Origin of the sequence: Larsenimonas salina, from assembly GCF_023736155.1 — a bacterium.
Lineage (GTDB): Bacteria > Pseudomonadota > Gammaproteobacteria > Pseudomonadales > Halomonadaceae > Larsenimonas > Larsenimonas salina.
In genome coordinates this window covers 57,536-114,005 of the sequence record NZ_JAMLJJ010000006.1, presented here as the reverse complement: position 1 = coordinate 114,005, position 56,470 = coordinate 57,536, and the positions used below count along the sequence as shown (strand labels likewise).

Genomic DNA, 56,470 nt, shown 5'->3' with positions numbered 1-56,470 from the left:
CCTTTGGGCCCAGGCACAAAAGGGCCGTGGCCCAGGCATCGGTCAGCGCCGGGCGCTGGCCGAACACCGACGCCGACACCAGATGGTGCTGTACGGGGCGGCCCGTGCGGGCATCGATCACGTGGCCATAGGTCTGGCCGTTGTCATCGAAGTAGCGGCGGTAGGTGCCTGATGTATTGAGTGAAACCCCTGCCTTGTCCTGAACCTCGAATACGCGCTGAGCCGACAGCTGATCGGGCTTCGGCACTTCCACCCCGACCCGCCAGGGCTCGCCACTGGGCTTGCGGCCCTTGGCGTAGAGATCCCCGCCCATTTCCACCAGATAGTTCTGCACGCCGTGGGCCTCGAGTTCGCGTGCGAGCTGCTCGATGGTGTATCCCTCGCCCATGGAGGAGACATCGAGCGTGACGTTCGGTGTGCGTTTTCGAATCGCCCCACGTTCTGCATCGACCTCGATCTTGTCCAGCCCGATGTGGGTGCGCGCGGCCTGAATCGCGGCGTTATCCGGGACGTGGAAGTTCTCGTCGTGAAAGCCCCACAGACGAAAGAGCGGGCCAACGGTCGGGTCGTAACAGCCGCCCGAGAGCCGGTTGACCTGGCGTGCAATTCCGAGAAGTTCGATGACCGAGGGCGGGGCCTGGTGCCAGTCGGTATCACGGCGGGCGTTGAACTCGGCAAGCCAGGAGTCGTCGCGGTACGTCGAGAGCGCCTTGTCGATGCGCTTGAGTGTGTGCGTGATGGCCTTGCCAATGGCCTCGTCCGAGGCGTCGGTGTCTGACTCGATCCACCACTTGAGGTGGTAGCTGGTGCCCTGTGCCTGGCCATCGGCCACATGAAGCGGTGCCGGGCGGTCGCAGCCACTGAGCAGAAGGGCGCTGAGTGTGATCGAGGCAAAAAGGGCGGGGTGTGACAGCTTGGGCATTGAGGGCATCCAGCGTTGTTTCGATGGGCTGCATTGTGGCGAAGTCGTTCGGGTCTGTCATGTTGCGCGGCGGGTTGGCTACGCTTGAGTCACACCTTACTTCAGGGAGCACGCCCAGATGCCACTCGACTCTCGTTTTCGCCAATGGCTCGAAGACGCCGCCGCGCGCCCGTGGCCGGATTTTAAGAACGCAGGCGTCGAGGTCATTCGCGCCTTCTTCGATGAGGGTAATGCGGCCATTACTCGGCCGCCCTCCGAGTATCCGGTCAAGCAGGTCACTGATGACGTTATCGACGTTGAAGATGGGCGCATCGGCCTTCGCTGGTACACCCCGACCGTTCATGGCTCGAGTGCGGCAAGACCCGGTGTGCTGTTTTTTCACGGCGGCGGCTTCACCATCGGCAGCGTCGACAATTACGACACGCTGTGCCGGGCACTGTGCCGGGCCTCGAAGTGCGTCATTATTTCGGTGGACTATCGGTTGGCGCCCGAGCACCGCTTTCCCACCGCGGCAGATGATTGCCTGGCCGCATTGGCTCACGTGCGTTCTGTCGCGCACACTCATGGCGTCGATCGCGCGCGCCTGGCCGTTGCCGGCGACAGTGCAGGCGGCCAGCTGGCGGCCGTCACGGCACTGAGTGATCGGGGAGCCGACGCGCCACCGCTCAGGGCGCAGTGCCTGATCTACCCTCAGACCGACTTTTCACCCGAGGGAGCCCCGTCGCTTTCGACGTTTGCGGAAGGATACGGCTTGACCCGAGGGGCGCGGGATTGGTTTGTGGCGCAGTACTTGAGCCATCCAGCCGAAGCGCTCGACCCGAGAGCCGGCCTTTTGGGACGTGACGACCTTGAGGGGGTTCCGCCGGCGCTTGTGATCACGGCGGAGTTCGATCCGCTTCGAGACGAAGGCGAGCGCTACGCACAAAAACTTGCCGAGGCGGGTACGCAGGTGGTGGCTAGCCGCTACTACGGAGTGATTCATGGGTTCATGCGCCGTGTGGGTCAGCACCCGCTGTCCGATCAGCTGATTCAGCAGTGCGGTGGGTGGCTTAGAGAGGCTTTGACCGGTAAGCGCTGAGTGTGTAACGGTCCCGACAAAGGTCTAACGGTCTGACTACTTGATTCGGCGTAGCCTATTGAAAAGCCGCCCCTTGGGCGGCTTTTCAGGTTTGGTGGGCATCATTTACGCTTTACCCCGACCGACATCAGCCACCGCACGCCCCGTCATGGTGTGGGTGGTCAGCGCAGGATGCAGAGGACCACACAATGATAACGTTTCTGATCGCGATCGCTTTGTTGATTGGCGGCTACTTCACGTATGGGTTGTTCGTCGAGCGCGTCTTTGCCGTCAAGCGCCAGCGCCGCACGCCCGCTCACGCACTTCGAGACGACATCGATTATCTGCCGATGAAAACGCCGCGTAACGCGTTGATTCAGCTTTTGAATATCGCAGGTGTCGGTCCGATTTTCGGCCCGATCCTGGGCGCGCTCTATGGGCCGGTGGCGTTTTTATGGATCGTCATTGGCTGCATTTTCGCAGGGGCGGTGCACGACTATCTGACCGGCATGATTTCGATTCGAAACCACGGCGCGCATCTGCCGCAACTGGCGGGCAAGTTTCTGGGCAAGTCGATGAAACACATCGTCAACGGCTTTGCCATTTTGCTGCTGCTTCTGGTGGGAACGGTCTTTGTGACCTCACCGGCAGCGCTTCTGGCCAACATGTCTTCGTTCAACATAACGCTGATCATTCTGGCGATCTTTGCCTATTATCTGGTGGCCACGCTTTTACCGATCGACAAGGTGATCGGGCGCATCTACCCCTATTTTGGCGCACTGCTTTTGTTCAGCGCGCTGGGCATTGGCATTGCGCTGATCGTTACCGGAGCACCGATTCCGGAGCTCTCGCTTACCAACATGCACCCTGAAGGCGCCCCGATTTTCCCGCTGCTGTTTTTGACCATCTCCTGTGGGGCGCTGTCAGGTTTTCACGCGACACAGACACCGATCATCTCGCGCACGACCGAGAACGAGGACAACGGGCGCCGAATCTTTTACGGCATGATGATTGCAGAAGGCATTATCGCGATGATCTGGGCGGCGGCGGCCATGAGCCTGTTCAACGGAAGCCAGGGCCTTAATGAGGTGCTGGCAAGTGGTGGCCCGGCGGCAGTCGTCAGTGCGGTTTCGACCCAGATGCTTGGTGCCATTGGCGGCACGCTTGCCGTTCTTGGTGTGATTGTGCTCCCGATTACTTCAGGCGATACCGCCTTTCGAAGTGCGCGCATGATCATCGCCGACTATCTGAAAATCGGTCAGAAGCAGTTTTCAAGCCGGCTCTGGATTGCCATCCCCTTGTTCGTGGCCTCCTATGGGCTGACGCACATCGACTTCACGCTGCTGTGGCGCTACTTCTCCTGGGCCAACCAGACCACGGCAGTCATCGCGCTGTGGGTTGGCACCATGTATCTGGTGCTCGCAAAAAAACCGCACTGGATTACCTCGATTCCGGCAGTGTTCATGACCATGGCCACCTTTACCTATCTGGCGTACGCACCGATCGGGTTCGGGCTTCCCCTGAACGTAAGCTACGTGGTGGCAGCACTTGGGACGTTGATCGCGATCGCTTTGTTCATGAAGCGCGTGCGCCGATTGAGCCGAGCGACCTTCGCGGTCGACGAGCCCGAGGTGCCGGACGGCGCCTTCGGCATGATCAAGCGCGCGATATCGCCCCAGTCCTGAGGTTGCTCACGCTTTGCCCACGAAAACGGCGCCCTGAAAGGCGCCGTTGTTGTGTCGACTCGAGGACGGCGTGAACCGCTTACTCGGCCTTGGCGTCGGGGAAATACTTGGTGTAGAGGGTGTTGTAAGTGCCGTTGTCCTTGAGTTCGGCGAGCGCCTTGTTGAAGGTCTCGGCAAGTTCACGGTCGCGTTTGCGAAAGGCGATGCCAAAGCCTTCACCGAAGTATTTCTTGGGCTCGGTCAGCATCTCGCCGACGGTCTTGAACTGGCCGCTCTTGCTGTCGACCAGGGCGGCCTTGCCGGTGGGGTAGTCAAGAAAGGCGATGTCGAGTCGGCCGGCTTCCATATCGATGGCGACATCATCTGCCGTGGCGTAGCGCTTGATGCTTGCGTTGCTGCCGTAGTGGTCGGTCACGTAGTTGTCCTGAACCGTACCCCGCTGTACACCGATGCTCTTGCCTTTGAGGCTTTCCTCATTGGGTGAGCTGATTGTCGAATCCTTGGGCGTAAACCAGGCCGATGGCGGTGTCATGTACGGGTCAGAAAACAGGATCTGCTTCTTGCGGTCATCGTTGATGGTCATCGAGGACATGATGGCGTCGAACTTGCGGGCCTGAAGCCCCGGGATGATGCCGTCCCAGCCCTGGATGACCCATTTGCAGTCGAGCTCGGCCTGCTTGCACAGCGCGTTGCCGAGATCGATGTCGAACCCGGTCAGGGTGCCATCGGGGGTGCGGTATTCCATCGGAACGTAGGGAATATCCACGCCGATGCGCACTGTGTCGTAATCCCGTGCCTGAGCGTGGCCAGTCGCCAATACGGCGCCCATCAACGATAAAGTGATGATCTTTTTCATCGATACGTCCTTTTGATACGTGCCTTTGATTGTTATGCGGCCGTGAATGGGCCGGTGTCGTGAAGCGCGTGGCCGTGGTAGGGCCATGACCCTAGCATACCGGCGAGCGCGCGCCGGTGCCATGACTCAGCGTGCTGGCTTCAAATGCGCCAGCAGCCGCTTCTCAAGATACTTGAACAGGGCCTGAATGCTGAAACTCAGGACCATGTACAGCGCCGCCACGAATAGGAACGCCGCAAACGGCGCATAGAACCGGGCATAAATATAATACGCCGCGCCGGTGAGGTCCGTGATCGAAACCACGAAGGCGATGGCACTGGCGTGCAGCATGAAAATGACTTCGTTGCCGTAGGCCGGAAGCGCCCGACGCAGTGCGCTTGGCAGCACGATACGCCGCATCATCTTGGCCTTGCTCATGCCGTAGGCTCTGGCGGCCTCGATCTCACCGCGCGGGGTGGCCTGAATCGAGCCGTGAAAGATTTCGGTGGTGTAGGCGGCGGTATTGAGGGTGAAGGCCAACAGCGCCGGATAGAGCGGGTCATCCAGGAAGAACCAGAGCCAGGTCTCCTGGATACCCGGAATGAAGGCAAAACCGTAATACGCCAGATAGAGCTGAATGAGCAGCGGCGTCCCGCGGAAGAGATAGGTGTAGAACCAGATCGACTTGCGAAGCACCTGATTGCGCGAGCCGCGGGCAATCGCAAGCGGCACCGCCAGCACGAGCCCGATCAACAGCGAGATAAACACGAGCTGAACGGTGTTGGTGAGCCCCGTCCAGTACATGGCGAACGTGTTCGGGGTGAAGATGTCGTTGCCGTTCATCCAGTCAAGCAGCGGCTGCCAGAGTGTGCTTAGTTGTTCCATGAAGCCCCCTCTGCGCCGAAGCCGACGTCATAGCGGGCCTTTAGCTTCATGAAACACCATTCCGAGACGCTCGAGATCGCCAGATAGCCAAGCGCAACCGGAATCATGAACAGAAACGGTTCGTGAGTCGCCTTGGTGGCCTCGGCCGCGACCTTGACCATGTCGCTTAGCCCGATGATCGACACCAGCGCGGTCGTTTTCAAAAGCACCATCCAATTGTTGCTGAGGCCGGGCAGGGCGTGGCGCATCATCAAGGGAAACCGGATACGGCGGAACACGGTCCATGGACGCATTCCATAGGCACGGGCGGCTTCGAGCAGGCCGCCATCGACGGCCATGAAGGCGCCGCGAAAGGTTTCCGACATATAGGCGCCGAAGATGATCCCGATGGTGATGACGCCTGCAACAAACGCATCGACATTGACGAAAATATCGACATCGAACTCGTAGTAGAGCCAATCGGTTGCCATGTTGATGCCGATCTGGCCGCCATAGAACAGCAGCATCATCAGCACCAGATCCGGCACGCCTCGGATAACGAGGGTGTAGGCCTTGGCGATCGCGCGAATCACGATCGAGGATGAAAGTTTGGCACTGGCCGTGACCAGCCCGAGAACGACAGCCAGAATCAGCGAGAGAATCGCCAATTCAAGCGTCAGTAATCCGCCTTCGAGCAGGCGGTAGCCGTAGCCATGAAGATCAAGCATAACGAAGTCCTTTACCCTGTTCGCGAGAAGGCGCATTGGCCTCCCAGGCGGCGCCGGGCGTATGGATGAGTCAGTATCTGGGTGACAGGAACTGTTTCAAGCGCTCGGATTTTGGATGAGACAACACCTGCTCCGGTGCGCCTTGCTCCTCGATCACACCCTGATGCAGAAACATCACGTGGTTCGAAACGTCACGGGCAAAATCCATCTCGTGGGTCACCACGACCATAGTGCGCCCTTCATCTGCCAGTTCTCGCATGACTTCGAGCACATCACCGACCAGTTCAGGATCCAGTGCCGAGGTCGGCTCATCAAACAGCATCACTTCCGGGTCCATCGCAAGCGCACGGGCGATGGCGCCGCGCTGCTGCTGACCGCCGGAAAGCTGTGTGGGGTAATAGCTGGCGCGTTCTGCAAGGCCGACGCGCTCAAGAAGGCTCAGGCCGTTGGCACGCGCCTTGTCCTTGGGCTGGCCGAGCACATGGATCGGGGCTTCGATGACGTTTTCAAGCAGCGTCATATGGGGCCAGAGGTTGAAGTTCTGAAAGACCATCGACAGTTTTGATCGGATGCGCTCGACCTGCTTCCAGTCGCTTGGCTGGCGGCCGTGCTTATCAAACTTGAACTTGATGGGGTCGCCATGAACGACAATGTCGCCCTGGTCCGGCATCTCAAGCAGATTCATGCAGCGCAGGAACGTGCTCTTGCCAGAGCCGGACGCGCCGATCAGCGTAATGACATCGCCTTTTCGGGCGTCAAGCGAGAGCCCCTTGAGTACGGGCGTATCGTTGAAGCTTTTATACAAACCGTTGATCTTGAGCGGAATGGAGGTGTCGGCCATGGACTTGGACTCCTGAAGGCATGGCTGGCCCTGAACGATTCGGGACATAAAAGGCGCGTATCTTATCAGGCCGGGGCAAGGGATGCCGTATCCATGTAATGAATTATGACACATTAGTGTCTACGTAAATGAACGCTCTAGCGTCGCAAAAGTACATGCTTTTTTAGGAAAAGCCGTCAATTGGTGGCGTTTCAGCACGCGCTCCGGCGTGACCGTCTGAATGTATTTATTCCGGCACCTGTGGGTCGAACAAAAAGCCATCGTGGTGGACACGATACAGGTCGCTTGCAGGAAGCCCCTGTCGAGTCAGCCAGTGGGTCAGCTCCTTGAACACGGTATCGCTGATGAACGGTGAGCGTGAAAGAACCCATAGATAGCGTCGATTCGGCCCCACGATGACCGCGTGGTCATAATGGGCATCGAGGTAAATGATGTTGTAGCCGGCAAAAAAGCGCCAGAAGAAGCTGACCTTAAGCCGACCGGCCGGCGTGTTCTTGCCGGCCGGATAGGCCACGCCCTTGGCCGAGCGCCACTGGCGTCGAACCAGATCGAACCCGCGATTGAGCACATCGACGCCCCCGTCGTCTCGAGGCGTATAGGTCGCCGTTACATTGCTCAAGCGGCGCTCGAAAGGGTGATTCAGCCGCGCGATCTCATACCAGGTGCCCTGGTAGCGCGCCAGATCCAGTTGCTCTATCGCCTTGCTGCCTTTTGCAATGCCTGGGTCGCCTCCAAGTGCTGCCCAGAGCGCTCGGACGTTCGCGCGTATGTCTGCCGCTCTCATGCACTCTCCTTGGGTTAATCGTCTACCAAGTATATGGGCTTGGGCATAAAAACGCCTTGCTCGATCTGCGTTTGCAGGAGCTCGAGGGGGCTCAGGATGTCCTGAAGCTTCGGTCATGCACGCCGATAAAGAACGAAACCGGCTCTTTGTAGAGACTCTTCTTCAAGCGCCAACGTTTATATTTTCGTTCAAACGACAGAGTGGACTGACCAATGACGTCACCTGCATTTACCAAGAAGATCATGAGCGCGAGCCAGCGCGGCACGCCCTTCAAGGAGGCACTTGGTCAGCGTGCTCCGCGTCCTGGCAAGGCGCCGCTTACCATTCGTACCAAACTCTGGCTCGGGCTGGGGCTGATGTGGATCGGAATGATCGCGATCGTCCTAAGCCTTGCGCTCGAGGGGCGCGCCGAGATGTATTCCGAGCGCGAAAATGGACTGCGTAACGTGGTTCATATGGCCATGGGCGTCATCGATGCGGCAGCCGAAAAAGAAGCCAATGGCCAGCTGACCCAGGCTGAAGCCCGAGAGCAGGCATTTTCCACCATCAACGCGCAGCGCTTTGGCAAGGAGGGTGACAACTACGTTTTCACTTTCAACAGTCAAGCCAATATTTTGAGTCATCCGCGCCGTGATGCGGGCTCATCGATGGCATCCTACACCGACCCGCAGGGCAAACCGGTTTACATGGAGCTGATCAAGGTGGCCAAGGCGGAAGGCGCTGGGTATGTCGATTATGTATCCAAGGGCGCGACTGCTGATGATGCGTTTCGCCAAAAAGTCAGTTTTGTCGAGTATTACGCGCCGTGGGATACGTTCGTGGCGGCGGGTATCTATGTTGATGACGTTCGAGCGGCGTTTCTTTCTAACCTCGTCAATTACTTCCTGATTCTGTTGGCCGTCGGTGGTGTTGTCTCACTGGTAATGGGTGTGCTTATTCGTCAGATCTCGAAAAGCCTCGGCGGCGAGCCGGCGCAGGCCGCAGAGTTGGTTCGGCGTGTGGCGGATGGCGATTTGACCGCCGATCTTCCACTTAAAAAGAACGACACTAGCAGCCTAGTGTTCAACATTTTGCAGATGCGGGATACGCTTCGCGACACGCTGATGCATATTCGGGCGTCGAGCGACGCCGTTGATTCCGGTGCCAGTGAAATTGCGGCAGGCAATCAAAATCTATCTTCACGCACCGAGCAACAAGCGGCATCGCTTGAAGAAACCGCTGCGAGCATGGAGGAGATTACCGCAACCGTGAAACACAGTGCCGACAGCGCGCATCAGGCCAGTACGCTTGCGTCCGAGGCCTCGAACACCTCTCGGCGCGGCAGTGGGGTGGTCAAGGATGTTGTCAATAAGATGTCGAGCATCAGCGAGGGTTCCAAGCGCATCTCGGAAATTACGGCCATGATCGACAGCATTGCGTTCCAGACTAATCTGCTGGCACTGAATGCGTCTGTCGAAGCGGCCCGGGCCGGCGAGCAGGGCCGCGGGTTTGCGGTGGTCGCCGGGGAAGTCCGTGAGCTTGCAGGACGCAGTGCCAGGGCGGCCAAGGAGATACGCGGTTTGATTGATGACTCGACAAAAGAAATTGAGGAAGGGTCGGCGATGGTTGCCAATGCGGACACGGTCATGAGTGAAATGCTGAATTCGGTGCAGCGTGTGTCCGATCTGATGAGTGAGATTTCAGCCGCCTCGAACGAACAGACCCGCGGTATCGAGCAGGTCAATACAGCGGTGACCCAGATGGATCAGGTCACTCAGCAGAATGCGGCGCTGGTAGAAGAGGCCGCGGCTGCCGCGGCGTCGCTACAGGATCAGGCGCGGCAGATGAACGAGCGGATCAACCAGTTCAAGCTCGACTAAGCGGTTGCCTCGCCCATCAAACAAAGGCCAGCGCTATGCTGGCCTTTGTCGTTCAGGACGCCAGGATAATCAGCGCGCCTGCCATTCACCGTCGTCGTTTTTGAACAAAATAACCTTGTCATCGATCTTCTGGGCCTTGCCATCGACCACGACTTTGCCCTTGACCTGGCAGGACCAAAGGTCATCGGTATCCTGCTTTTTAGCCTTGTCATCATCCGTATTCTTGCCGCCGTCTTTCGGCGCAGGATGAGCGCATTCCTTGACTTCGTCGATGTTGACGCTGTAGTCGATGTTGTCGAGCTTGTTGTCGCTGCCGTCGCCCATCTGCTGGGCGATCGCCTTGAGCTGTGAGATCTGTTGGTCGAGGGTATTGTGCATTGCCTCGGATACATCGTCCTTGTTCGGGGCGCGGTCGCAGCCGGCCAGGGCAAGGGTCGAACCTAGAATCAGTAAGGGCAATATCCGTTTCATGTGCTTCTCTCCATGGGTCGACGGGCTAGGCTAGAGCCTGTGAACGGCCCCTGCAAGCCCTGCTGACGCCCTGGATGTTGCGTGACGTTACGATGTGCCCTCGCGCTGCTACTGCGTCTTTTTGAAAACCGGCATACTCAAGAGACCGATTTAACGAATCACTGACTTTGGGGACAGCGCGTGAGCTTCATCATTTGCAAGGCCGAGGAATGCGATCTTCCAGCCATTACCGAGATCTATAATCAGGCCGTGCGCGAGACCACGGCGATCTGGAACGATCGTGAGGTCGACGTGGCCGACCGACGCCAGTGGTGGCAAGCTCGGCTGGAAAGCGGCCTTCCCGTAATGGTCGCCCGAGACGGTCGCGGTCAATGCCTTGGTTACGCAACGTTTGGGCCGTGGCGGCCCCACGATGGGTTTGCGCATACGGTAGAACATTCGGTGTATGTTGCGCCGAGGGCCGCGGGGCAGGGGCTTGGGCGGTTATTGATGACATCGTTGATGGCGAGCGCGAATGAGCAGGGTGTGCATGTCATGGTGGCGGCGATCGAGGCGGACAATCAGCCATCGATTGCGCTGCATCGAAGGCTTGGGTTTACCGAGACCGGGCGTTTGCCGCAGGTCGGTCTCAAGTTCGGCCGCTGGCTCGACCTGGTGTTCATGCAGTACACATTCTAAAAGCGGCGTGGCGTTAACGAGGCGGGACGCAAAAGCGTCCCGCCGCGGTCGGCTTAGCTTGCCAGACGTTCCATTTCATTGCGGTATTCGTTGGCCAGGCGCGTCTTGTCGTCGTCGCTGAATTTCTGGCCGGCTGAAATGAAGTAGTGTTTTTCTTCGTCTTCGAAATGGTGAAGTGCCATGTCACGGAGTTTCTTGGCAAGGCTCAGCCAGCCTGGAGAGCTGAAGTCGGTCTCGTCCATCTGTTCCATAACTTCATCCATCTCGTGATGTTCGGCGATGCCGTGCCGCGACTTTTCAACGCCGCTGTCGTAGTCCATCAATGGGTTATAGAAATAGCGCTCTTCGGCGGTTTCATGATGATGCATGGCGGCCTTGATCTGTTCGAACAGCTCCTTGCGGCCTTCACTGTTTCCCTCGGTCTTGACCAGCAAATCCAGCAGCGTGCGCTGTTTGTCATGATCGGCGCGAAGTTCCTCAAAGATCGTAGTCATCGGTCAAAATCCTTTTTTTCAAGTGAATACCGGGTATACCGAACCCGGGAAAAGCATAGACCAAACTTGGGGGTTGGCGAGTACGATAAGTGTGCTCATCCAGCGCAGGGTGAAAGAGGACGAGCGCGATACCAGCCTGTACAATGCAGTCGCAGCCCGATCGTTAACGATCAGATGGGTGAATTTTCAGCAGTGCGTCGTCATGGAAGGCGTCTCAAAAGCAAGCCTTGACGCAAGGGTCGAGGCGCAGGAGGTAGTGCTTTGAACATTCTGGTGTTTACCAATACCTACCGGCCGATTGTCGGTGGCGTCAGCGAATCGGTTCAGCGCTTCGTTGATCAGTTCCTGGCGCTTGGTCACAAGGTGCTGGTCATCGCACCGAACATCGAAGGCCAGCCGTCTTACGAAGAGAACGTGCTCAGGGTGCCCTCGTTTCAGCGCTTCAACGGCACTCAATTCTCCTTTCCGATGTACATGACCGGCCCGGTGATCGACGCCGTCGAAGCATTCGGTCCAGACCTCATTCACGCCCACCATCCGTTTTTGTTGGGTGATTCGGCGGCGCGGCTCGCACAGCGGTTACGAGTGCCGCTGGTCTTTACCCATCACACGCTCTACGAGCGTTATATCCATTATTTCCCGAGCCGGTCGCCTGCCATTAAGCGTTTCGCCGTGGCACTGGCCTCCTGTTATGCCGAACTGTGTGACACCGTGATCGTGCCGAGCGAAAGCGTGCGCGAGATTCTGCTCAAGCGGGATGTGGAAACGCCCATCGAAGTTCTGCCAAGTGGGGTGTACACCGAGCGGTTTGCCAAGGGCGATCGTCAGACCTGGCGAGACCATTTCGGCATTAACGCTCACGCCCACGTGGTCGGCCACGTCGGCCGGCTGGCCAAGGAAAAGAACCTTGGATTCATGACGCGAGCGGTCTGTCGGTATCTGGTCGAGGCGCAGGAGGCGCATTTCCTGGTGGTGGGCGACGGTGACGAAGCCGAACAGATGACCGACATCGCGCACTCGTTCGGCGTCAGCGAGCGCGTTCACTTCACCGGGGTTTTGAGCGATCAGCCGCTGGTCGATGCCTATCACGCCATGAGTACGTTCGTGTTCGCGTCCCACAGTGAAACCCAGGGCATGGTCGTGGCCGAGGCGATGGCCGCAGGCCTTCCGGTCGTCGCACTCGATGCACCGGGTGTGCGCGAAGTCGTGCGCGATGACGTCAACGGCATGCTGCTGGAGAAAGAGGATGAGCACGTCATGGCGGACGCGCTCATGAGCATCAGTGCACCTGAGCGCTACCGCGCGTTGCGCGATGGGGCGCTTGAAAGTGCGCAGCAGTTTGATGCCGCGGTCTGCGCCGAGCGCTGTCTAACGCTTTACCAGCACCTGATCGAGCAGGCGCGCACCGAGCGAGGGCCGAAGCACGCGGACCCGACGTTCTGGGATAGCGTAACGCACCGCTTCGACGCTGAGTGGCATATTCTTCGCCACCGTGGGGCGGTGCTCAAGGAAGTGTTCTGGTCCCGTCGCGAGGACCCGGCCGATGACGATGAGTCCTCGGAGCGGTCGATCGCGGCGGGCAAATAGAGGAAGCGGCGGGCAAGCCGGCTCAGGCTGGCTGGCGTCGCTTTGCCATCTGTCGCAACGTAAGCAGTATGGCCAGTGCAGCTGCGATAATGCCAAGCGTTAGCCAGAGGCCATCAAGATTAGGTGCGTTGAGCAGTTCGCCGAGCTGGCTGCCGGCGATGGTGACCGCCGCCAACCCTGGCAGGATCCCGATGAACGACCCCAGCATATAGGCACTGAAGCGAAGGCGGCAGGCACCGGCAATCATGTTGGTAAAGGTGAAGGGTGCCAGCGGCAGCAGATTGAAAACGATCATAGTGCGTATGCCGCGATCTGCTAGACCATCGGCGAGGGCGTTGATTCGAGAGCCGCCATAGCGCACCAGCGCATCTCGCCCTAGCTTTCGGCCGACGTAATAGGTAGCTGCCGAGGCAAGCATGGTGCCTGTCAACGCATAGGCAAGGCCCAGCCATGAGCCAAAGATCAGCCCGGTCGCGCCGACAAGCAGGGTCAACGGAAAGACCAGTAGCGACGCCACGACGAAAATGCCCATCAGTGCAAAGGGCGCCCAGCCGGCATCGCGCAGCCCAATACCGCTTGCCAAGAGCTCACGCAGGTTGGGCACGGTCAGGACATCCCCCATCGCGAGCCACTGCCAAAGCCCACACAGGCCGACCAGTAACGCTATCAATGTAATCAAGAGCCAGAGCCGTCGAGGCATGGCAAGGTTCTCCTGCTATTGTTGCGCGTTTGCTCCGATGCCGACGCGGTGATCATGATACGGTGCGCACCCTCCGCCGTCATGGTATGGGACGGTACTTTTTTGTAAGAGTTCACTATACAAACACAGGAGTCACCATGACTGTTCTACCGCCACTGGCCTGGTTGCAAGCGTTCGAGGCCGCCGCTCGGTTGATGAGCTTTACTGCGGCAGGTGAGGAACTCTGTATCTCACAATCGGCGGTCAGTCAGCGCATAAGGTTGCTCGAAGGTCGGCTTGGTGAGCCGTTATTCATTCGACATCCCAACACCTTGAGCCTGACGGAAACCGGGCTCGCCTGGCTTCCAAGCGTGCAAGGGGCGTTTGAGATGCTGACCGAGAGCACCGCGGAAGTGTTCGGAAAAAAGCTTGCCGAGCCGGTGTTAATCCGCTCAACGCCTGTCATGCAACACTATTGGCTGTCCGCGCGCCTTGCAAGCTGGTGTCGATCCATCTCAGACGATGGCTTCAAACTCGTTACCGCCGTTTGGCCTCGTGATTTTAGCGTGGAAGATGTCGATTTCGAGGTTCGCTATGGCCGGGGGCAATGGCCTGGCGTTGAGGCCGTGAGTCTGGGGGAGGAAACGTTAGAGCCGGTATGCACCCCCGAACTGGCCAAACAGCTTTCATCTCCTGATGATCTAGGGTTGACGACCCTGATTCACTCCGCAGGTTTCGACGTCGGCTGGCCTGCCTGGCTTGCGCGGTTCAATCGATCTGCGCTGGAGCACAAGCACTCCCGGCTGACTTGTGATACGCAGTTGAGCGCGATTGCCATCGCGCGCGAGGGCGTGGGTGTGGCGCTGGTGCACTCTCGCTGGCTCGATCAGCTTGAGCCCGCTCTGATTTCTCCGTTCAAGCACCTCTCCCCCTCTCAGCGTCAGGTCATCGCGCGAGAGGGCTTCTGGCTTGCTCGTTCGAAGCAGAAACCGGTGCGTCCTGATGCCAATGCTCTGTGGCAGTGGCTCATAGACAGCGAGGACAACGAGCGCGAGCGCGAGCGCTCGGCAAGCGAGTGATTTACGTGTCGCGATCGAGCGTGATGTTTCGAAGTGATTTGTAAGGCGTGTGTTAAATGGCGGATTTTGCATAGTCCTTTAAAGGAATTGTCTCTATAAGACCGGCTAACTGGACGATTCACTTTGGAGCAAGTAAATGAAAGTCAAAAGCGTACTAACACTAGATGACGCAACGGTTATCTTGAGCAAGACGCTCGAGGAAGCCCGCCGCCAGAGCCTTCAGGTCAGTGTGGCGGTCGTGGATGATGGTGGGCATCTGCTCGGGTTTCAGCGCATGGACGGCAGCAGCGCTTTTGAAGCACAGCTTGCCTGTGACAAGGCGCGCTGCGCCGCGCTGACCGGCGGCGATAGCGGCCAGCTCGAGGCGCGCATCAACCAGGGTGAGGCCGCCCTTTTGAGCCACCGGGCGGTCGGTGGCATGCAGGAAGGCGGTGTGCCGGTCGTGATTCAGGGGCACGTGGCGGGCGCTGTCGGTATTGCCGGCGCCCGAGCCGATCAGGACGCGCGAATCGCGCGCGTCGCGATTGCTGCGGTGTCTTCGCTCTACTGAACCCTATAGCGCGACTTCAAGTTTTAATTGCAGGATCTGATGCGAAACGCGCCGCGCGAAGACGCCGCGTGCACGTTCAGGGCGTGTTGTCTCATCGGCGTGCCTTGAGCAGGATGTGGCTTCATGCCCTTGAGAGCCGAGCCTTTCAAGGGGGCTGATGTCGCCCTGATTTTTCGAGAATGCCATGACCGATGACCCGTCACTGCCTGCGCGCGTTCGAGCCCTTTTGGAGCGCGCGCCGGTTGATCAGTTGCCGATGACCTACCGCCAGCTTGCCGGCGCCCTGTCACTTACGCCTCCGCGTACGATCCAGCGTGTTGCCAGCGCTCTGGAGGCGTTGATGCGAGACGACGCGCGCGCCCATCAGCCGTTTATTGCCTCACTGGTGGTCAGCCAACGAGGCCACGGTCTTCCAGCCGATGGTTTTTTCGAGCTGGCGGTAGCGCTGGGTCGATTTCCCGCTGACCCGCAAAAGCAGCGTGAGGCGTGGGAAAACGAATATGCGAAGGCTATTGGGGCGCGCCCGTGATCGTGAATACTGGCTTTCTTGAGTCAGATCTTGAGTTAGAGCCGGGTCGAATCCAGGCCGCGGTCGGGCATGCGCGCGAGCGCGTCCTGATTAAAGTAGCGCGTCAGTAGGCTATAAAGCTCGGGGTAGACCCTGGAAAGTTGATTGGGGGCGGTAAAGAACATCTCGCAGCATACGGCAAAGCATTCACCTGGGTGGGTTGCAGCGTACTCGTCGATCGGCGTGACGTCATCGCGCTCCAGGTGTTCTTGAAGATCATTCCAGACACTCGTGAACACACGGTACCACTCTGCTGGAGAAATCGTTGCAGGCAGGGGCGGGCGGCCATCCGCCTGCCCGTTATGCTGCATGTCGAGCTTATGGCTGAATTCATGAATGATCACGTTGAGACCGGTCCAGTCGCCGCTTGACGTGACGTCCTCGAGCGACAAAACGATCGGGCCGTGGTCAAACGTTTCACCGATGCGCTCGTCATCGAGCTCATGCACGACGCCCATTTCGTCTTCCTCGACGAGATGGCGTCGAAACGGCCCCGGCACCACCACGACCTCACGCACGTCCGGCCAGAACCCCTTGTCCCATTCAAGCGTCATCAGCGCGACCTGCGTCGTAAGCTTGAGCGCCTGGGCCTCGCTCCAGGGTAGCTCCACCGGTGATGTGATGCGAAGCCTGTGCATGAGCGCCCAGGCCCGACCTGCAAGGCGCTCACGCGACTCATCCGCCAGCCCGTGCGCGATGGGCACTCGAGCAAGTGTGTGCTGCCACAGATCAACGGGCGGCTGGGCATCTCGCGGGCGACGCCCGCGAAGTCGGTCCAGCCAGCTCATCGCGGCTTACGCCTTAGCTTGATTTCCACGACCAGTCGCGCCAGCGCAGATCGAACAAGTCCTTGCGGCGGTCCTTGAGGTTGGTCACCGAGCCCTCACTGCGCACGACCTTGAGTCGGGTCAGGTCGAGGTCGGAGAACATCACCATTTCGGTGTTGGGCGTGGTCTCTGAAAGCACCGCGTCGTGGGGGAACGAGAAGTCCGACGGTGAGAACACCGCAGACTGAGCGTACTGAATGTCGAGGTTTTCAATTGAGGGCACGTTGCCGACGCTTCCACACACGACCACGTAGCATTCGTTTTCAATCGCACGGGCCTGGGCGCAGTGACGCACGCGCAGGTAGCTGTTCTTGGTGTCGGTCCAGAAGGGCACGAACAGAATGTCCATGTCCTGATCCGCCAGCAATCGGGCAAGTTCCGGGAACTCAACGTCGTAGCAGACCAGAATGCCGACGCGGCCGGCGTCGGTCTCGAACACCTGCAGCTCATCGCCGCCATCGACCACCCAGTCACGACGCTCCTGCGGGGTGATGTGGAGCTTGGCCTGACGCTCGATGCTGCCATCGCGGTGGCACAGGTAGGCGACGTTATAGAGGTGGCCGTCCTCGTCGCGCTCGACCATTGAGCCTGCCACGATATTGATGTTGTACGACACCGCCATGCGCGAGATTTCGGTCTTGAAACGCGCGGTGAACTCGGCCAGAAACTGGATGGCCTTGACCTGGTCGGACTGGTCGGTCAGTGCCATGAGCGGCGTATTGAAAAGCTCCGGCAGTACGGCGAAGTCGCTTTGATAATCGGCGATGGCGTCTACATAGAACTCGACCTGCTGAAGCACCTGCTCGACCGAGGCAAACTCACGCATCTGCCACTGCACCGCGCCGACGCGGACAAGCGTCTTGCGGCTTTCGATCACGCGCTCGGCCGGTTCAAACAGAATGTTATTCCACTCAAGCAGGGTGGCGTAGCCCTCGGAGCGTTCGTCTTCGGGCAGGTACTTTTGCAAAAGGCGCTTGACCAGAAAGTCGTTGGCAAGCTGGAACGAGAGAATCGGGTCGTAGATCTCTTTTCTGGAGACCTTGTCGAGGTACTCGGTCGGTGAAAGCTCTTCCGAGTGAAGGTAGTAATTGGGAATCCGGCCGCCGGCAAGAATCGCCCGCAGGTTCATCGAGCGACACAAGTCCTTTCGGGCTTCATACAGCCGACGGCCGAGGCGATAGCCGCGATAGGTAGGGTCGATCAGTACGTCCAGCCCGTACAGGGCATCGCCCTCGGGGTTATTGAGAATGATCTCGCGATGGCCGATCAGGTCATCGTATTTGTGCGGGTTCGAGAAGGTGTCGTAATCGACCAGCACGGTCAGGGCAACGCCAACGATACTGTCGCCGTCCTTGATGACCAGTTGGCCATCGGGGAATTCCTGGATCAGCTTGCTGATGGTGGCCTGGGGCCAGGCGCCGCCGATGTCGTTGTAGACGGCGTCCATCAGTTTTTTCAGGTCCGAATAATCATCGGGGCTCAGATTGGTCAGGTTGAGGTGGAGATCCTCGATCGACATGCACGTAATTCCTTGAGTGTTTCTTGTTACCTGGAGCGCTTTTGCGTTGGGCGCGTGGTGTGATGATCCAAGGATAACCAATTCATCGCCGGTGCGCAGGCTCGGGTGCGCAATCGCCTTGCAGTGGTGGATGCAGGGTGAGCGTCAATGGCGGGTATGGTAGAGTGCGCCGCGGTTTCAGCGCTCGATGTGTGCGCCCGAGCGTCCGGTTTCATTTTCCTCGTCTGGTAGACCCATGAACGCCATTGTCCTCTCTATCCTGGTTATGGTGACGCTGAGCCTGGCTCGTGTCTCCGTTGTGTTTGCGCTCGTTGTGGCCGCGCTGGTCGGCGGGCTCTATAGCGGCATGCCGCTTGGTGACATTCTCGATGCCTTCAATGGCGGGTTGGGCAGTGGCGCGCAGGTGGCGCTCTCCTACGCAACGCTTGGGGCGTTTGCGGTGGCGCTGTCGCGCTCGGGGCTGACCGAGGCGATCGCGCGCAAGCTGATCGGCCGGCTTTCCCATGAAAGTGATCACGGCGTTGCGGCTTCTCGCGCCGGCAAGACCGTCAAATGGTCGATCATCGGCGTACTTCTGGTTTCGGCGGTCTGCTCTCAGAATCTGATTCCGGTCCACATTGCGTTTATCCCGATCATGGTGCCGCCGCTTTTGATGGCGATGAACCGTTTGAATCTCGACCGTCGGCTGGTGGCCTGTGTCATCACCTTCGGGGTCACGGCCCCCTATATGCTGCTGCCAGTGGGGTTTGGCGCGATCTTTCTCAATGACATCCTGCTTTCAAACATCAACGAGGCCGGGGCGGCGTTCGGGCTTCAGGTCACCGCCGATATGGTGCCGATGGCGATGGCGATGCCGATCGGTGGCATGGCGGTGGGGCTTTTGATTGCGGTGTTTATAAGCTATCGGGGGCCGCGAACGTACTCGATGAGGGCGGTCGGGGTTGGCCATGTGGCCAGCGCCGACGATGTGGTCAGCGAGCGTGAAAAACGCGAGCTTGACCCGCTCAAGCCCTGGCAGTATCTGGTGCTTGGCGGCTCGATTCTGGCGGCGCTGACCACTCAGCTTCTGACTGACTCGATGGTGCTTGGCGGGCTACTTGGCTTTGCGATCCTTTCGGTCAGCGGCGTGTTTCGCTGGCGGGAGCAGGACGACGTCGTCACCGAGGGCATGCGTTTGATGACGCTGATCGGCTTCATCATGATTACTGCAGCAGGCTTTGCAAGCGTGATGCAGGCCACCGGCCAGATCGATACGCTGGTTGAAAGCTCGCGCGCCGTGATCGGCGATAGCCAGGTGCTGGCGGCGCTGGTGATGCTGGTGGTGGGGCTTTTCATCACGATGGGCATCGGCTCGTCGTTTTCGACCATTCCAATCATTGCCTCGATCTACGTGCCGCTGGCGCTCGAGTTCGGGTTCTCGCCCATGGCGACGATTGCGCTGGTGGGCACGGCCGCAGCCCTTGGCGATGCCGGCTCGCCGGCCTCCGACTCGACGCTCGGGCCGACTTCCGGTCTCAACGCCGACGGTCAGCACGATCATATCTGGGATTCGGTGGTGCCGACCTTCCTGCACTACAACATCCCGCTGCTGCTGTTTGGCTGGGCGGCTGCGCTGCTACTTTAGCGGTTTGATAAACCCCGCTCGGGGCACCATGCTGTTTCGACAGTTATCGACCCAGGAGCGGGTGTCATGAGCCGTTACATGTACGATCTGGCAGGCGCCGACGCGCGTCTGCGTTTCTCTCCCTTTTGCTGGCGCGTGACGCTTGCACTGGTGCACAAGGGCCTCGAATTCGAGCGCCTGGCCTGGCGTTTTACCGAAAAGGATCGGCTGGCGTTTACCGGGCAGGAGCCCGAGTCCAGTCGCAAGGTGCCGGTGTTGCTCGATACCGACGGCACCGCCGTCAGCGACAGTCTCGCCATTTTCGACTACCTCGATCGGACCTACCCAGGTGCGCCCCTGATCGGTGATGGCCCGGCGCGGGGGCGGTTCATGTTCGTGCGTCACTGGAGCGAAACCGCACTGGCGCCCGCGATCCTTAAAACGGTGGCGAAGGATCTGTTCGACCTGCTCGACCCCGCCGATCAACCCTATTTCCGCGAAAGCCGGGAAGCGCGGCTTGGCTGCACGATCGAAGCGTTTCAGGACCGTGACGCCGGGCTCAAGCAGTTGGGTCAGGCCCTGGCGCCGGTGCGTGCGCTTCTGGGTGAGGCGGCGTTTATTGACGGTGAGCGCCCGGGCGGTGCCGACTACCTGGTGTTCTCCATGCTGATGTGGGGGCAGGCGACCAGCCGCGTCGATCTGTTGAGCGAGGACCAGGTTGTCGCGGACTGGTTCGCGCGCCTCAGGCAGTGGGCCGAAGACGCCGGCGTCTCGTGCGACCTGGCTCGAGAGCTCGGCGCCCACCCCAGCGAACACTAAGCGGGCTCAAGCGTACCCCAGGGCGTCGGGTCGAGCCCGGCTACCCGCGCAAGCGCCATCCTGAGCGAGGCGGTAAACATCTGGCCGTGGCCATAGTCCGGCAGTAGCGTCGTTTTGATCGCTATATCGGGCGCACGCTCAGAAAGCGTCTTTTTCAGTTCGAAGATGTCCATGGTCTCACTGTCCGACGCCGCCTCCGGAGGCGTTTTTGTGTGTTCCTTGCCGCCTTTCAGCAGCCAAAGTGATGGACTTGCTGTCGTCGGGCGTTGCCACTGACGAGCCATATCCGGAAGCAGGGCGCCGCCCCAGCCAAGGCTTGGGCTTGCCGCGACAAATGAGGTCATTGTTTCTGGGCGGGTCAGAAAGGCATTAAGTACGCACAGACCGCCAAAGGAGTGCCCCCAGAAGGTGCGGTCGTTGACGTTGACCGGCAGCGTTCGTTCAAGTTTGGGCCGCCAATGATCGAGCACTTGGTTGAGAAAGGCGGTCGCGCCTCCGGCCGGCCGGCCATCTCGATCGACCATGGATTCGCCTGGCCGCGCTGGCGTATAGTCCCGGTGGCGCTGACGAACGTCGAAGCGTTTGTCGGTGTCGTAACCGAGGTAGACGATGATCGGCGGATAGGCGCGTGCAAGCGCACTCAAAAGCGCGGGCGTCGTGTCGTCGAGTGCGCCGTTGCCATCGAGGGCATATACGATCGGAAAGCCTTCTTCAGGCGGTGTGCCTTTGGGGATGGCGAGCCAGATGCGGTAGCGCCCGTCGCCTTTGCGGCGCGTGAATTGTTCGAAACGGTAGTCGGGGTGGCCAAGCTTGGCGATTGTGGGCTCGATGGACCGGCTCAGGTCCGGTCGTGCCCATGCCCAACCGGGCAGACTCAATCCTGCGAGGGCAAGCGCGCCGGTCGAGAGCACATGACGACGCGACAGTGAACAGCGAGATCGGGACATCGGTCCTCCGGTGCGGGGTAATCTCAAAAGTGTCGCATACGCCGATGTTTTTGAGAATTGTTATTGTTTGCAGGTGGGATACCGGTAAGGCGCGCTTGAGTGCGCGTCGGTCTCACTAAAACGACATTCAAACAGCATGAGAAAGAGGCAAGGGTATGAGTAGGGTAATTCGTTGGCTTCCGCATATGGCCATTGCCGCTGGCGTAGCGCTCGGCGTGAGCACGCTGTGTCCCCCGGTGCAGGCTGACCCCCTCACGGTTGACCAGCCCCCGGTCAGCACCGGCAAGAATATCTACGAACTTGGCTACAGCAGTGCCAACAATCGGCTCTACGTGGCCTCTGCCGGTGCGTTTGGCGGCGACGGCGGCGGCCAGCTCATCGGGCTTTCGACCGATCCGCTCAAGGTGGCCACCACCCTCGATCTGGCGCAGCGCCCGTTCGGTGTGGCCATCAATGACGATGCCGGTCGGCTTTATACCACCAATACACTCAATGGCTCGATCACGGCGGTCGATCTGGACAAGGGCCGAGTTATCCGGACGTTGTCGCTGGCGCCGGTCAAGGATAAATCGGTTCCCAAGGATCAGCAGCCACCGCAGGTGCGTGATGTCGTGGTCAATCCGGCCACCGGCACCGTCTACGTCAGCGGCGTCAGCGATAATGGGGTGGTCTGGAAGGTCAATGGCGATACCCTTGAGCTTGAATCGACCATTCACGACGTCGGCGCTGTATCGACCGGGATGGTGCTCGACAGCGCTTCCCAGCGTCTTTATGTCGCCAACATGGGCGATGCCAGCGTCAGTGTGATCGACCTCAAGACCGATACGCCGGTCGAGCGCATTGACGTCGGCAAAAAGCCGATCAACCTGGCCGTGGATGCCGACGCCAACCGCCTCTACGTGGCCAATAGCGGTGACAATACGGTCAGTGTGATCGATACACACGGCAATACCACGGTGAAGACGCTCAAGGTGGGCGAGCATCCGCTCGGCATTGACGTCGACCCCGGCGCGAAGCGCTTGTACGTGGCCAACCGTGGCGATGGCACGGTTCAGGCGTTTGATACCGAGTCGTTCGAGGTGCTGGAAACCTTCCATCCGGGGCTTCATCCGAATACGGTTGCCGTCGATACTGCAGCGCATCGAGCCTTTGTCACCAGCAAGGCGCTGTCACGCCATGAAACGGCCCCGGCCGAGGGTGTGACCAATACTCAGGGCGATGTAGTAACGGCGCTTACGGCACCTGAACGATCGAAGGCCGGCGCGTCCGAGAACACGCATGCCGCTTCCGATACGAAGGCGCAGGAAGGCGCCTGAGCCAAGACGCCTCGCGTTTTAAATAAGACGCGAGGCGTGGATGGGCCCGGCCACTGTGGCCGAGCCTACCCGGGCTTTTTGATTCAAATGGCCTATCGCGCCATAGATTAGCTGAGCATTTTATATTGTTTCAGAATGTCTTAAGGTGTGGCGTTCGATTTCTCAAGGAAGACCTTACCATGTCGTTACCCCGCACCGTTGCGGCGCATGTTGCGCTCGTTGCAAGCATTGGCCTTTCAGGGCTTGCGCACGCCGATTCAACTGTTCATGTCTATGCAGCCGCGTCATTGACCGACGCCATGAACGATCTGGTTGAAACCTATGAAGCCGCCCACCCCTCGGTCGACATCGTACCCGTGTACGCCTCTTCCTCGACCGTCGCACGACAGATTGCCAATGGCGCACCTGCAGACATCTATTTCTCGGCCAACGAGCAATGGATGGACTGGCTTGGCAAGCAGGGCGTGACGCTGACCGAGCGTCGGGATCTGCTCAAGAATCATCTGGTCGTGATCGCCCAAAAGGGCAGCCAGATTCAATCGTTCACTCCAGACAAGGATCACCGGCTCGACAATTACCTCGGGCGCAACGAGCGCGTGGCGGTCGGCGACCCGGATCATGTGCCGGCCGGCATCTACGCAAAGCAATCGCTCACCTCGCTCGATCAGTGGCAGGCACTTGAGCCGCGTCTGGCGCGGGCAAGCGACGTGCGCGCGGCCATGGCGCTGGTCGAGCGCGGTGAGGCGCCACTTGGCATTGTCTATGCAACCGATGCCAAGGCAAGCGATCGAGTCAAGACGCTCGGCACCTTTCCGGACGGCTCGCATCCGCCCATCACTTACCCCATCGCTGAGATCGGCTCGCCCGACAGCACCACCGAGGCCTTCTATCAGTGGCTGCAAGGGCAGGACGCCGCGCAGGTCTTTGCCGACTATGGCTTCGGCCCTGCAAAGCTCAAGCCGTAAGCGCTGACTCGTGCTGACGCCTCTGGAGTGGGAAGCCCTGCACCTCAGCCTCAAGGTGGCAGGCGTTGCGGTAGGCGTAAGCCTTGTGCCGGGCATCGCGCTTGCCTGGGTGTTGGCGCGACACACGTTTCCCGGCAAGTCACTGCTTGATGGGCTGATTCATCTGCCGCTGGTCCTGCCGCCGGTGGTCGTTGGCTATTTGCTCCTGCTGGCGTTCGGTCGACAGGGCGTCATTGGGCAGTGGCTTGCCCGATTCGACATCGGGCTGCCGTTCACGTGGCAGGGGGCGGCGCTTGCAGGCGGCGTCATGGCGTTTCCCCTGATGGTGCGCGCCATCCGGCTCTCACTGGAGGCGGTGGATGTTCGGCTCGAGGCCGCGGCGCGCACTCTGGGCGCGACTCGGGCTCGGGTGTTTGTAACCATTACATTGCCGCTGGCGTTGCCGGGGGTGCTGACGGGCATGATGCTTTCGTTTGCACGGGCGCTCAGCGAGTTCGGAGCGACCATGACCTTCGCCTCCAACATTCCCGGTGAAACTCGAACCTTGCCGCTGGCCCTCTATAGCGTGATTCAGTCGCCCGGGCGCGAGGCCGCCGCCGCGCGGCTGTGTCTGATTTCGATTGCGGTCGCGATGCTCTCGCTTCTTGTGTCCGAGTGGCTTGCCCGACGCTCGCGCCGTCGGATGGAGGGGCGCGATGTTTGAGCTTGACGTGACGCGCGTGCAGGGCGAGTTCTCGCTCGAGGTTGACCTGCGGCTTGCCTCCCGCGGGGTCACGGCGCTGTTTGGCCCCTCCGGCAGTGGCAAGACAACGCTTCTGCGTCTGATTGCAGGGCTTGATCGGCCGGATCGTGGGCGCATCGCCATCGAGGGCGACGTGCTGTGCGACACCGCCACGCGCCGGTTCGTTCCCGTTCATCGGCGAAGGCTCGGCATCGTGTTCCAGGAGGCGCGGCTTTTCCCTCATTACAGCGTGCGCGGCAACCTCTGCTATGGCATGCGCGACGAAGACCCGGCGGCGGTGGCGCGCATTAGTGGGCTGCTTGGTATCGACCATCTGCTGACGCGCATGCCCAATACGCTGTCGGGGGGCGAGGCGAGGCGCGTTGCGATCGGCCGCGCCCTGTTGTCTTCGCCGCGGCTTCTTTTGCTGGACGAGCCTTTGACCGGACTTGATGGGGCTCGCAAGCAGGAGCTTCTCGAGTACCTGGCCGCGCTGGTCAGAGACATCGATATTCCGGTGATTTTTGTTAGCCACGACCCGCAGGAGCTTTTGGCCGTGGCCGATGATCTGGTGCTGCTGGAAAAGGGGCGAGTGCTTGCCCACGGCGCCCTCAACGACGTGCTGGCACGCCCCGAGCTGATGTCACGGCTTGGGGGCTTCGACATCAGCGCGATGCTTTCGGCGCGGTGTCATCGTCACGACGCCAGGCGTCAACTGAGTGAACTGCGTCTTTCGGATGGTCAGATGCTCGAGCTGCCCACGCTCGATGTCGAGCCGGGCCAATGGCTCAAGATTCAGGTGCGCGCCCGCGACGTTGCCATCGCGCTCGAGCCGGTGAGTGGCACCAGTATTCGCAATACGCTCAAGGCAACCATTACAGCCTGTCAGCCGCTGGACGATATGGCCAGTGTCACACTGGTGATGCTCGACGCCGGTCAGCAGACGCTTAGGGCTCTGATTTCCACGGCTTCCTGTGAAGCACTCGGCCTTGCACCCGGTATGACCGTTCAGGCTCTTATACGGGCCGTTAGCCTTGCAAGGCCGGCCGCAGCGCCGGCGCTTGCCGATCAGGAGGTGCCGTGATGGCGCTGTGCTTACCGATTACGCAGTTAGACGATGTACGAAGTGCCGAGCTTACGCTTCTGGCCGAGGCGGTCGCGAGCGACCCGGGCGAGCAGGCGCCCGACTCTGCCTGGCGCTATCCGCGCTTTTGGAAGGATGATATCGGCCCTCGGCTGGGTCAGGACCTCTGGCTTTGGGAGGCGCGCCTCAACCGCGAGCTGGTTGGCTGTCTGCGCCTTCGCCGCGATGGGGCACCGGAGGCGCGCCACTGCAGTTGGATCGAGGGCATTTTTGTTCATCCAGAATGTGATACCTCCCGTATCGCGCAGGAGCTTCTGGCGGCCGCGAGTACCTTTGCACGCATGGACGGTACGCGCCATTTGACGAGCTGGGCCGCCAGCGGCTTCGAGCATACCGTGATGAAAGACGCGGGCTGGACACCTGTCGGAGAGATCGAGCGTTTCGCTGCCTCGGCAATTCAAGGGCCTCGCGACGCGGCGCTTTATCACACATCAACGACGTGATTTCAAACCACACACAGGAAATCCCATGACGCTGTTTCTCGTTTTATTAAGCCGCGATCAGGAGGTGAGTCACGAGCTGATCACGGCGCATCGTGATTACCTACACACGCTCAAGGCGCAGGACCGTCTTATGCTTGCCGGTCCGTTCAAGGACATCAAGGGCGGTGCGTACGTATTAAAGGCAGACACCCTCGCCGATGCCCGTGCGCTCGCCGAGCAGGACCCGCTGATCGACTCGGGCATCGCGACGTTCGTGGTTCATGAATGGGCTGCGCACTGAGTGCAAGGCAAGCGTGCTGCGGTTCATCCGCTCAAGCGTCGCTTATGTGTTCATGAGCCTTGTTCGAAACCGCACGTCATGTCTCGGCCCTGATGCTGCGCCCGCGTTAGTGCGTCTTCGGCACGCTGCACAAGGGCACGTGCCTGAAGCGGATGCTGCGGGGTCGAGACTGCCACGCCCTGGCTGATGGTCAGACGTTCTGACAGGGGGGACAAGGGGTTGGCAATATCTCGTTTCTTTATGCTTGCGGTAAGCCGTGCGGCGACGCTGTGCGCCTCGGATTGCCGTGTGCCGGGCAGAACCAGCGCGAACTGATGCTGCCCCATCCGGGCCAGCAGGTCATTGCGAGAGCGTGTGACCTCGGAAAGGCTTGCTGCCAACGTCTTCAATAGGCTCTCGGTGCGCTCGGCGCCGAATTTGGCCTGAAACGCGTCAAAGAAATCGAGCTCCACCAAAATACAGGTGACCGACTGGTAATACTGCTCGCTGATCGACAATAGCGTCGGCAGGCGGTCGAGCAGGCTGCTTCGAGTCAAAAGCCGGGTGGTCGGGTCGATCATCTGAGCGGCACTTTGATGTTTGCCTCGGTCGTATTCGTGCTCTGCAAGCGTTGCGATTTTACGTGTGATTTCCTGGGTCAGTGCATCCGTTCGTAGCGATGGCGTCACCGACCAGGGGGTCTGCGTGTCGCTTCGGTCGAGAAACGAAAGCGTATTCAGAAGTGGCCGCAGGAGGGTGACATGGGTAATCGTTGCCATCAGGATCAGCAGCACTGCAATGAGCCCCATGAGCAGCCAAAGTGCCAGGTTGAAGGTGTCGATGTCGCGATGCCAGTCGGTGGTCGAGTCATCGATATCAAGCCAGGGCGAGGCGGTTTCCGGCACGGTCGGGAGGTTGAAGACATGCGCGGGCGTGACGCTCTGGTGGTCGATCAAGCGAAGCTCAACGCCGAGCTGGGCTGATAACGCTCTGGCCCAGGCGTGATCGAGCGGTTTCAACATGAACAGATACCCTGCGCTCTCATTTTGTTGGTAGCTGTCCTGAACTTGTTGAAAGCTCAGCATATAGCGCGGGGTACCATCGAGGATGAACCGTCCCTTGAGTCGCCCCAGGTAATGTGACTTCACCGCGTCAAGCCGTTTGGAAAGCTCACTGGCAGGAGTGCAGGCCGCGGAGTCATCGGTGCAGATCGACTCGGACCCCGGCAAATGGATCAGTATACGCTTGATTTGTCCGTCCGGGGTTGCAAAGCCGAGGGCGCTGATTGAGAGATGAGTGAACGTGGTTGGGCCGAGTTGCTTGTCGAGAAACATCGGGTCATCGCCTTGAAGGTAAAGCCAGGTTTGATCCCAGGTTGACCAGTCGGCGGTAATGTCACTCAAGTGGCGGTGCGTCATGTCCACCATCTGCTCGACGTGTTTCTGCGCGCGCTCCAGGTGCTCGGTCGAAAGCTCGAGCAGTATCGGCAGGACGAGTGTTGCGTAGAGGGTATAAAGTGCAAGCATGCCGCTCGCCATGAGCGCGATAAACAACATCAGATAGTTTCGGCGTAACTGGTGGGCCCAGCGGTTCATGGCGGCGTCCGATCAAGAATCTTCTAGAGTCGGGGTATCGGCAAGTTATGTGTAGGGTTGAGCGACGCTTACGTGTACGAGGTCGTTGCGGCCAGCCATGAGAGGATGTCTTCCAGCGCTTTTTCAGGGCAGGAAAGCATGGGCACATGGCCGCAGCGGGGGTAAAGATGAAACCGGTTCTGGGCAAAGGCCTGATCGAAGCGGTAGGCGTGCTCGGCGGGAATTACCCGGTCACAGTCGCCGCCCATGATCAGTACAGGGCAGGTCAACCGACCCAGTTGATGTGCTTCTGCAGCAGGGTTGTCCGCCCATTCATGCGCAAGGGACAGTAGGACCTCCCGGTGGCCAGGACCGTGCAGCATATCCTGGTAGCGGTCGATGATCGCCTCCGGCGCACAGGCTGGGGCAAAGGTCGTGGCCATACCCTCGGAAACAAACCGGTCGCCGTTGGCGTAACGAAGTACAGTACGCCCGAGGGTGCTTCCAGCAAAGCTCATGAAATGATGGGCATTCTTGGCCTGACGGCGTTGGTCGGGCCATCCGGCGGCAGCAATCAGCCCGAGCCGGTGAAGCGAGGCGCCATGGGTCATGGCGTAGCGCCAGCCGATGTAGCCGCCCATCGAATGGCCGATCAGCGTGATATCTCTAAGCGCGAGCTTTGTGACGGCCTGGTGCAGCACCTCCACGAAGTTATCGATCGAGGCCGTCCAGTTCGAGGGCGCGCGCGACAGACCGTGGCCAGGCAAATCAAGCGCGATGACGCGGTGCGTCCGACTCAGTGTCTGTACCCACTTGTGCCAGACGTGGCTGTCCATCAGCAGCCCATGAACCAGAAGCAGGGTGGGGTGCTCGGGGTCGCCGTAGTCGAGATAATGCAGGTTCAGCTCATTTGAAAGCGCAAGCCACTGGCTTTCCGGCAGGCCATAGCGTGTGATCAGCGTCGACTGATCGATGTCGGAGGCCTTGACCAGCGCCGTGTTGTCAAAAAGGCTCGAAAGACGATCGGTAAAGCCGGCCATGGCACCCTCATGCGGTTGTTTATTACGATGAAACCCTTGGTGGTCGAGTATCACTGTAGTCTTTTCGGTGCGCTCTGCGTACCACGGCGACCTGCGCCTTTGGTTGCTCACTAACGGTTTCGTTTTTACTCAAGGATGGTTTCGATGACGTTAACGCTGCGCCCGGTACGTCCGGAAGACAAGGACGCCTTCTGGCACATTTTCGAACCGATCCTGCGGGCGGGCACGACCTACGCCCTGCCGCGGGACATGCAGCCTGCCCGCGCCTGGGCCTACTGGGGCGAGGCCCCGCTTGAAACCTGGGTCGCTGAAGATCAGGGGAGCGTGCTTGGAAGCTATTACCTCAAGGCCAACGCGCTTGGCGGCGGCGCCCACGTGGGCAACTGCGGCTACATCGTCGCCGACCACGCCCAGGGCCGTGGCATTGCTTCGGCCCTGTGTGCGCATTCGCTTGAACGCGCGCGTGCCCAGGGGTTCAAGGCGCTTCAGTTCAATTGCGTGGTGTCGACCAATACGCGCGCCATCGCCCTGTGGGAGCGCTTCGGGTTCCAGACGGTCGGGCGGCTGCCCGGCGCCTTCAGTCACCCGGAGATGGGCGAGGTCGATGCGCTGGTCATGTACCAGCGCCTTTAACGCCCACTCACTGCCTGAGCTTCAGGGTCCGTTCGACCACGTTGAGGCCCGGACGGTAATTGCCCTCGATGGCCTGAAACGCACATTCAAGCGTCATCTGTGCGATGCGGTCGTACTGCTGAGGCAGCGCATTGACCGGAAGCGGCAGGAAGTCCAAAAGCCGGTCATCGCCGAAGGTGGCAATGCGAATGTCGGGACGGGCGCTGTGCGCGAGCAAAACATCGAGTACGCCATCGAGCAGCGTGTAGGAGGCCGTGATCAAGGCATCCGGCAGCCCATCGGTATCGAGCACTTCCTGCATCAGTTCGGCGCCGACCCGGCGAGTATAGTGCGAGCCGCTGCGCTCGCTGATCCGGGTGATCGAGTCCGGCAGGGCGCGTCGAAAGCCTGCGCGCCGAGACGCACTGATGCTGAGTTCGGGCACGGCGTCGAGCCATACAATGTGACGGGTGCGTTCATCGATGACCGAGCGGGTCAAGGCCTCGGCCGCGCTGCCGTTGTTGCTTACGACGCAGGTAAAAAAGTCGGGGTCGAGGGCGCGGTCGACCGCAATCACCGGCATGTCCTCGCTCATGATCTCTCGATAGAACGGATCATCGGGCGCAAGGCTCGAGGCGACGATCAAGGCGTCGCAGCGCCGTGCCTTGAGGCCGCGGGCCAGCTCCTTTTCGGTGTCGGGCCGGTCGTCCGAACCCACGATCAGGAGCTGATAGCCGCGTTCCCGAGCACCCTGTTCAAGGCGTTTGGCAAGACGCGCATAACTTGCGTTTTCAAGATCGGGCAGAATGAAGCCCAGTGTGCGACTGGCGCCGCGGCGAAGTGCGGCGGCCTGAGCATCGACTCGGTAGTGATGCGTATCGACCACGCTCATCACGCGCTTGACGGTCTCATCGCTGATGCGATGTTCCCTGGATTTGCCATTGACGACGTAGCTTGCCGTCGTCCGCGAGACGCCGGCCAATCGAGCGATTTCAGCCAATGTCATGGATTTCATCTAAGCTGCCTCAATCCCGTTGTCCTTCGAATTCATGGAGTTTACAGCGTGCATCGAAAGTCGCACCCGATTTGGCTTGATTTGCGGGCTGAAACGTTTCAGCATGGCTACCATAGCACAGTGAAACGATTCAGCTAACGTTTTCCCCATTAGAGATTTGGTTATGCTCACGCTCACCCAAGATTCGGTATCCCTTGGCCGGACCGCCAGCGATTGGCGCGACGCGCTGGACCAGGCCGGGCAGTCATTATGCGAGGCGGGCCTTGCCGAGGACGGCTACCGTCAGGCCCTGTTCGACCGTGAATCCCAGTCCTCGACGTTTCTCGGCAACGGCATTGCCATTCCTCATGGCACGCCGGACAGCCGTCAGTTCGTCAAGAAGACCGGCGTTCGCGTACTTCAGTTCCCAGACGGCGTGACCTGGCATGACGGCGCCCACGTGACGCTGGTCATCACCATCGCCGCTCAATCCGACGAGCACCTGGATATCCTGCGTGCGCTGACGCACGTGCTCGACCGCGACGGCGTGGCCGATCAGCTTTCCCGCGCCGGCAATGCCGAAGAGGTCACCAACCTCTTGTCGAAGTCCCCCGCGCCGCCGACCAAGCTCGACGAAGAGACGCTGATGGTGGGCGTGCCCGCGCGTGACCGGCTGGAGCTTGCGACCGCCGCCGCCGCGCGCCTTCGCCAGCTCGGCTGCGCCGATGAAATGTTCGTCACCGATATTCTTGATCAGACGCCGGTGTCGCTCGGTCAGAAGCTTTGGCTGGTGCGTTCGCGCCATGGCGTCAAGCAGCCCGCCCTCGGCTTCGCGACCCCCCAGCCGGCCCTTAACGAAACGGCAGGCGTGTTCTGTCTGGCCGAGCTTGGCGATGGCCATGTGTCATTGATGGAGCGGCTGATCGGCCTTTTGGAAGACGGTAAGGGCGAGGAGCTTGCCCGCGTTAGCCCCCAGCAGATTCTGGCGCGGCTTTCCGGTGAAAGCTCCGACGCTGAAACCGCCAAGGTGCGCGTGCGCAACGCCCACGGCCTGCATGCGCGTCCGGCCAAGCAGCTGGTTCAGGTTGCCCGCGAGCAGGCGCTCGACATCAAGGTGCGCCTGATGGAAGGCGAGCAGCCGGCAGTCTCGGCCACGAGTCTTACCAAGGTCATCGGCCTTGGGGCGCGTCGCGGTCAGATGCTGGTGTTTTCCGCTCAGGGCCAGGGCGCCGGCGCCGCGCTCGAGGCCATGGTCAACGCCGTGCGTGACGGGCTCGGGGAAGTGGTGACCCCGCTTGATGACACCGCCGCCGCCCGGCCGTCTCGCAACAAGACCAAGTACACCCAGGTCGAGCCGCCCGCGGCCGACACCGCGCTCGTGGCGGTCAGCGCCTCGCCCGGCATGGCGATCGCGCCGCTGTTCGTCATGCGCCTGCCGGACTTCAAGTACGAGGAATACGCCTCCGATCAGGCCGGTGAACGCGCGCGTCTCGAAACGGCCATCGGTCAGGCCCATCATCAGCTCGAGACGCTGATCGATCAGGCGCCGGGCGGTGAGGTGGCTGAAATCCTCTCGATGCACGAAGAGATGGTGCAGGATCCCGAGCTCAAGGAGGCGGCGTTCGAGGCCATTTCCGAAGGGCTTTCGGCCGAGGCGGGCTGGTGGAAGGCGATCGATACCTCCGCGCGCGCTCAGGAGGCACTGGCTGACCGGCTTCTGGCCGAGCGGGCCGCGGACCTTCGCGACGTCGGCCGGCGCGTGCTCGGCATTCTTTGCGGTGCCGAGATGCCGCAACCGCCGGAACACCCCTACATTCTGGTGATGGAAGACGTGGGCCCCTCGGATGTGGCCCAGCTCGATACCAGCAAGGTAAAAGGCCTGTTGACCGCCAAGGGCGGGGCGACCTCGCACAGTGCGATTCTTGCGCGAGCGCTCGGCATTCCGGCGGTGGTCGGTGCCGGCGATACGGTGCTGGCGCTCAAAAGCGGCATCGAGATGATTCTCGACGGCGAGCGCGGCCGGGTGATCCCCGAGCCGAGTCAGGAACGCCGCGACCGGGCCGAGCTTTCGATCAAGGAGCGTGAGCATCGGGTCAAGGAAGCCTTTGATGCCCGTTTCGAGGACGCCACCACCCGCGACGGCCATCGCATCGAAGTCTGTGCCAACCTCGGCAACACCGCCCACGCCGCGGACGCGGTCGAGCGCGGCGCCGAAGGCGTCGGCCTGCTTCGGACCGAGTTCGTGTTCATGGCCCACCCGGACGCGCCGGATCTTGAGACCCAGATCAGCGAGTACAGCGAGGCGTTTGACGCACTCGGTACCTCGCGGCCGCTGGTGGCCCGTACGCTTGACGTCGGTGGCGACAAGCCGCTCGATTACTGGCCGATTCCGCAGGAAGACAACCCGTTTCTGGGCCTTCGCGGCATTCGTCTGGCGCTGACCAAGCCCGACATTCTCGAAACCCAGATTCGCGCGCTGTTGACCGCCGCCGGGGACCGTCCGCTTCGCATCATGTTCCCGATGGTCAAGGACGTGGCGGAGTTTCACGCGGCCAAGGCGATCGTCGATCGTGTACGCGAAGACGTACAGGCAAGCGATGTGCAGGTCGGCGTCATGATCGAGATTCCTTCCTGCGCGCTCCTGGCGCCGACGCTTGCGCCGTATGTCGACTTCTTCTCGATCGGCACCAACGATCTGACCCAGTACACGCTGGCGATCGACCGGGGCCACTCGCAGCTCTCGAGTCAGGCCGATGGCCTGCACCCAGCGGTGCTTCGCCTGATCAAGATGACGATCGATGCCGCCCACGCCGAAGGCCGCTGGGTCGGGGTCTGCGGTGAGCTTGCATCAGATGCTCAGGCGGTGCCGGTTCTGGTCGGACTGGGCGTCGACGAACTGTCAGTGGCGGCCCGTCAGGTGGCGCTGGTCAAGTCCCGTGTGCGTGAGCTGACACTCGCCGACAGCAAGACCCTGGCCAATCAGATGCTGACGCTTCCGACCTCGACGGCGGTCCGTGACGCTCTGGAGGCGCTGTAATGGCCAGAGTCGTTGCGGTATCGCTCAATCCGGCGCTGGATCTGTCGATTGGGGTCGAGGCGCTCGCGCTTGGAGAGGTCAATCGAAGCCATACCTCGCGCCTCGATGCGGCAGGAAAAGGCAATAACGTGGCGCGCGTGCTGGCCGCGCTCGGCCACGATGTGGCGGTGACCGGCTTTCTCGGCGAGGCCAATCAGGGCGCGTTCGAGCGCGCCTTTGCCGCCTGGGGCGTACGCGATGCGTTCGTTCGAGTGCCCGGGGAGACGCGGGTCAACGTCAAGGTCTCCGAACAGTATGGCCGTGTGACCGACCTCAACGGCCGAGGCGCCGAGGTCAGTGCGCAGGCACTTGCCGAGCTCGAGCAGATCCTGAAGGACGAGGCGGCCGGCTGCGATGCGGTCGTGGTCTCGGGCAGTCTGCCCCCCGGTGTGTCCCCAGCCCGATTCGGCGAGCTGCTGCGCGCCGTCAAGGCCCGTGGCGTCGCGCTTTGGGTCGATACCAGCGGGCCGGCGCTCGATGCGGCGCTCAAGTGCGCGCCGACAGCGGTCAAGCCCAACGAGCACGAGCTTTCCGAATGGGCCGGTGCGCCGCTTGAGGGCATCGAGGCGCTTCGACGCGCCGCGCGGACGCTGAATGACGAAGGCGTTGCAAGCGCGTTCGTCACGCTCGGTGGTGACGGCGTGCTGCTGAGCACGCCGCAGGGGCAGTGGCGCGCAAGGCCCCCTCGCGTATCGGTTGTGAGTACCGTGTGCGCCGGTGATACGTTCGTGGCCGCAGCGCTTCACGGAGAGCTCAGCGGATGGGCCATGGACGAGACGCTTCGGTTTGCGACCACGCTTTCGGCCGAGGCCGTGCGCCATGTCGGAGTGGGGGAAACCACCGCTGCCGATTTCGAGGTTTTGAAAACAAACTGTGTTCTTCAACAGCTGACCGACGGTCAGCCAGCAGGGGAGTGGCCTGCATGAAAGCCATCATCATTACGGCCTGTCCAAGTGGCATGGCAACGACATTTCTCGCGGCGCGTCGCCTCGAGCTTGCGGCAGTGCGCCGGGGCTGGGAGGTGGTCGTCGACAATCAGAGCGATCTTGGTAAGTCCCAGACCGCAAGCGATGATCAGCTCCGCGAGGCCGATCTGGTGGTGGTCGCAGCCGGCCGCGCCATTGACCTGAGCCGGTTCGACGGCAAGCGTCTGTATCAGGGGGCGATCGACGACGCGCTGCCGAATCCGGACGCCTTTTTGGCCATGGCCGAGGAAAAGGCCGACACCTATACCGCGAGCGCGGCATCGACCGAGGGCACCAAGCCGCCGGCCGAGTCGAGCGACAGCGTGGCGTCTGCCAAGGGCGCCAAGACCATTGTCGCCGTGACCGCCTGCCCGACCGGAGTCGCGCACACGTTCATGGCGGCCGAGGCGTTGAGCGAGGCCGGGCGCAATCTGGGCCATTCAATTCGAGTGGAAACCCAGGGCTCGGTCGGCGCGCAGGATCAGCTGACGGCGTCTGAAATCGAGCAGGCGGATGTGGTCATTCTGGCCTGTGACATCGAAGTCGATGTCGAACGGTTCCAGGGCAAGCCGATTTACCGCACGTCCACGGGCAGCGCGCTCAAGAAATCGAAGCAGACCATCGAGGCCGCGCTTGCCGAGGCCCGTGTGGAAGCGGCCGGTGAGGCGTCCCAAGGGTCGGGCGGCGGCAAGAGTGCCAAGGAACGGGGGGTCTACAAACACCTTCTGACCGGCGTGTCCTTCATGCTGCCGATGGTCGTGGCCGGGGGTCTTTGTATTGCGCTGTCGTTCGTGTTCGGGATCGAGGCGTTCAAGGAAGAAGGAACGCTTGCGGCCGCCCTGATGCAAATCGGCGGCGGCAGTGCCTTCAAGCTGATGGTGCCGGTGCTTGCAGGCTACATTGCCTATTCCATTGCCGACCGTCCTGGTATCGCGCCCGGCATGATCGGGGGGTGGCTGGCCTCGAGCCTCGGTGCCGGGTTTATTGGCGGTATTCTCGCCGGTTTCTTGGCAGGCTATGCGGCCAAGGCGATTACGCGCTACGTGAAACTGCCGGCAAGCGTCGAGTCGCTCAAGCCGATTTTGATCATTCCGCTGCTGGCAAGTCTCTTTACCGGGCTGGTGATGATCTACGCCATCGGCACGCCGGTGGCCGCGATCATGAGCGCGCTGACCGACTTCCTGAAGTCGATGGGCACCGCCAACGCGATTCTGCTCGGCCTGCTGCTTGGCGGCATGATGTGCGTCGACATGGGCGGCCCGGTCAACAAGGCGGCCTACACCTTCGGCGTTGGTCTCCTGTCCTCTGAAACCTACGGGCCGATGGCCGCGATCATGGCCGCGGGCATGGTGCCGGCCATTGGCATGGGCATCGCCAGCATGCTTGCGAAGAAGAAGTTCGCCCAGGCCGAGCAGGAGGCGGGCAAGGCTTCCTTCGTGCTGGGGCTGTGCTTCATCAGTGAAGGCGCGATTCCCTTTGCCGCCAAGGATCCGCTGCGCGTGATTCCGATCTGCATCATCGGCGGCGCGGTGACCGGTGCCCTGTCGATGTTCTTCCAGATTGGTCTGATGGCGCCGCACGGCGGCCTGTTTGTGCTGCTGATCCCGAACGCGGTCAACCACGCGCTCTTGTATCTCTTGTCGATCACGGTTGGCTCGGTGATTGTTGGCGGTCTGTATGCACTGATCAAACCCGGTCAGGTCAGCTCAGACGCCCTCGAAGGGGCCAAGGCCAGCTGATCCGGTTGGTCTCACCGTTGATTGGCATTGCCATTAATCGACTTAACCGCACGGAGCGCCCCACGGGGCGCTCTTTTTTTGTGCGGTGTCTGGCGGTGGTTTTCTGGCGGCCAAGGTGGTGGTTTTCTGATGATCAGGGTGGTGGTCTTCTGGTGGTCTTCTGATGGTCAGGACGATGTTTCCTGGCGGTCAGACAGGTGTCATAAAAAACGCCGGCGCGTGGCCGGCGTTTGATGGGTGCTCCGAAGAGCGTGTGTACCATGGGTAATCAGGCTGGCAGTTCCGGGTCGTCCGGAAGCGTTGCCGGGGTGCCCGGTGCGTCACGGCTCATGTGCAGGAAGTGAAGATGACGCTCGTACTGATCGAGAATGTCGTCAATTACCTGTTCCTTGCTGTAGCCCATCAGGTCATAGCCCTGGCTGCCTTCCTGAAGGTAGACCTCCATGCGGTAGTAGTTGGTCTGTTCAGTCTTCGCCCTGCGAGCGAACTCGGGCGTTTCAAACTGACGCGGCCAGGTCTGATAGGTGAAGTTCTGCTCGTTGTCGAGCACCACGTTTAGGGCCAGGTGTGGCACCTTCTCGTCACCCTCGATTATCTCGGCGGGCGCGCCCTGATCGGAAAGTTCCTTACACACTTCTTCCATGGCAGGTCGACAGACCTCACTTTGAAAGGTCGATACCTGTGAAAGCGTCGGGAAGCTCATGGCGCGGCTCAGGCGCTTGCGCCAGTCAAGATGGCTGCCATGGGCGCTGTCGGAACGGCTCGATAGGTGGCCGGCCAGACTGCCCATGCGGCTGTCTTCACGAAAGCCTTCCATGCGAAGGGATTTCCAGAGCCCTGCGACCACGAAGAACATCACGAACGAGAACGGCAGACCCATGACCACCACCATGCTTTGCAGAGCGGAAACGCCGTCGGTAAGAAGCAGGGCAAAGGTTAGAAGACCGATCACGACTGACCAGAAAATGCGTAACCAGGTCGGCGCGTCGGTGTGCGGATCTGGCAAAATCGAGGTGAAATTGCCAAGTACCAGCGCACCTGAGTCGGCGGAGGTGACGTAGAAAAGCATACCGAGCACAGTGGCAAGACCGGCCGTCCAGGTAACCCAGGGATACTGGCTCAATAAGGCGTAAAGGCCTTGCTCTGGGTTGTTCATGGCCATCTGACCAAAGTCGGCGTTGCCGCTTAAAATCATCTCGATCGCACTGTTGCCGAAGATCGACATCCAAAGCAGGGTGAAGATGAAGGGAATGGTTAGGGTGCCCACCACGAATTCACGGATGGTTCGCCCCCGTGAAATGCGCGCCAGGAACAAGCCGACAAACGGCGCCCAGGCAACCCACCAGGCCCAGAAAAACAGGGTCCAGGCGTTGAGCCAGTCGGAGGTCTGCTGCGCGGTTTCGGGCATGACCTGCTGGAACGCCATGGTGTCCATGGTCATGCTCATGAACTGACTCAGGTAGTCCCCGATGTTGAGCACGAGCGCGTTGAGCAGAAACAGGGTCTTGCCTTCCACCAGTACGAACAGCAAAAGCGCCAGCGCCAGCAGAACGTTGAATTCCGAAATGCGGCGAATGCCCTTGTCGACCCCGGCCACGACCGAAATGGTCGCCAGTACGATCGACAAAACGATCAGACCGCCCTGGACCACAAGACTGCTTGGGATATCGAACAAAAACGTCAACCCGTAGTTGAGTTGAACCACACCGATGCCAAGGCTTGTTGCGATGCCAAATACGGTGCCGATGACCGCCGCAATATCGACGGTGTGACCGATGGCGCCTTCGACCCGCTTGCCAAAAATGGGGTAGAGCGCGCTGCGAATGGTCAGCGGCAGGTTATAGCGAAAGCTGAAGTATGCAAGCACCATACCCATGAGGGCGTACATGCCCCATCCGGTTATGCCGTAGTGAAAGAGTGACCAAACGGTTGCCTGACGTGCGGCGGCCATGGTTTCAGGTGCCCCCGTGGGCGGCGCGAGAAACTGGGTGACAGGCTCTGCCACACAGAAAAACAGTAGATCGATGCCGATACCAGCGGCAAACAGCATGGCAGCCCAAGACAGCAGGCTAAATTCGGGCTTGGAATGTTTGGGGCCGAGTCGAATGCTTCCGAATCGGGAGCAGGCGATGAAAATGACAAATGCCAGATACAGGGTGCCTGCAAGAAAGTAATACCAGCCAAAGGTATCGGCAATCCAGCCAAGCATCGCGAAAATAACGGTATTGGCGCTTTCTGTAAAAAACATGGCCCAAAAGGCGAACAAAACGATAAAGAACGCTGAGCCGAAAAAGACGGCCCCGTTCAATCGCCCGTTAGCAGGTATGTCCTTTTCCTGGTGTGACATGAACCTTCCTCTAAATGATGGGGATTCGCTAATGGCGAGGTCTGAATCGCGGAGAGGCTCGAGCGTAGGCAGCGCAGAATCTCGACCGGTCGGACACAGTTCTGCGCTGCCTAAACCGAACCGGCAAGCGATGCGTCGTTCATTAGAACGGAAATTTATTGAATATTTGTTTAAATAAAATACAGCGTTTAGTTTCACTGATCAATATTGAGAAGCATTTCATCGACTTATCGATGTCTCGTTTGATCGGCAACAAAGCCAATGGCTAAAGTGGCGACATAAAAAAACCGGGCACAAGGGCCCGGTCGATAGTCATCTTTTATGAAAAATAGCGTGATCAGTGCTCGGTGGCGGCATCGTCCATGGGTGGTTTCGGTATGTCTTTCGGCGCGCCTTTTGCGTTCGTGTTTTTCCCCATTGGGCCTTTAGGCTGTTTGGGCATGAACAAGTTGAGCGCTGCGATCTGCTCGCGGCTCAATACATTGGCCAGTGCGCGATCATGAGCCTTGAACAGAGTGTCCAGGTCCGGTGTGTTTGAGCGCTTTTCAGATCGGGGGCCTTTGTGTTTTTGCTCATGATCGGGCGCAGAGGATGGGGCGCCATGAGCTTCCCTAGGCGGCATGGGAGGACGATGCTGCTCAAGCTGGGTCTTAAAGTGTTGATTGATTTCTTCAAGCGCTTGACGCTTTTCAAGGCTCAAGTGCCAGCTTTTTATCAGGGCCTCGACGCCGGCCTTGGGCGGCAGAGAGCGATGCGTCGGCATCGGCTTGAAGTGTTTCAATGATCTGAGTACCTGGCGCTGCGCTGGGGTCAATACGTCAGAGAGCGTCTGTCGATAGTCGTCCATGGCTTTTTGACGTGCAGCGTGGCGGCTTTCCTTGTCGGCGTTTGTGTCTGCCTTGAACGAAATGTCGATGGCCTTTCGAGCCGCATCCAGCCGGTTACGTGCGCCTTGATCAAGCTGCCAGCTATCGAACAAGGCGTGTTTGAAGGCCTCTGTCTCTTCACGGGGATCAAACTGGCGTTCGTACGCGGTAAGCGCGCGAATCTGATCGGCATCGAGGATGGTTTTCAGTGCCTCATGGTGCGCCTTGGCCGCCTCATTCATGGCCTCGTGGCGAGCCTTGCGTGAGTCGAACGCCTCGTGATCAATGCCATCGAGCTTGTTTTTGAACGTCTGATTGGCCTGCTCGACCTGCTGGCTTTGCTGCGCGCTCAGTGACCAGCTTTTGTAAAGCGTTTCTCGGCCGTGCTCATCGGCGCTGGCCGAGCTTGAAAGAACCGGCATCAAGGCTGCGATCAGTGCAGAGGTAAGAAGGATTCGTTTCATGTCGCGCTCTCCTGATTAGTGTCGAAACTATGATCAGGCAGAGAGATGCATGAAATGTGCACCGAAACCGCAAAACGTCTCAGTTATCTTCAGGGTCATCACAGAAATCAGGATCGTATTTGTACCCGACGCCGTACATCGAGTGAACGATGGTTCGGTTCGGCCAGATGTCCCCGATCTTGCGCCGCAGTTTCTTTACATGGCTGTCAACGGTGCGCTCTGAGACGATGCGATGATCTTGATACATGTGATCCATCAGTTTGTCTCGTGAGAAGATGCGTCCTGGTGCTGCCATCATCACCTTTAGAAGCTGGAACTCGACGGCGGTTAATTGCAGATCCTGACCGCGCGCAAACGCGCGCCAACCGGCCTCATCAAGCTCTATGTCGTTACTGGTTTGTGTCGCTGCATCGGCTGTAGGCGGGGTCGCCTGTGCGCGTCTAAGTACCGCTCGCACACGAGCAACGGTTTCTCGGGGACTGAAGGGCTTGCAGATATAGTCATCGGCGCCTAGCTCGAGGCCGAGTAGCCGGTCGATTTCCTCGACCTTGGCCGTCAACATGACCACGGGTTGGTGGGGAGTTGCCTGGAGTATCTCTCGGCAAAGGGTCAGACCGTCCTTGCCGGGCAGCATGAGGTCCATGAGGATTAAATCCGCGCCATGCTCGGCAAGCCAAGGTTGTACGTGATCGCCATGATCAATGTGATGACACTCGAACCCACTGTTTTGTAAATAGTCTTTTAACAGTGCGGCGATCTTCGGTTCGTCTTCGACGATCAGAATACGTTGACTCATATTTCTCTCCGTGTGGCCGGTTCGAGCGGGAATTCGAGGCGCCAGCGCAGACCGCCCAGCGGTGTCTGCTCGGCGATCATATGGCCTCGATGCAGTCGAACCATGGCGCTTGCAATCGATAGCCCTAAGCCGCTGCCGCCGTGACGGCGATTGCGCGAGGCCTCGACTCGGTAAAGTCGCTCGGTCAACCTGTCGAGTGCATCCTCGGGAACGCCTGGCGCTGAATCCTCCCACAGTACAACGATCTTGGTCGGTTCTCGCTTCAGTGTAACCTTGAGCGTGCCCGGCGCATCGGTATAGAACAGAGTATTATCCAGCAGGTTGTTCCAGAGCTGACGCAGACGATGCTCGTCGCCGTTAATGTCGATGTCAGGCTCAATTTTGCAGACCAGGGCGATATTGGCCGCTTCGAGCCGATATCGGCTTTCATCGAGGCGGATTCTCAAGTGGTCACTCATTGAGAATGACACGAGAGGGGTGTCAAGCGTCTTGGCATCGGATTGCGCCAGTACGCGAAGATCCTCGACCAATCGGTTGAGCTGGTCAACTTCCTGTGTCAGTGACGTTATGGTCGAGGTGTCTACCTGACGAATGCCATCGGCGATGGCCTCGAGCTCCCCCTTGAGGACCGCCAGCGGCGTTCTGAGCTCATGAGCGATATCGGCGACCCATTGCTCTCTTGCTTGGCGGTTGTGATCAAGTGTAATGGCCAGGGCGTTAAGGTCCTGGCTGAGCCGTGCCAGCTCATCACGGCCGCTGCTGGTCAGGCGCTTGGTGAAATCACCCTGGATCAAGGTCTGGGTAAAGCTTGCCATTCGCTTGGCTCGTCGACCGATCCACCAGCCAAGTCCGGCCGAGAGCACCAATGAGGCTAGAAGCGTTCCCCCCATGATGATCCCCAGGTTTCTAAGCTGGCGGTTGATGAAGACTTTGTCGATCGACCCGATCACGTCCTTAACTCGGGGATAGCCTAAAACCCCGATTATCTGCCCATCGAGTGAAAGCGTCTTCCGGTTGAGGCGATCTAGGTTGACGCGAGGGGCGTGCGCGATCGGTGAATTGGCCGAGTCGAACAGGGCGTAAAACTCCGGGTCTCCAAGCTCGGGAGGAAGGTGAGGGCTTTGCTCGGTTAGCGGTGGTGGAGGCGTGGGCATTGATTTCATCGGAGGCGAGGAGGCCCGTTCACGATGAGGTGGCCCCATGCTCGGCCCTAGCCCGAATCTCAGCAGTTGACGCCACGCCTTCGAATTGCGCTCCAGAAAGTTCCAGCTTTTACCGTTTTGTCGATAGCTTGAAATCAATGTCTGCGCGAGGTTATCGATGCGCTGTTCCTGGCTTGTTCTTATGTAGTCGATGAAGCCGTTGTCGATGCTGCGTGCCATGGTCCAGTAGATGGTGCCGCTGATCAGAATGTTGACCAGCAGGATGCTTGCGAACAGTTTAAGACCGAGATGCTTGAACATCGACGCGGTTTCCGAACAGGGTTTGAATAAGCCAGTGTAATGATCGATGCGCCAGGCGGTGAGGAAAAAATATGCATTCGCTCAATGATCGAGCATGGCCATAACTTCGCTAACCGACCCCGAGCGAATGTGATGAACCTGTTTGCCGGCCCACAGGCTTTTCCATTTCGGGCCCGTACTCAGGTGCCTTAGCGGAGAGGTCAACTGATGCTGCACCGGATAGGGGGCCAGGTCGCGGGGCGCCTGAGGCCCCATCCAGGCGTTCTTGAGCCCACGCGCGGCGCGGCCGGAAACGGCATAGGTAATCTCGGTGGCGTCGCTTTCGTGGGTGTCCTGAAGGGCGCGGCGCCAGGTATCGGAGGTGCCGGCCTCATCGGCGAGCAGAAAGGCGGTCCCGCACTGGGCGGCGTCGGCGCCGGCCTGAAGCGCGCAGTGAATATCGAGAGCGCTCATTAGCCCGCCTGCGGCGATCAAAGGCAGGTCAATGTGCGCACGGCACTCGCTGATTAGTGGCAGCAGCGGCTGTCCGGCACCGGCCGAGTCGTGGCTGCCGCAGTGCCCGCCCGCTTCTTCACCCTGAAGCACAATGGCATCGACGCCACTTAGGGCCAGTCCGTTGGCTTCGAATATGGAGGTTGCAGTCCCGACGAGTGCGATGTGCCGAGCACGGCAGGCGTCAATGTATTTGCGATCCAAAGTGCCAAAGGTGAATGAAAAGAGCGCCGGTTGCACTGAGAGCATGGCCTCGAACTGGGCGTCGAAATCAGGCATCGTTGAAAACGTTGTGGGCATCTCGACGCCGGCGTCGGCGTAGCAGGCCTTGAGGGCATTGAGGGCCTGGTCGATGTCGCAGCCGGGGGCGTCGTGGGTGGGGGCGAAAAGGTTGATAGCAAACGGGGCGGGCGTCAGCGCGCGGATGGCGTGGGTCGCATCAATGATGGCCTCGGGGGTGAGGTAGCCGGCGCCCAGACTTCCAAGCCCGCCTTCCTCCGACACGGCGGCAACCAGTTCGGGCGTGGTGATGCCGCCGGCCATGGGGGCCTGAATCACGGCACGGGAAAACTCGAGATCGGCGATGAAAAGCGGTGAAGCCATGCAGGTGTCCTTTTTTCAAGGGTCGGCGATCGACAGCCAGGCTGCCATGATGTGTCCAAGTGTAGGTACTGAAAGGGTAAATCGCATGGCGGTACGAACCGCAGTCTGCAAGGGGTGCGCAGCCCTAATGGTGCAATCGATGTACGTCAACCCAGACCTTGGTGGCGTTATGTAGCGCCCTGAAAACGTGCGATGTTAACGCTAACATCACCATTATCGGCAATCTCTAGGAGTACTATCATGCTGCAATCGGCTTCCGCACTGGAGTCGCGGCGCATCCTGGTCATGGGTGTCTCGGGATCAGGCAAATCCATGATCGGCGAGCAGCTCGCCAAGACGCTTGGGTGCGATTTCTTCGATGGCGACGACTTTCATCCCCAGGCCAACATCGACAAGATGAGCCGCGGCGAGGCGCTCAATGACGACGACCGCGCCGAGTGGCTCGAGCGCTTGAAAGCGCTCTTGAACGAGCGCCTGACTCAGGATGAAAGTGTGATCATTGCCTGTTCGGCGCTCAAGGCCCGCTACCGCGAGCTTCTCAGAAAGGGCGATGAGCATCTGATCGCGCTCTACCTCGATGGCAGTTACGCCCTCATTCACAAGCGCATGAGCCAGCGAGAAGGCCACTTCTTTGCCTCCGACATGCTTGCCAGCCAGTTCAAGACGCTGGAGCCGCCTCACCAGGGTGAGGCCTACGCCATCGACATCAGTCTGAGCCCGGAAGGGGTGGTGGATCAGTGCCTGCGGGTGATCGATAACAGCCGGGTCGGTTAAGACGCGTTCGATCGAGCGCCTACGCGCGCTCGATCGAGGTGCTGTCCCTGAGCGCGAGGGTGAACCCCAGATCGACGACGCGGGCCTCCACAGGCTCTGCGTTCAGGCGCTTGAGGAGCAGTTGGGCGGCGCGCTCACCGATCGGCCGGCGCGGCGTGACCACGGTGGTCAGTCGCGGTGAGACCACATCGGTGATGTCCATGCCATTGAAGCCCGCCACGGCCATGTCGGTCGGCACGCGAAGGCCCTGGCGCTGACACTCGAACAAGGCCCCGGCGGCGAGGTCGTCGTTGCAGAAGAAGATGGCTTCTGTGGCGGGAAATCGCCCGACAATGTCGTTCAAGAGCGCGCCGCCGAGGTGGTAGGTTGAAGGGCTGAAGGTGGTCAGACACGCCGTATCGTCAAGGCCGTGCTCCCTGAGCGCTCGCCGCCACCCATTAAGGCGTTCCTGGGCGCGAAAATCCATGCGCGCTCCGCCAAAGCCAATGTTGCGATAGCCCAGCTCGATCAGCGCCGAGGTGATCGCATGGCCGGCGGCCTCATGATCGAGGCCGACCGCCATGTCGAGCGGCGTTTTCGGAATACCCATCATCTCCACCACCGGAAGCCCAGAGCGCTTTAGGAGCGCCAGGGTGCGCTCGGTGTGCTGACCGCTTGAAACGATAAAGCCTTCCACGCCGTAGCTCAGGTAGGTGTTGACCAGGCGCTCCTCCTCATGGATGGAGTACCCCGAGTGGCCAAGCAGCACCTGATAGCCGCTTTGCTGGAAGACCTCGTCAACGCCTCGAAGCACTTCGGAAAAGACGCCGTTGGAGAGCGACGGGACGATCAGCGCGATGGCGTGACTCCGCGCGCTTGCCAGTGAGCCCGCCTGACGATTGGGGATGTAACCAAGCAGTTCGATGGCGTGCTCGATCTTCGTCTTGAGCGGGGCCGAGACCTTGTCGGGCTGGCGCAACGCGCGGGAGATCGTGATCTTACTGACGCCGACATGACGCGCCACATCGTCAAGCGTCACGCGCCCCGAGTTTCGACGGGAGCGGCGGCTCATGCGCGCGCTCCGGTAACGTCGTGCGCCATGGGCTCAGGCGGCCGGGTCATGAAAGGCCTCGACAGTGGTGCGTTCGCCGAGCATGAAGGCATCGGCCACGTGTCTGAGCGGGCGAACGTCCACATCGCACTCGCCGCGCTCGATCAGTTCGAAAAAGCGCTGATAGAGGCCGGGGTATTCGCGCTCGTCCTGCTCGAGCATTTGTTCACCGTCAATGTGGAGCTGGCTGCCGCCCTTGGAAAGCGCGAGCGTGCCGTGATCGGTCTCGATGGTGATGTTCCAGAGCTCATCGCCTTGCTGGCGCCAGTCAAACTCCGCCGAAAGCGTATGTTCGCCTGCGTCCTTGAACGTGAGCGAGGCCGCGATCGGGGCCTGGGTGTTGGCCGGGAACACCAGGGTCGAGGCGTGCAGATAGACCTCCATCGGCAGAATTTCGGTCATGATGGAGAGTGCATTGATGCCGGGGTCGAACACCCCGAGACCGCCTGCCTGCCAGATCCAACTTTGGCCTGGGTGCCATTTGGTCACATCCTCTTTCCACTCAATGTGCATGCCGGTCACGGTCTTGTCGGCAAGCCACGCACGCGCCCGGGCAACGCCCGGTGCCTCACGGGAGTGCCAGCTGGCAAAGAGCGTCACGCCCTGGCGCTCGGCGCATGCCTTCAAGATCTCGATTTCGCTCAGGGTGGCACCGGGCGGCTTTTCGAGCATTACATGCTTGCCGGCACGCATTGCGGCCATGGCCTGCTCGAAGCGCACGCTCGGGGGCGCGCACAGCGAAACTGCATCGATTGCTTCATCGCTTTCAAGCAGGGCCTCGAGCGATTCGAAATGAGGCAGGCCGTCAACGTGGCCATTGCGGCTTGCAATCGCGCTGAGTGTGAAGCCGTCATGCTGGTCGATGGCCGGGTGGTGCTGGTCGCGGGCGATTTTGCCATAACCCACGATGGCGAGAGACAGCGGTGTCATTGACGTGTCCTTTTGTTGTTGGTGGCGTCTCAAGAGAATGTTGCCAGGGCCTCTGGTGCGGGAATTGCGCATGTTCATGTGCCCATGGAGAGCCAGAGCATCATCAGAGGCGGTGACAGCAGTGATAACAGAAAACCGCTGACCAATGCCAACGGCACACAGGCGAATCCGCCGCTGCGGCTCAGCACGGGGAGAGTGACATCCATGGAGGTAGCGCCGCAGTAGCCGACAGCGGTGCCCGGGCGCGTGGCCGCGATCAGGGGCACGATCAACAGGGCGATAAGCTCGCGCCCTAAATCGTTCAAGAGCGCCACTCCGCCAAGCAGCGGCCCAAGTTGGTCAGTCATTAAAATACCGGACAGCGAATACCAGCCGAACCCGGAGGCCAGCGCCAGCCCCTGCGTCAGCGGCAGGCCCAGTACGGCGGCGCTTACGAGGCCTGCAAGCTGTGAGGTCAGCGCCACCGACAGCGCGATCAGAAGACCACGACGGTTCAGGAGGAGCTGCTTGAGCGGAATGCCTGAATTGCGAAGCTGTAGCCCGACCAGCGCGAGCAGCAGATAAAGTACCGCTTCCGCGGCGGCGTCGCTGAAGGGCAGAACCACCGGGAACAGATATCCGCAGAGGGTACCGAGCGCGACAAGCCCAATCATCAGGGTGCCGTCCTTGAGCGAGCTCCAAAGTGAGGTCTGCGCGGCATCGCTTTCGGTGCCAAGCTCTACCTGTGTGCGCTGACGGAAACGGTAGGCGCGATCCAGAAGCAGGAGTGCGGCAATATTCAAAAACGCAGTTGAGCAAAGCAATACCGCTGCGCCATAAGCAATGCGGGAAAGATCGCGGCCCAGGTTCTCAAGGCCCGCAAAGCCGAAGCCCATCAGAAACAGCAGCAGAAAGATGGTCGGCATGACCAGCGCATCGACCAGCGGCTTGATCGTTTGGCGTTTGAACGGCCACCCATACCCCACGATCAAAGGCAGCGCCATCCACCACAGTCCTGACATGAGGGTTCCTTGTGGGCGGTGTAATAAGTCGTCGTGTAAGTCGTTGAAACGAGGACGATAACCAAGAGTGTCTAGTGTATCGAAGCCCGTTCAACGTGTCTTGTGGTCAAGCGTGAGCGATTCAAGCTCGAGGCGTGCCGTGATCGATGCACTCGCATCAAGGGTCGCCCGCAGCAGCACGCCTGGAAGCGCAGGACTCACCAGCGCGTGAAGTCGGGGCAGCGGAGTACCGTGAGCGGTGAGCGTCAGTTCGAGCGTGGCCACCTTGCCAACGGGGGTTTTGATCGGGGCGTGGGATGACAGTGTGTAGTCGAGCGTACGCACAGTGCCCGACTGATCGGTGTAGTCAAGCGTACACGGGGTGTTCGGCATGCAATGCCGTTTTGCGAGCTCCATTGACCGCCCGAGCGCGATCAGTGCGCTCTGGCGGTCTGGCGCCCTGGCCAAATCCCCGGCGTCGAGTTGAAAGTAGCGGCTCAGCCCCAGCAAATGATAGCCGCCCCGGTAGCGTTGGGCGGTTACACCCTGCTGGCCGTCCAAGGTGAACACACCGGTTTCCTCACCGGTGATGGCGTTGATGCGGGCGCGCATGTGGCTTTCGAACTGGCCGTCTCGGCGGGTGAGCCAGTGGGTCAGTTGGCCGGTGCCGACGCCGTCCACGCTCAGCGCGTACTGCGCCTTGAACGGCGTCAATGCCGGTGCGGCTTCTGCCGGAAGCGCCAGCGCGAAAAGCAGCAAAAACACGCACCGTCGTGTGGCGGTCAATAGCCCGCCCGCCGGTCGACGCCTGGCACGCATTCGCCTCGTTCGAGCCGCTCAATCCGCGCGGCCAGCTGGACGGCGGCGTCATCGATCGGGGTGGGGGCGGCAATATGGGGTGTCAGCGTCACATTCGGCGCGGTGTAGATCGGGTGGTCCGGCGCCAACGGCTCGCTCGGAAACACATCGAGCATCGCGCCACGGAGGTGACCGCGCTCGAGCAGACTCGAAAGCGCAGTAAGCTCGAGCGTTGCGCCGCGGCCGGCGTTGATCACGACGGCACCTTCAGGCAGGTGGGCGAGCCGTTCGTGGTTCAAAAGGCCGATGGTTGCCTCGGTGGTAGGCAGTAGATTGATCAGAAGCCGTGTCCTGCGAAGAAGTGGCTCGAGGATGTCCATGCCTGCGTAGCAGTCGACCCCCTCAAGCGCCTTGGGGCTTCGGCTCCAGCCCGCCACGGCAAAGCCGTGCTCACAAAGCAACGTTGCAACGTGTGCGCCGATGGTGCCAAGCCCCAGCACAGTGACCGGCCAGCCACGCTTCTCTTCAAGCGGCTGAGGCTGCCACTGCCGCGTCGATTGCTGCGCCCGGTAGACGTCGAAGCCGCGGTAGAAGTGCAGTACGGCGTAGAGCATGTAGTCGGCCATAGAGGCTTCCATGCCGCCGCCGTCGATCTTGTAGAGCGGAACGTCCGGCAGTGCCGGGTTCGAAAGCAGGGCATCTACGCCAGCGCCGAGATTTAAAATCGCCTTCAGCGTCTCGGTCTGGGCATCAAGAAGCGCCGTCGGCGGCTGCCAGACCACCAGATAGGTTGCCGGAATAAAGCCGACCTCGGCCGTGGTGTCGATTCGCGCCTTGGGTAGGGCGTTGGCCAGAACGCGCTGCCAGCGCGCGCTGTCGTTGTCGGTGTGGATGAGAACGTGCATGGGCGCTCCTGAAGGCGAGTGGACGGTGTCACCTTAGCGCGTTTGAGCAGGCTCGGCAGGGCTTCCTCGATGGATGGGCGGCTGACAGCGTGGTCTCGAGGGTGGTCCGGGTACGCTCTGGCGTGCGTGTCAGGTTGTCGGCCAGCGCGAGACTCTGCTAAGGGTTAAGTAAAGGGTTGGGTAGGAACTTATGACAACGACTGATTCGAACCCCCGTGTGACGCTTCCGTTCGAGCGGGGCGAATACAGGGAGCGGCTTCGCCGGGTGCGGGCCTCGATGGCGCAGCGCGGCCTTGATCTTCTGATCGTTTATGATCCGTCTAACATGGCCTGGCTGACCGGCTACGACGGCTGGTCCTTCTACGTACATCAATGCGTGCTGGTGGGCCTCGGCGGCGAGCCGATCTGGTTCGGACGGCGCCAGGACGCCAACGGCGCCGTGCGTACCTGCTACATGGACCCCGACACCCGGGTGCTGTATTACCCCGATTACTACGTGCAAAACCCCGACATGCACCCCATGGCATTTCTGGCTGAATCCGTATTGCCGGAGTGGGGGTGGGACCGCTGCGTGGTCGGTCTGGAAATGGACAACTACTATTTTTCCGCCAAGGCCTACACTAGCCTCCTTGCCCATATGCCCCACGCTCGGTTCGAGGACGCCACGGCGCTGGTGAACTGGTGCCGTGCGATCAAGTCGCCTACCGAAATCGAGTACATGCGGGTGGCGGCGCGCATCGTCGACAACATGCACGCAAGCATTCTCGAGATGATCGAGCCGGGGCTTCCCAAAAGCACACTGGTGTCTGAAATCTATCGGGCCGGCATCGAGGGCATCGATGGGTTTGGCGGGGATTATCCAGCCATTGTGCCGTTGCTGCCGACCGGAGAAGATGCGGCGGCCCCGCATCTGACCTGGGACGATTCGCCGTTCAAGCGCGGCGAGGGCACGTTTTTCGAAATTGCCGGTGTCTACAAGCGCTATCACGCCCCGCTTTCAAGAACGGTCTTTCTGGGGCGGCCGCCGCGGGACTTCATTCGCGGCGAGGCGGCGCTGCTCGAGGGGATCGATAACGGGCTGGCGATCGCCCGCCCCGGGGCGCGCTGCTGTGATATCGCGATGGCGCTTGGAGCGGCAATGGACAAGTACGGATTTGATCGAGGCGGGGCGCGCTGCGGCTACCCGATCGGCATCAGTTACCCCCCGGACTGGGGCGAGCGCACCATGAGTCTGCGACCGACCGACACCACCGAGCTTCAGCCCGGCATGACCTTTCATTTCATGCCCGGAATGTGGATGGACAACTGGGGGCTCGAGATCACCGAGTCGATTCTGATTACACCGCACGGCGCCGAGCCGCTGTGTTCATTTCCGCGTCAGTTGTTCGTCAAATAATCACGTGTGCGGGCGCACAAGGCGCTCGCCAGCCAGAGGAGCGCACCATGCGTGAGAGCCCGATTTCAGCCACCGTCGATTTTGACGCCGACGGCGTTCAGCACGGATTTCTGAAGCTGCCCGTGTCCCACGACGAATCCGCGTGGGGGGCGATCATGATCCCAATCACCGTGATCAAGCGCGGCGATGGCCCGACCGCACTTCTGACCGGTGGTAATCACGGCGATGAGTACGAGGGCATCACCGCGCTCATGAAGCTTGCCAATCGGCTCACGGCCGAGGAGGTGAGCGGGCGGGTAATTATCGTGCCGATGATGAACCCGCCGGCGGCCGAGGCCGGCCGGCGCACCTCGCCGATGGATAAGGGCAACCTCAATCGCTCGTTTCCAGGCGACCCGGACGGCGGCCCGACCCATCAGATCGCCGATTACTTTACCCGTTACCTGGTGCCGATGTGCGACGTTGCCCTCGATTTGCATTCGGGCGGGCGCACCCTTGATATTCTGCCGTTCGCGGCGGCCCACCGCCTCGAGGATCTCGAGCACGAGCGCGCGTGCATGAGTGCCGCGCTTGCGTTCGGGGTGCAGACCACGATCATGATGTTCGAACTCGATGCCGCGGCGCTTTATGACACGGTGGTCGAGGCGCAGGGCAAGACGCTGGTGACCACCGAGCTTGGCGGTGGAGGCACTTCGACGCCTGCCAGCATCGAGCTTACCGAGCGTGGGGTACGCAACTTTCTGATTCACACAGGGCTTCTTGACGGCGAGCTGACCGAGCCCGCGCACCGGCGCTTTGTGGAAATGCCGGATGCGAGCTGTTATGTGCAAAGTGAGCATGCTGGGCTTCTGGAAATGACCTGTGCGCTTGGGGGGCATGTGCGTAAAGGCGAGGTGGTGGCGCGGATTTATGACATGACTCGAACCGGGGTCGAGCCGGTTGACTACCGCGCAGAGCGCGACGGCATCGTGCTGGCGCGGCGCTTCCCAGCGAAGGTGGCGATGGGCGATACGCTGGTGGTGCTTGGGGAGGAGGTCGCGACGCTTGAGCGCTAAGCGCACCGAATCGTTGAGTCTCGATCGCTTTGATCTGAAGATTCTTTCGATCCTTGCCCGCGATGGCCGGATTACCAAGTCAAGGCTCGCCGAGGCGATCAATCTGTCGGTCAGCCCCTGTTGGGCGCGGGTCCGCCGGCTTGAGGACGCGGGGATCATTACCGGCTACGGCGCATTCATCTCGACGGCGGCGACGCTTGAGTGTACGCCGGTCTGGGTTCAGATCGAGCTCGAGCAGCACGATCTGGCCCACGCCGGTCGGTTCGAGGCCATGATTCAGGACGTGGCCGAGGTCAGCGAGTGCGTCGCCGTGGGAGGCGGTGTCGATTATCTCTTGAAGATCGAGGCGCCAAGCATCGATCACTACCAGCGGCTGATCGACGACTGGCTTATCAGTGACATCGGCATCAAGCGCTACCGCTCCTACATCGTGACCAAGACCATCAAGCAGGGCCCCAAGGGGCCTGCGTGCATCGATCCGGCCTGAGCGCCTGCGAAGGCGTGGCTTAAAATTGAGGGCTGCCTCGGACTCTGGTAGACTGGCGTCCCATCCTGGCCCGATCCGTTTTATTCCTTATACGGGCCTCTCTCGACCCATGCTTCTGACAGGTTTTTCATGACACGATATATCTTCGTGACGGGCGGTGTTGTGTCCTCGCTCGGGAAGGGCATTGCCTCAGCCTCACTGGCCGCCATTCTGGAGTCCCGTGGTCTCAAGGTCACCATTCTCAAACTGGACCCCTACATCAACGTCGACCCCGGCACGATGAGCCCTTTCCAGCACGGGGAAGTGTTCGTGACCGAGGATGGCGCCGAAACCGACCTTGACCTTGGCCACTACGAGCGCTTCATTCGCTCCAAGATGACCCAGGGCAATAACTTCACCACCGGGCGTGTCTACGAGCACGTTCTGAAAAAAGAGCGTCGGGGCGATTATCTGGGCGGCACCGTTCAGGTCATCCCGCACATCACCGACGAGATCAAGGAACGCGTCAAGAAAGGCGGTGAAGGCTACGACGTCGCGCTGGTGGAAATCGGCGGTACCGTTGGTGATATCGAATCACTGCCGTTTCTCGAGTCCATCCGCCAGATGCGCTCCGAGCTTGGCAGCCAGCGTGCGATGTTCATGCACCTGACGCTGGTGCCCTACATCAAGACCGCCGGCGAGACCAAGACCAAACCGACCCAGCACAGCGTCAAGGAGCTGCGCTCGATCGGTATCCAGCCCGATGTACTGCTGTGTCGCAGCGAAGTCGAGCTCGAGGAAGGTGAGCGCCGCAAGATCGCGCTGTTCACCAACGTCGAGGAGCGCGCGGTCATTCCGATGCAGGACGCCGACACCATCTATCGCATCCCGCTGATGCTCCATGAGCACGGTCTTGACGAATTCGTCTGCGACCGGTTGCGTCTGGAGGCCGGCGAGGCGGATCTGTCCGAGTGGGTGCGTGTGCTCGATGCCAAGCTCAATCCGCTCAAATCGATCAACATTGCGATGGTCGGCAAGTACATGGAGCTTCTGGACGCCTACAAGTCCCTGAACGAAGCGCTCATCCATGCCGGCATCCAGACTCGAATCAAGGTCAATATCGATTACGTCGATTCCGAAGAGATCGAGCGTGAAGGTACGGCGCGCCTTGAAGGCAAGGACGCGATTCTGGTGCCGGGCGGCTTCGGCTCACGCGGCGTCGAGGGCAAGATCGCGACCGCACGCTTTGCCCGCGAGCGTGGCATTCCCTATCTGGGAATCTGCCTGGGTATGCAGGTTGCGATCATCGAATTCGCACGTCACGTCGTCGGCTGGGAAGACGCCACCTCAACCGAGTTCAGCTTCGAGACCAAGCATCCGGTTGTGGGCCTGATCACCGAGTGGATCAACAGCGAAGGCAAGATCGAGGTGCGTGATGAGTCCTCCGATCTCGGCGGCACCATGCGCCTGGGTGGCCAGAGCTGCCGCCTGGCACCGGGGTCGAAAGCGGCGGAAGTCTACGGCGCCGACACCATCGTCGAGCGTCATCGCCACCGCTATGAGGTCAACAATCAGTTCGTGGACGCACTTGAAGAGGCCGGTCTGGTGTTCTCCGGCAAGAGCGTCGACAACTCATTGGTCGAGATGATCGAGCTCAAGGATCACCCCTGGTATGTGGCGTGTCAGTTCCACCCGGAATTTACCTCGACGCCCCGTGACGGGCATCCGCTGTTTACCGGCTTCGTCAATGCCGCGCTTTCGCACAAGAACGAGCGGCTTAGAAAGCAAAGCGAGCGTGAGCAGCAAGAGTAAGACGTGCTACATTGCCGACCCGAGGGTCGGCAATTTTTTGTCGGGTGACTCGAAATCATAACGGGCAGCCCTTTCAGGCTGCCCATCCTCGCAGAATTGATACGCTGCGAGAGAGAGGCGAGGCGCCGCGCTCCCGCGGTGCTTTTGAAGGGAAAGGCCCTCCACTTGCGACAAGGGGCAGCAAAGGCGCCCCGGAAAAGGAAGCTTCAAAATGGCAAAGATTGTCGATATTCATGCGCTGGAAGTGCTTGATTCCCGTGGTAACCCCACGGTCTATGCTGAAGTCGTGCTGGACGATGATGCTCGGGGTAACGCCTGTGCGCCGTCGGGCGCCTCCACCGGGTCACGCGAAGCGCTTGAACTGCGCGATGGCGACAAGTCCCGCTATCTGGGCAAGGGTGTGCTGAAGGCGGTCGAGGCGATCAACACCCGCATTCGTGAAGCGCTTCTGGGTATGGACGCGACCGACCAGCGTGCGCTGGACAAGGCGATGCTCGAGCTCGACGGCACCGACAACAAGTCAAACCTCGGCGCCAACGCCATTCTCGCGGTGTCACTCGCTGCCGCCAAGGCCGCCGCAGTCAGCAAGGGGCAGCCACTTTATGCCCACATCGCTGAGCTGTTTGGTCAGCCTGGCACCTACTCCATGCCGCTTCCGATGATGAACATCATGAACGGCGGCGAGCACGCCAGTAACAACGTCGACATCCAGGAATTCATGATCCAGCCCGTCGGCGTAACCTCCTTCCGCGAAGCGCTTCGCGTGGGTGCGGAAGTCTTTCATGCGCTGAAGAAGGTATTGTCCAACAAGGGGCTTTCCACCTCCGTCGGTGATGAAGGCGGCTTCGCGCCGGACCTCGAGTCCAACGCCGATGCACTTGCCGCGATCAAGCAGGCCGTCAGCGACGCAGGCTATGAGCTTGGCAAGGATGTGACCCTTGCGCTCGACTGCGCCGCGTCCGAGTTCTACAAGGACGGCCAGTACGTTCTCTCCGGTGAGAATAAATCCTTCGATGCGGCCGGCTTTGTCGATTACCTGGCAGAGCTCAGCGAACAGTACCCGATCGTGTCTATTGAAGACGGTCTGGACGAGTCCGACTGGGATGGCTGGAAGGTGCTTACCGACAAGCTCGGCGACAAGGTTCAACTTGTCGGCGATGATTTGTTCGTGACCAATACCCGCATTCTCAAGGAAGGTATCGACAAGGGCATCGGCAACTCGATCCTGATCAAGTTCAACCAGATCGGGTCGTTGTCCGAAACCCTCGACGCCATCCAGATGGCGCACGACGCCGGTTACACCGCCGTGATTTCACACCGCAGTGGTGAAACCGAAGACGCGACCATCGCTGACCTGGCGGTAGGCACCTGTGCCGGCCAGATCAAGACCGGCTCACTGTCTCGCAGTGACCGCGTGGCCAAGTACAACCGTCTCTTGATCATCGAGAACGAGCTGAATGGCAACGTTGCCTACCATGGGCGCAAGGAAATCAAGGGTCAGTAAGTTGATCCATGTTATGAAAGCCGGCGCAGTACTGCGCCGGCTTTTTTTATGCGTATCAAAAAAAGTGGATGCATACCCTGCTATTAATTAAATTAATGCAGGATTCTTTTTTAACGTCTTGATTTAAAGGGTATTTGTTTTTTTTAGACAGTCTTTAGACTATTTGCTTGACCCAGTCTCGGCGAGCACCCACCATGAGTATTACTTGCCGCGAGGCAATAAGAGTTTTTTAAACGAAGGGCTCTTTTTCAAAATTTTCTTCTCAATATGCTCTTGCATTCAGATAAGTGATCTCGTTCGAAAGATCGACCATCTGCTCACACATTTACCTGAACCCTTCGACATTTTGAGGCAGGTTCGGCGAGCTGATTTGGCTCGGCTGGGTGCTGAAAAAGTCATGACACGTTTGGTACGCCAGGATGGGGTTTCCAAACAAGGACCGTGCCATTGGAACAAGGATCAACGGAATGATCCGAGGACGAATGGATTCAGGTGCGCTCTTCATTACGCGTGTTCGGCCTTTAAGGGCTCAAGCCTTGGCCGTACGGCAATATACGATCAGTCATCAACGAACACAGTGAACATGACACGTTCGGTATCTCATGGATGAGATTTCCGAACAGGGACGTTGTCATTGGAGAAAGGGTCGATGGATCGACCCGAGGACGAAAGGACTCCGGTGGCCTTTGGGGCCACCTTATCATTCACGCGCGTCGATAAAGCTTGATCGGCGAGCCACGGCGAACATGACACGTTCGATACCGCATGGACGGGGTTTTCGAACAGGGACGTTGTCATTGGAGAAAGGGTCGATGGATCGACCTGAGGACGAAGGGAGTCGGCGGCTCTTGATGAGCCGCCCCATTTCAACGCCTGGCGGTCATGTGTTCGATCACAGCCGTCGATGAGAACAAACACCGGTAGCCGTGCACTACGGCAATCGCTACGAACATGACACGTTCGGTACCCCATGGATGGGGTTTCCGCACAGGGACGATGTCAATGGATGCTGGGCTGATGGATCAGCCCGAGGACAGAAGGAATGGGCGGCTCATCGAGCCGCCCTTTTTGTTTTCAGGCCGGTGTTCGCTGTCTCAAGGGCGGCGCTTGTTGTTTACAGGGCAGTGCTCGTTGTTCATAGAACAGTGCTCAAGCGTCGTGTGATCGCTTATGCCGGCAAACGCGCTGTTGGCGCGGGCCGTCAAGGCATAAAAAAACGCCGGACAATCCGGCGTTTTTTGAAGAAAGGACGCAGCTCTTAGCGTTCGAGCATTTCCGCCTTGCCTTCCTTGCCGTTCATTTCATCGGCATTATCCAGCGCGTCCTTGCGTTCACTGATATTGGGCCAGGTTTCGGCAAGGTCTGCGTTGATTTCAATGAACTTTTCCTGACCTTCCGGCAGCTCGTCTTCTGAGAAGATGGCCTCCGCCGGGCATTCTGGTTCACACAGGGCGCAATCAATGCATTCATCCGGATGGATGACGA

Annotated in this window: 52 protein-coding genes (2 of these 52 cut by a window edge); 26 read left to right on the top strand and 26 right to left on the bottom strand. The window is 60.1% G+C overall.

Going from position 1 to position 56,470, the window contains the following annotated elements:
* Nucleotides 1-922, bottom strand: the 5' portion of a protein-coding gene (locus tag NAT23_RS12495; protein WP_251928846.1) for an FAD:protein FMN transferase. The gene continues 131 nt to the left of window position 1, outside the view; the window shows 922 of its 1,053 coding nt (coding positions 1-922); the start codon lies at nucleotides 920-922; its stop codon lies beyond the left edge, outside the window.
* A 118-nt stretch (nucleotides 923-1,040) separates the two neighbouring features.
* On the opposite strand from NAT23_RS12495, the gene NAT23_RS12490 reads away from it, so the two are divergent.
* Complete coding sequence (locus NAT23_RS12490; protein WP_251928844.1) at nucleotides 1,041-2,000, top strand: alpha/beta hydrolase; 960 nt, start codon at nucleotides 1,041-1,043, stop codon at nucleotides 1,998-2,000.
* A gap of 188 nt (nucleotides 2,001-2,188) precedes the next feature.
* Nucleotides 2,189-3,664: a carbon starvation CstA family protein gene (locus NAT23_RS12485; protein ID WP_251928842.1), complete on the top strand. Its 1,476-nt coding sequence runs from the start codon at nucleotides 2,189-2,191 to the stop codon at nucleotides 3,662-3,664.
* Between the two features lie 79 nt (nucleotides 3,665-3,743).
* Here the strand turns inward: NAT23_RS12485 and NAT23_RS12480 are convergent, their stop codons facing one another.
* From NAT23_RS12480 to NAT23_RS12460, 5 genes are all read right to left on the bottom strand, one after another.
* Nucleotides 3,744-4,520: a transporter substrate-binding domain-containing protein gene (locus NAT23_RS12480; RefSeq protein WP_251928840.1), complete on the bottom strand. Its 777-nt coding sequence runs from the start codon at nucleotides 4,518-4,520 to the stop codon at nucleotides 3,744-3,746.
* 126 nt (nucleotides 4,521-4,646) lie between these two features.
* Nucleotides 4,647-5,384 carry an ABC transporter permease gene (locus NAT23_RS12475; RefSeq protein WP_251928838.1) on the bottom strand — a complete coding sequence of 246 codons (738 nt, stop codon included), beginning with the start codon at nucleotides 5,382-5,384 and terminating at the stop codon, nucleotides 4,647-4,649.
* On the bottom strand, nucleotides 5,372-6,091 hold the full coding sequence (locus NAT23_RS12470) for an ABC transporter permease (protein WP_251928837.1): 720 nt from the start codon (nucleotides 6,089-6,091) through the stop codon (nucleotides 5,372-5,374). Before NAT23_RS12470 ends, NAT23_RS12475 begins: the two co-directional genes overlap by 13 nt.
* Nucleotides 6,092-6,161: 70 nt before the next feature.
* Nucleotides 6,162-6,932: an ABC transporter ATP-binding protein gene (locus NAT23_RS12465; RefSeq protein ID WP_251928835.1), complete on the bottom strand. Its 771-nt coding sequence runs from the start codon at nucleotides 6,930-6,932 to the stop codon at nucleotides 6,162-6,164.
* A gap of 226 nt (nucleotides 6,933-7,158) precedes the next feature.
* Nucleotides 7,159-7,716 (bottom strand): lipocalin family protein, encoded by a 558-nt coding sequence (locus tag NAT23_RS12460; RefSeq protein WP_251928832.1) that lies wholly within the window; start codon nucleotides 7,714-7,716, stop codon nucleotides 7,159-7,161.
* Between the two features lie 212 nt (nucleotides 7,717-7,928).
* Between NAT23_RS12460 and NAT23_RS14775 the strand changes: the two genes are divergently transcribed.
* On the top strand, nucleotides 7,929-9,575 hold the full coding sequence (locus tag NAT23_RS14775) for a methyl-accepting chemotaxis protein (RefSeq protein WP_286010034.1): 1,647 nt from the start codon (nucleotides 7,929-7,931) through the stop codon (nucleotides 9,573-9,575).
* Nucleotides 9,576-9,644: 69 nt separating this feature from the next.
* Here the strand turns inward: NAT23_RS14775 and NAT23_RS12445 are convergent, their stop codons facing one another.
* Nucleotides 9,645-10,046: a SadB/YajI family lipoprotein gene (locus NAT23_RS12445; RefSeq protein ID WP_251928831.1), complete on the bottom strand. Its 402-nt coding sequence runs from the start codon at nucleotides 10,044-10,046 to the stop codon at nucleotides 9,645-9,647.
* A gap of 180 nt (nucleotides 10,047-10,226) precedes the next feature.
* Between NAT23_RS12445 and NAT23_RS12440 the strand changes: the two genes are divergently transcribed.
* Nucleotides 10,227-10,724 (top strand): GNAT family N-acetyltransferase, encoded by a 498-nt coding sequence (locus NAT23_RS12440; RefSeq protein WP_350028336.1) that lies wholly within the window; start codon nucleotides 10,227-10,229, stop codon nucleotides 10,722-10,724.
* A gap of 53 nt (nucleotides 10,725-10,777) precedes the next feature.
* Here the strand turns inward: NAT23_RS12440 and NAT23_RS12435 are convergent, their stop codons facing one another.
* On the bottom strand, nucleotides 10,778-11,218 hold the full coding sequence (locus NAT23_RS12435; protein ID WP_251928827.1) for a hemerythrin domain-containing protein: 441 nt from the start codon (nucleotides 11,216-11,218) through the stop codon (nucleotides 10,778-10,780).
* A gap of 261 nt (nucleotides 11,219-11,479) precedes the next feature.
* On the opposite strand from NAT23_RS12435, the gene NAT23_RS12430 reads away from it, so the two are divergent.
* The gene (locus tag NAT23_RS12430) at nucleotides 11,480-12,805 is read left to right on the top strand and encodes a glycosyltransferase (RefSeq protein ID WP_251928826.1); all 1,326 of its coding nucleotides are present in this window, start codon (nucleotides 11,480-11,482) and stop codon (nucleotides 12,803-12,805) included.
* A gap of 22 nt (nucleotides 12,806-12,827) precedes the next feature.
* Here NAT23_RS12430 and NAT23_RS12425 read toward each other — a convergent pair whose 3' ends face one another.
* Nucleotides 12,828-13,505 (bottom strand): TVP38/TMEM64 family protein, encoded by a 678-nt coding sequence (locus tag NAT23_RS12425; RefSeq protein WP_251928825.1) that lies wholly within the window; start codon nucleotides 13,503-13,505, stop codon nucleotides 12,828-12,830.
* Nucleotides 13,506-13,642: 137 nt separating this feature from the next.
* Between NAT23_RS12425 and NAT23_RS12420 the strand changes: the two genes are divergently transcribed.
* The 3 genes from NAT23_RS12420 (at nucleotide 13,643) to NAT23_RS12410 (ending at nucleotide 15,642) form a co-directional block, all read left to right on the top strand.
* Nucleotides 13,643-14,563 (top strand): LysR family transcriptional regulator, encoded by a 921-nt coding sequence (locus tag NAT23_RS12420; RefSeq protein ID WP_251928823.1) that lies wholly within the window; start codon nucleotides 13,643-13,645, stop codon nucleotides 14,561-14,563.
* Nucleotides 14,564-14,699: 136 nt separating this feature from the next.
* On the top strand, nucleotides 14,700-15,113 hold the full coding sequence (locus NAT23_RS12415) for a GlcG/HbpS family heme-binding protein (protein ID WP_251928821.1): 414 nt from the start codon (nucleotides 14,700-14,702) through the stop codon (nucleotides 15,111-15,113).
* A 184-nt stretch (nucleotides 15,114-15,297) separates the two neighbouring features.
* Nucleotides 15,298-15,642 carry a hypothetical protein gene (locus tag NAT23_RS12410; RefSeq protein ID WP_251928819.1) on the top strand — a complete coding sequence of 115 codons (345 nt, stop codon included), beginning with the start codon at nucleotides 15,298-15,300 and terminating at the stop codon, nucleotides 15,640-15,642.
* A 35-nt stretch (nucleotides 15,643-15,677) separates the two neighbouring features.
* Here NAT23_RS12410 and NAT23_RS12405 read toward each other — a convergent pair whose 3' ends face one another.
* On the bottom strand, nucleotides 15,678-16,469 hold the full coding sequence (locus tag NAT23_RS12405) for a M90 family metallopeptidase (protein ID WP_251928817.1): 792 nt from the start codon (nucleotides 16,467-16,469) through the stop codon (nucleotides 15,678-15,680).
* Nucleotides 16,470-16,482: 13 nt separating this feature from the next.
* Nucleotides 16,483-18,027 carry a bifunctional GNAT family N-acetyltransferase/carbon-nitrogen hydrolase family protein gene (locus tag NAT23_RS12400; RefSeq protein ID WP_251928815.1) on the bottom strand — a complete coding sequence of 515 codons (1,545 nt, stop codon included), beginning with the start codon at nucleotides 18,025-18,027 and terminating at the stop codon, nucleotides 16,483-16,485.
* 235 nt (nucleotides 18,028-18,262) lie between these two features.
* Between NAT23_RS12400 and NAT23_RS12395 the strand changes: the two genes are divergently transcribed.
* Both NAT23_RS12395 and NAT23_RS12390 read left to right on the top strand, forming a co-directional pair.
* Nucleotides 18,263-19,651 carry a Na+/H+ antiporter family protein gene (locus tag NAT23_RS12395; RefSeq protein ID WP_251591794.1) on the top strand — a complete coding sequence of 463 codons (1,389 nt, stop codon included), beginning with the start codon at nucleotides 18,263-18,265 and terminating at the stop codon, nucleotides 19,649-19,651.
* A gap of 66 nt (nucleotides 19,652-19,717) precedes the next feature.
* Nucleotides 19,718-20,449, top strand: coding sequence for a glutathione S-transferase N-terminal domain-containing protein (locus tag NAT23_RS12390; protein ID WP_251928814.1), 732 nt, complete (start codon nucleotides 19,718-19,720; stop codon nucleotides 20,447-20,449).
* Here the strand turns inward: NAT23_RS12390 and NAT23_RS12385 are convergent.
* A complete protein-coding gene (locus tag NAT23_RS12385; protein ID WP_251928813.1) occupies nucleotides 20,446-21,396 on the bottom strand; it encodes an alpha/beta hydrolase in 951 nt (316 codons plus the stop codon). The genes NAT23_RS12390 and NAT23_RS12385 overlap by 4 nt on opposite strands.
* Before the next feature lie 155 nt (nucleotides 21,397-21,551).
* On the opposite strand from NAT23_RS12385, the gene NAT23_RS12380 reads away from it, so the two are divergent.
* The 6 genes from NAT23_RS12380 to NAT23_RS12355 all read left to right on the top strand — a co-directional run bounded on the left by NAT23_RS12380 (nucleotide 21,552) and on the right by NAT23_RS12355 (nucleotide 26,265).
* Nucleotides 21,552-22,712, top strand: a complete 1,161-nt coding sequence (locus tag NAT23_RS12380) for a YncE family protein (RefSeq protein ID WP_251928812.1) — start codon at nucleotides 21,552-21,554, stop codon at nucleotides 22,710-22,712.
* Between the two features lie 179 nt (nucleotides 22,713-22,891).
* Nucleotides 22,892-23,677 carry a molybdate ABC transporter substrate-binding protein gene (gene modA / locus NAT23_RS12375; RefSeq protein ID WP_251928811.1) on the top strand — a complete coding sequence of 262 codons (786 nt, stop codon included), beginning with the start codon at nucleotides 22,892-22,894 and terminating at the stop codon, nucleotides 23,675-23,677.
* Nucleotides 23,678-23,687: 10 nt separating this feature from the next.
* On the top strand, nucleotides 23,688-24,380 hold the full coding sequence (gene modB, locus NAT23_RS12370) for a molybdate ABC transporter permease subunit (RefSeq protein WP_251928810.1): 693 nt from the start codon (nucleotides 23,688-23,690) through the stop codon (nucleotides 24,378-24,380).
* Nucleotides 24,373-25,482, top strand: coding sequence for a molybdenum ABC transporter ATP-binding protein (gene modC, locus NAT23_RS12365; RefSeq protein WP_251928808.1), 1,110 nt, complete (start codon nucleotides 24,373-24,375; stop codon nucleotides 25,480-25,482). Before modB ends, modC begins: the two co-directional genes overlap by 8 nt.
* Nucleotides 25,482-25,985, top strand: a complete 504-nt coding sequence (locus NAT23_RS12360) for a GNAT family N-acetyltransferase (protein WP_251928806.1) — start codon at nucleotides 25,482-25,484, stop codon at nucleotides 25,983-25,985. Before modC ends, NAT23_RS12360 begins: the two co-directional genes overlap by 1 nt.
* A 25-nt stretch (nucleotides 25,986-26,010) precedes the next feature.
* Nucleotides 26,011-26,265 carry a YciI family protein gene (locus NAT23_RS12355; RefSeq protein ID WP_251928805.1) on the top strand — a complete coding sequence of 85 codons (255 nt, stop codon included), beginning with the start codon at nucleotides 26,011-26,013 and terminating at the stop codon, nucleotides 26,263-26,265.
* Between the two features lie 50 nt (nucleotides 26,266-26,315).
* Here NAT23_RS12355 and NAT23_RS12350 read toward each other — a convergent pair whose 3' ends face one another.
* Entirely contained in the window at nucleotides 26,316-27,839 is a 1,524-nt protein-coding gene (locus NAT23_RS12350; protein ID WP_251928803.1) for a sensor domain-containing diguanylate cyclase, read from the bottom strand.
* Nucleotides 27,840-27,907: 68 nt separating this feature from the next.
* Nucleotides 27,908-28,858: an alpha/beta fold hydrolase gene (locus NAT23_RS12345; RefSeq protein WP_251928793.1), complete on the bottom strand. Its 951-nt coding sequence runs from the start codon at nucleotides 28,856-28,858 to the stop codon at nucleotides 27,908-27,910.
* Between the two features lie 144 nt (nucleotides 28,859-29,002).
* On the opposite strand from NAT23_RS12345, the gene NAT23_RS12340 reads away from it, so the two are divergent.
* Nucleotides 29,003-29,491, top strand: coding sequence for a GNAT family N-acetyltransferase (locus tag NAT23_RS12340; protein WP_251928791.1), 489 nt, complete (start codon nucleotides 29,003-29,005; stop codon nucleotides 29,489-29,491).
* Nucleotides 29,492-29,498: 7 nt separating this feature from the next.
* On the opposite strand, the gene cra is transcribed toward NAT23_RS12340, so the two are convergent.
* On the bottom strand, nucleotides 29,499-30,476 hold the full coding sequence (cra, locus tag NAT23_RS12335) for a catabolite repressor/activator (RefSeq protein ID WP_251928873.1): 978 nt from the start codon (nucleotides 30,474-30,476) through the stop codon (nucleotides 29,499-29,501).
* A 172-nt stretch (nucleotides 30,477-30,648) separates the two neighbouring features.
* On the opposite strand from cra, the gene ptsP reads away from it, so the two are divergent.
* From ptsP to NAT23_RS12320, 3 genes are read left to right on the top strand one after another with little or no spacing between them, the layout of a single operon-like run.
* Entirely contained in the window at nucleotides 30,649-33,501 is a 2,853-nt protein-coding gene (gene ptsP / locus NAT23_RS12330) for a phosphoenolpyruvate--protein phosphotransferase (RefSeq protein WP_251928790.1), read from the top strand.
* Entirely contained in the window at nucleotides 33,501-34,466 is a 966-nt protein-coding gene (pfkB, locus tag NAT23_RS12325; protein ID WP_251928787.1) for a 1-phosphofructokinase, read from the top strand. Before ptsP ends, pfkB begins: the two co-directional genes overlap by 1 nt.
* A complete protein-coding gene (locus tag NAT23_RS12320; RefSeq protein WP_251928785.1) occupies nucleotides 34,463-36,244 on the top strand; it encodes a PTS fructose-like transporter subunit IIB in 1,782 nt (593 codons plus the stop codon). The genes pfkB and NAT23_RS12320 overlap by 4 nt, the downstream gene beginning before the upstream one ends.
* Before the next feature lie 268 nt (nucleotides 36,245-36,512).
* Here the strand turns inward: NAT23_RS12320 and betT are convergent, their stop codons facing one another.
* The 5 genes from betT to NAT23_RS12295 all read right to left on the bottom strand — a co-directional run bounded on the left by betT (nucleotide 36,513) and on the right by NAT23_RS12295 (nucleotide 43,275).
* Complete coding sequence (gene betT, locus NAT23_RS12315; RefSeq protein ID WP_251928784.1) at nucleotides 36,513-38,591, bottom strand: choline BCCT transporter BetT; 2,079 nt, start codon at nucleotides 38,589-38,591, stop codon at nucleotides 36,513-36,515.
* 337 nt (nucleotides 38,592-38,928) lie between these two features.
* The gene (locus tag NAT23_RS12310; protein WP_251928782.1) at nucleotides 38,929-39,921 is read right to left on the bottom strand and encodes a hypothetical protein; all 993 of its coding nucleotides are present in this window, start codon (nucleotides 39,919-39,921) and stop codon (nucleotides 38,929-38,931) included.
* A 79-nt stretch (nucleotides 39,922-40,000) separates the two neighbouring features.
* Nucleotides 40,001-40,717, bottom strand: a complete 717-nt coding sequence (locus tag NAT23_RS12305; protein WP_251928780.1) for a response regulator — start codon at nucleotides 40,715-40,717, stop codon at nucleotides 40,001-40,003.
* Complete coding sequence (locus NAT23_RS12300; protein WP_251928778.1) at nucleotides 40,714-42,180, bottom strand: ATP-binding protein; 1,467 nt, start codon at nucleotides 42,178-42,180, stop codon at nucleotides 40,714-40,716. Before NAT23_RS12300 ends, NAT23_RS12305 begins: the two co-directional genes overlap by 4 nt.
* 81 nt (nucleotides 42,181-42,261) lie before the next feature.
* Nucleotides 42,262-43,275, bottom strand: a complete 1,014-nt coding sequence (locus tag NAT23_RS12295) for an NAD(P)H-dependent flavin oxidoreductase (RefSeq protein ID WP_251928776.1) — start codon at nucleotides 43,273-43,275, stop codon at nucleotides 42,262-42,264.
* Between the two features lie 240 nt (nucleotides 43,276-43,515).
* On the opposite strand from NAT23_RS12295, the gene NAT23_RS12290 reads away from it, so the two are divergent.
* Nucleotides 43,516-44,049 (top strand): gluconokinase, encoded by a 534-nt coding sequence (locus NAT23_RS12290; RefSeq protein ID WP_251591707.1) that lies wholly within the window; start codon nucleotides 43,516-43,518, stop codon nucleotides 44,047-44,049.
* Nucleotides 44,050-44,068: 19 nt separating this feature from the next.
* Here the strand turns inward: NAT23_RS12290 and NAT23_RS12285 are convergent, their stop codons facing one another.
* From NAT23_RS12285 to NAT23_RS12265, 5 genes are all read right to left on the bottom strand, one after another.
* Entirely contained in the window at nucleotides 44,069-45,100 is a 1,032-nt protein-coding gene (locus NAT23_RS12285; protein ID WP_251928774.1) for a LacI family DNA-binding transcriptional regulator, read from the bottom strand.
* 33 nt (nucleotides 45,101-45,133) lie between these two features.
* Nucleotides 45,134-46,069 (bottom strand): Gfo/Idh/MocA family protein, encoded by a 936-nt coding sequence (locus tag NAT23_RS12280; RefSeq protein WP_251928772.1) that lies wholly within the window; start codon nucleotides 46,067-46,069, stop codon nucleotides 45,134-45,136.
* Between the two features lie 74 nt (nucleotides 46,070-46,143).
* On the bottom strand, nucleotides 46,144-47,070 hold the full coding sequence (locus NAT23_RS12275) for a LysO family transporter (protein WP_251928770.1): 927 nt from the start codon (nucleotides 47,068-47,070) through the stop codon (nucleotides 46,144-46,146).
* Between the two features lie 90 nt (nucleotides 47,071-47,160).
* Complete coding sequence (locus NAT23_RS12270) at nucleotides 47,161-47,814, bottom strand: hypothetical protein (protein WP_251928768.1); 654 nt, start codon at nucleotides 47,812-47,814, stop codon at nucleotides 47,161-47,163.
* Nucleotides 47,815-47,831: 17 nt separating this feature from the next.
* Nucleotides 47,832-48,752, bottom strand: coding sequence for a 2-hydroxyacid dehydrogenase (locus tag NAT23_RS12265; protein ID WP_251928766.1), 921 nt, complete (start codon nucleotides 48,750-48,752; stop codon nucleotides 47,832-47,834).
* Between the two features lie 190 nt (nucleotides 48,753-48,942).
* Here NAT23_RS12265 and doeA point away from each other — a divergent pair, with 190 nt between their 5' ends.
* From doeA to eno, 5 genes are all read left to right on the top strand, one after another.
* The gene (doeA, locus tag NAT23_RS12260) at nucleotides 48,943-50,148 is read left to right on the top strand and encodes an ectoine hydrolase DoeA (protein WP_251928764.1); all 1,206 of its coding nucleotides are present in this window, start codon (nucleotides 48,943-48,945) and stop codon (nucleotides 50,146-50,148) included.
* 47 nt (nucleotides 50,149-50,195) lie between these two features.
* Nucleotides 50,196-51,203: a N(2)-acetyl-L-2,4-diaminobutanoate deacetylase DoeB gene (gene doeB / locus NAT23_RS12255; RefSeq protein WP_251928762.1), complete on the top strand. Its 1,008-nt coding sequence runs from the start codon at nucleotides 50,196-50,198 to the stop codon at nucleotides 51,201-51,203.
* A gap of 13 nt (nucleotides 51,204-51,216) precedes the next feature.
* Nucleotides 51,217-51,690, top strand: a complete 474-nt coding sequence (locus NAT23_RS12250) for an Lrp/AsnC family transcriptional regulator (RefSeq protein WP_251928871.1) — start codon at nucleotides 51,217-51,219, stop codon at nucleotides 51,688-51,690.
* A 129-nt stretch (nucleotides 51,691-51,819) separates the two neighbouring features.
* Nucleotides 51,820-53,481, top strand: coding sequence for a CTP synthase (gene pyrG / locus NAT23_RS12245; protein ID WP_251928760.1), 1,662 nt, complete (start codon nucleotides 51,820-51,822; stop codon nucleotides 53,479-53,481).
* Between the two features lie 211 nt (nucleotides 53,482-53,692).
* Nucleotides 53,693-54,985 (top strand): phosphopyruvate hydratase, encoded by a 1,293-nt coding sequence (eno, locus tag NAT23_RS12240; protein WP_251928759.1) that lies wholly within the window; start codon nucleotides 53,693-53,695, stop codon nucleotides 54,983-54,985.
* A gap of 1,258 nt (nucleotides 54,986-56,243) precedes the next feature.
* Here eno and fdxA read toward each other — a convergent pair.
* On the bottom strand, nucleotides 56,244-56,470 hold the 3' portion of the coding sequence (fdxA, locus tag NAT23_RS12235) for a ferredoxin FdxA (RefSeq protein WP_251591663.1). Its footprint extends 97 nt past the window's final position; only the last 227 of its 324 coding nucleotides appear in the window; the start codon falls outside the window, past its right edge; it ends in the stop codon at nucleotides 56,244-56,246.

Coding starts and splice junctions, on each gene's coding strand:
- NAT23_RS12275 (WP_251928770.1), bottom strand. CDS start 47,070: ATGTCAGGACTGTGGTGGATGGCGCTGCCTTTGATCGTGGGGTATGGG.
- pyrG (WP_251928760.1), top strand. CDS start 51,820: ATGACACGATATATCTTCGTGACGGGCGGTGTTGTGTCCTCGCTCGGG.
- NAT23_RS12280 (WP_251928772.1), bottom strand. CDS start 46,069: ATGACACCGCTGTCTCTCGCCATCGTGGGTTATGGCAAAATCGCCCGC.
- NAT23_RS12305 (WP_251928780.1), bottom strand. CDS start 40,717: ATGAGTCAACGTATTCTGATCGTCGAAGACGAACCGAAGATCGCCGCA.
- NAT23_RS12420 (WP_251928823.1), top strand. CDS start 13,643: ATGACTGTTCTACCGCCACTGGCCTGGTTGCAAGCGTTCGAGGCCGCC.
- eno (WP_251928759.1), top strand. CDS start 53,693: ATGGCAAAGATTGTCGATATTCATGCGCTGGAAGTGCTTGATTCCCGT.
- doeA (WP_251928764.1), top strand. CDS start 48,943: ATGACAACGACTGATTCGAACCCCCGTGTGACGCTTCCGTTCGAGCGG.
- cra (WP_251928873.1), bottom strand. CDS start 30,476: ATGACATTGGCTGAAATCGCTCGATTGGCCGGCGTCTCGCGGACGACG.
- NAT23_RS12385 (WP_251928813.1), bottom strand. CDS start 21,396: ATGTCCCGATCTCGCTGTTCACTGTCGCGTCGTCATGTGCTCTCGACC.
- NAT23_RS12355 (WP_251928805.1), top strand. CDS start 26,011: ATGACGCTGTTTCTCGTTTTATTAAGCCGCGATCAGGAGGTGAGTCAC.
- NAT23_RS12310 (WP_251928782.1), bottom strand. CDS start 39,921: ATGAAACGAATCCTTCTTACCTCTGCACTGATCGCAGCCTTGATGCCG.
- NAT23_RS12490 (WP_251928844.1), top strand. CDS start 1,041: ATGCCACTCGACTCTCGTTTTCGCCAATGGCTCGAAGACGCCGCCGCG.
- NAT23_RS12460 (WP_251928832.1), bottom strand. CDS start 7,716: ATGAGAGCGGCAGACATACGCGCGAACGTCCGAGCGCTCTGGGCAGCA.
- NAT23_RS12395 (WP_251591794.1), top strand. CDS start 18,263: ATGAACGCCATTGTCCTCTCTATCCTGGTTATGGTGACGCTGAGCCTG.
- NAT23_RS12410 (WP_251928819.1), top strand. CDS start 15,298: ATGACCGATGACCCGTCACTGCCTGCGCGCGTTCGAGCCCTTTTGGAG.
- NAT23_RS12405 (WP_251928817.1), bottom strand. CDS start 16,469: ATGAGCTGGCTGGACCGACTTCGCGGGCGTCGCCCGCGAGATGCCCAG.
- NAT23_RS12350 (WP_251928803.1), bottom strand. CDS start 27,839: ATGAACCGCTGGGCCCACCAGTTACGCCGAAACTATCTGATGTTGTTT.
- NAT23_RS12345 (WP_251928793.1), bottom strand. CDS start 28,858: ATGGCCGGCTTTACCGATCGTCTTTCGAGCCTTTTTGACAACACGGCG.
- NAT23_RS12465 (WP_251928835.1), bottom strand. CDS start 6,932: ATGGCCGACACCTCCATTCCGCTCAAGATCAACGGTTTGTATAAAAGC.
- ptsP (WP_251928790.1), top strand. CDS start 30,649: ATGCTCACGCTCACCCAAGATTCGGTATCCCTTGGCCGGACCGCCAGC.
- NAT23_RS12340 (WP_251928791.1), top strand. CDS start 29,003: ATGACGTTAACGCTGCGCCCGGTACGTCCGGAAGACAAGGACGCCTTC.
- NAT23_RS12425 (WP_251928825.1), bottom strand. CDS start 13,505: ATGCCTCGACGGCTCTGGCTCTTGATTACATTGATAGCGTTACTGGTC.
- modA (WP_251928811.1), top strand. CDS start 22,892: ATGTCGTTACCCCGCACCGTTGCGGCGCATGTTGCGCTCGTTGCAAGC.
- NAT23_RS12295 (WP_251928776.1), bottom strand. CDS start 43,275: ATGGCTTCACCGCTTTTCATCGCCGATCTCGAGTTTTCCCGTGCCGTG.
- NAT23_RS12400 (WP_251928815.1), bottom strand. CDS start 18,027: ATGTCGATCGAGGATCTCCACCTCAACCTGACCAATCTGAGCCCCGAT.
- NAT23_RS12265 (WP_251928766.1), bottom strand. CDS start 48,752: ATGCACGTTCTCATCCACACCGACAACGACAGCGCGCGCTGGCAGCGC.
- NAT23_RS12320 (WP_251928785.1), top strand. CDS start 34,463: ATGAAAGCCATCATCATTACGGCCTGTCCAAGTGGCATGGCAACGACA.
- NAT23_RS12415 (WP_251928821.1), top strand. CDS start 14,700: ATGAAAGTCAAAAGCGTACTAACACTAGATGACGCAACGGTTATCTTG.
- modC (WP_251928808.1), top strand. CDS start 24,373: ATGTTTGAGCTTGACGTGACGCGCGTGCAGGGCGAGTTCTCGCTCGAG.
- NAT23_RS12480 (WP_251928840.1), bottom strand. CDS start 4,520: ATGAAAAAGATCATCACTTTATCGTTGATGGGCGCCGTATTGGCGACT.
- NAT23_RS12475 (WP_251928838.1), bottom strand. CDS start 5,384: ATGGAACAACTAAGCACACTCTGGCAGCCGCTGCTTGACTGGATGAAC.
- NAT23_RS12470 (WP_251928837.1), bottom strand. CDS start 6,091: ATGCTTGATCTTCATGGCTACGGCTACCGCCTGCTCGAAGGCGGATTA.
- NAT23_RS12435 (WP_251928827.1), bottom strand. CDS start 11,218: ATGACTACGATCTTTGAGGAACTTCGCGCCGATCATGACAAACAGCGC.
- doeB (WP_251928762.1), top strand. CDS start 50,196: ATGCGTGAGAGCCCGATTTCAGCCACCGTCGATTTTGACGCCGACGGC.
- NAT23_RS12290 (WP_251591707.1), top strand. CDS start 43,516: ATGCTGCAATCGGCTTCCGCACTGGAGTCGCGGCGCATCCTGGTCATG.
- NAT23_RS12360 (WP_251928806.1), top strand. CDS start 25,482: ATGGCGCTGTGCTTACCGATTACGCAGTTAGACGATGTACGAAGTGCC.
- NAT23_RS12380 (WP_251928812.1), top strand. CDS start 21,552: ATGAGTAGGGTAATTCGTTGGCTTCCGCATATGGCCATTGCCGCTGGC.
- NAT23_RS14775 (WP_286010034.1), top strand. CDS start 7,929: ATGACGTCACCTGCATTTACCAAGAAGATCATGAGCGCGAGCCAGCGC.
- NAT23_RS12445 (WP_251928831.1), bottom strand. CDS start 10,046: ATGAAACGGATATTGCCCTTACTGATTCTAGGTTCGACCCTTGCCCTG.
- pfkB (WP_251928787.1), top strand. CDS start 33,501: ATGGCCAGAGTCGTTGCGGTATCGCTCAATCCGGCGCTGGATCTGTCG.
- NAT23_RS12300 (WP_251928778.1), bottom strand. CDS start 42,180: ATGTTCAAGCATCTCGGTCTTAAACTGTTCGCAAGCATCCTGCTGGTC.
- NAT23_RS12485 (WP_251928842.1), top strand. CDS start 2,189: ATGATAACGTTTCTGATCGCGATCGCTTTGTTGATTGGCGGCTACTTC.
- NAT23_RS12285 (WP_251928774.1), bottom strand. CDS start 45,100: ATGAGCCGCCGCTCCCGTCGAAACTCGGGGCGCGTGACGCTTGACGAT.
- betT (WP_251928784.1), bottom strand. CDS start 38,591: ATGTCACACCAGGAAAAGGACATACCTGCTAACGGGCGATTGAACGGG.
- NAT23_RS12390 (WP_251928814.1), top strand. CDS start 19,718: ATGAGCCGTTACATGTACGATCTGGCAGGCGCCGACGCGCGTCTGCGT.